This window comes from Bacillus cereus ATCC 14579 (assembly GCF_000007825.1).
In the GTDB taxonomy this organism is placed as follows: domain Bacteria; phylum Bacillota; class Bacilli; order Bacillales; family Bacillaceae_G; genus Bacillus_A; species Bacillus_A cereus.
In genome coordinates, this window is record NC_004722.1 from 4,810,001 (window position 1) to 4,867,671 (window position 57,671).

Here is a 57,671-nt window from a genome sequence, read left to right on the forward strand (position 1 = left end):
TGGATATGGAGACTTTGCTCCCCATACGACGATAGGAAAACTAATAGGTATAAGTATTATTTTATTATGAACTGGCTTTTGGTCTTATTATATGGTGCTGTTTGCTACTGAAATGATTAATAAACAATATATGAAAATTAAAGGTGAAGAAGCCGCTACTTCTAACGGTCATATGATTATCGTTGGCTGGAATGAGCGCGCAAAACATGTTGTAAAGCAAATGCACGTATTACAACCAAACCTTGATATCGTTTTAATTGATGAAACACTTTCTTTACTCCCAAAACCATTTCATCATTTAGAATTTATAAAAGGTTGTCCGCATCACGATCAAACTTTATTAAAGGCCAATATTGCAACGGCACACACCATATTAATAACAGCTGATAAAGAAAAAAACGAAAGCTTAGCGGATACACAGTCCATTTTAAATATTTTAACTGCAAAAGGGCTCAACCCAAACATTCACTGCATCGCTGAACTTCTTACTTCTGAACAAATACAAAATGCAACGAGAGCTGGCGTGTCAGAAATTATAGAAGGAAATAAATTAACGAGCTATGTATTTACCGCTTCTCTTTTATTCCCTTCCATTTCAGGTGTACTATTTTCACTTTACGACGAAATCTCTGATAATAAATTACAACTGATGGAGCTTCCATCGTCCTGCACCGGACAAACTTTTGCCAATTGTAGCTATACTCTTTTAAAGCAAAACATTCTCTTACTAGGTATAAAGCGCGACGAACAATATATGATTAATCCAGTTCATTCCTTTGTTCTCATTGAAAGCGACATACTCATTGTTATTCACCATTAGTAAAATGACGCTCTAATTCTTGCATGAGCACTTTCCCAATATTGATATATTTTCTTTTCACATCTCCATCTGGATCTTTCGGCTCAGCAAATTGATCCATTCCACTCGTTCCAGCTGTTAAAGTATTCACATTATCATCTAGTTCGTCTTGATATACGTGCGAAAGAATATACGGCGTTCCAAGACGAACTATTACGCCTGGTACATCTAGTTCTCCATCAATGGCTGTAAATGGAACTCGTAAAAATTGATACCCATCTTCTTCATCAATTTTGTAATCGAAGCATCCTTTATCATAATCCCAATTACCACCGATGCTATATCCAAGTGGTTTCATAATCTCTTCTAACTTATATAACGCATATGTACGTCCTTCTAAATTTGATTGAATCGGAATCAAGCCCATCCCTCCTAGACTTTTCCTTTAGCATACCCACTTTAGTTTGAATATACTGATGGACTTTTCGATAAAATAATAAAAAGCGACCGGAATCCGGTCGCTTTTTATTATTTTAAACGCTCTTCTAATTCTGCTTTTAATTCTTCAAATCCTGGTTTACCAAGTAAAGCAAACATGTTTTTCTTGTATGCTTCTACTCCAGGTTGGTCAAATGGATTCACGCCTAATAAGTAGCCGCTCATCGCACATGCTTTTTCGAAGAAGTATACAAGGTAACCGAATGTGTACTCATTTAATTCAGGAATATTTACGATTAAGTTTGGTACTCCCCCGTCGCTATGTGCAAGTAATGTACCTTCGTATGCTTTTGTGTTTACGAAGTCTACAGTTTCACCAGCAAGGTAGTTTAATCCGTCTAAATCGTTTTCTTCTGATTCGATTGTTAGTTCATGTGTAGATTTACCTACTTTAAGAACTGTTTCAAATAAGTCACGACGCCCTTCTTGAACGTATTGACCTAATGAGTGTAAATCAGTTGAGAAGTTTGCTGAAGATGGGAAAATGCCTTTTTGATCTTTTCCTTCACTTTCACCAAATAACTGTTTCCACCACTCAGCGAAGTATTGAAGTGCTGGCTCATAGTTAACAAGCATTTCAATTGTTTTTCCTTTATTGTATAAAGCGTTACGAACTACTGCGTATTGGTAAGCTGGATTTTCTTCTAGTTCTGATGTTCCGAAGTCATCATGACCAGCAGCTGCACCTTTCATCATCTCTTCAATATTTAAGCCACTTACTGCGATTGGTAATAAACCAACTGGCGTTAATACAGAGAAACGACCTCCAACATCATCTGGAATAACAAATGTTTCGTAACCTTCGTTATCAGCTAATGTTTTTAATGCACCACGCGCTTTATCTGTAGTTGCATAAATACGTTTGCGAGCTTCTTCTTTTCCATACTTTTCTTCTAATAACTTACGGAAGATACGGAATGCTAGCGCTGGCTCTGTTGTTGTACCTGATTTGGAAATAACGTTAATAGAGAAGTCTTTACCTTCTAATACGTCCATTAAATCTTTCATATAAGTGGAGCTAATGTTTTGTCCAACAAATAGCACTTGTGGAGTTTTACGTTGTTCTTTAGAAAGCGTGTTGTAGAAAGAATGGTTTAACATTTCGATTGCTGCGCGTGCTCCTAGGTAAGAACCACCAATACCTACAACAAGTAAAATGTCAGAGTCATTTTTAATTTTTTCTGCGCATTTTTGAATGCGAGCGAATTCTTCTTTGTCATATTGAAGCGGAAGGTCTACCCACCCAAGGAAATCGTTCCCAGCTCCAGTTTTTTCGTGGATTGCGTGATGTGTTACTTTCACTGCATCACGTAAATAAGTGATTTCATGTTCACCGATGAAGGATAACGCTTTAGAATAGTCGAACGTTACATGTGTACTCATCTTTTTCCCTCCAATTATGGATATGTATTTCTGTATTCACTTTAGCGAAACTGAAGTTGTAAATCAAGCGATTAGGCAATTGTAAACGTAACCAATATATATTTTTTAGAAAAAGTTCATTTTTTGCATAAAAATTCGCATTTTTCGGTATAGATGTATATACATCCTTTTCTAAACATTTTTTATGTATAAAAACAACATAACTACCCCATTCTATAAAAGAGTTAATTAACTCATCGCTTGCTCATGCTTCACAATTAAGGGGGGCTTTTTCATGAGTACTTTGCAACGTATCGCATTAGTCTTTACTGTAATTGGCGCTGTGAACTGGGGACTAATCGGGTTTTTCCAGTTTGACTTAGTAGCAGCCATTTTCGGTGGACAAAATTCAGCTCTTGCACGTATTATTTACGGCATCGTTGGTATATCTGGGCTTATCAACCTTGGTTTACTGTTTAAACCATCTGAAAATCTTGGTACGCACCCAGAAACAAACGAAATTCGATAATCAGTATGTCCTTTCACCTCCGACATACGAATATGATTGCATGCAATCATATTTGCAAATATATATCATAAGATAAAGTAAAAGAGGAACGCTCATATGCGTTCCTCTTTTACTTTGTTAACTCGGACTCTTCAATCCATTCTGCCAACTTTTCTCGCAGCGTATTAAATCCGTTTTCAGATGGGTTCGGTATAAGAATCCTTCCTTGTTTTCTTTTCGCCGCTTTTAACGATAAACTCATTTTTCTGTGCTCTTCATCAATTGAAAGTACCTTTACTTCTACTGTATCGCCGACCTTTAAAAAGTCATGAATATCCTTTACATATCCATTTGTAATTTCAGATATATGCACAAGTCCTTGTGTTTCTGCATCTAACGCTACAAACGCACCGTAATCTTGAATTCCAGTCACTTTCCCTGTTACAACCACTCCTGTTGTATATTGTTCTGACATATGAAACACTCCCATACGTTTACCATTCTCTCTACAATTATAGAGAGCAAAGCAGATATATTTATTTTAAATATCCGATTGGTTAGTACGCATTCTAGATAACAATATCTAGAATGCGCATACCTTATATTAGTAAATTATACCACTATGACAGAACTCATTCAAAATTCATGAAAAATTTCCCTTAAAGAAGTATAATTCTCCAATATTGGGATAGACTACTAACACATGGCTTTCTAGTATTCCCCCCCTTTTATGGACAAAACGTATTACGTTTTGTCCTTTTTTTATTTTCAACAAACCGTTCCATTCTCTTCATTGCTTCCATAAGTTGTTCAAGCGACGTCGCATAAGAACAACGAATAAACCCTTCACCACTTTCGCCAAATACGCTACCAGGGACAACAGCTACTTTTTCTTCCAGCAATAACTGTTCTGCAAATTCCGCTGAAGATAATCCTGTTGAAGATATAGAAGGGAAAACATAAAATGCTCCGCCCGGCACATGACACGTTAAGCCCATTTCATTGAAAGATGTCGTCATAAAATTACGACGCTTCTTATAACTATCTCTCATCCGAATTACTTCATCATTCCCCGCACGTAACGCTTCAAGTGCTGCGAACTGAGACATCGTCGGTGCACACATCATGGAATATTGGTGGATTTTGAGCATCAATTCTGAAAACTGAACAGGAGCTGCAATCATACCGAGACGCCATCCTGTCATCGCAAATCCTTTTGAAAATCCTGAAATTAAAATCGTATGCTCGCGCATATTTTTAATACTCGCGAAACTTGTATATGCTTCGTCGTATACAAGCTCTGCATAAATTTCATCAGATAATACAATTAGATTGTACTTCTCAACAATCACTGCTATTTCTTCAAGCTCGGATTTATTTAGCATTGCACCTGTCGGGTTATTTGGTGAACAAAGCAAAATCGCCTTTGTTTTCGCTGTAATAGCTGCTTCAATTTGTTCTGGTTGTACTTTAAACTCGTTTTCTAGCTTAGTCTCCACAGGAACCGGAACTCCTCCAGCTAATGTCACAAGTGGTGCATAAGAAACGAAGCTTGGTTCAACAATGAGCACTTCATCATCAGGATTTATAATGGCACGCATCGCTACATCTAACGCCTGGCTCGCTCCAACTGTAACAATGATTTCATCACTTGGATCATAAGATACTGCAAATTGTTTTTTTAGATACTTTGCTATTTCTTGACGGAGCTCCAATAATCCTGCATTTGCTGTATATGACGTATACCCTTGTTCCAAAGAACGAATACATGCTTGCCTTACATTCCAAGGGGTAACAAAATCCGGCTCTCCTACCCCGAGGGAAATAACACCTTTCATATTTGCTGCTAAATCAAAAAATTTTCGAATACCAGATGGTTTTAAAGATTCTGCTGATCTAGATAGTTCAAATTGCTTCATGGTGTCACCACAATTCGCTTATCATCATCGTCTTTTTCATAAATAACGCCCTCATGTTTATACTTCTTCAAAATGAAATGAGTAGTTGTAGAAACGACAGATTCAATTGTTGCTAATTTCTCAGAAACAAACATCGCTACTTCCCCCATCGTTTTACCTTCTAATGTAATAGAAAGATCATATGTCCCTGACATTAAATAAACGGATTTCACTTCTGAATAACGATAAATTTGCTCAGCAACCGCATCAAACCCAACGCCGTGCTTTGGCGTAACTTTCACATCGATCATTGCCGTTAAACCTGTATGTTCTTTCACTTTCGTCCAATCGATATGTGTTACATAATCCACAATAATCTTTTCATTTTCTAATCTCGCAACCATCTTCTTTACTTCTTCTACTTCTATATTTAACAGCTTCGCTAATGTATCTACAGATAATCGACTACTCTTTTCAAGACAAGCTAATAATTCTAATTCTTTTTCTGTCACCATATAAATCATCCTTCCTTTTCGTTTGTGTCTAAATTATACAAATACCCTTTCCAGTTTGAAAAGAAGATTTTTCTATTGAATTATGTCAAAATAAAGTGAAACTTTAATCAGCGGAAAAATGCGTGATAAAGCGAAAGGGGATGGAACCGTGAAACCAAAAATTTATATTGCTGAACCAGTTCCGACATTTGTAGAAAACTATTTATCAGAACACTTTGATTATGAAAAATGGGATCAAAATGAGAAAGTACCTCGTGATGTTCTATTAGAGAAAATACAAGATAAAGATGGGTTATTAAATTTCGGATCTGCTATTAATGAAGAATTACTGACAGTGGCTCCTAACTTAAAAGTAGTGAGCAACATTTCTGTTGGTTACGATAATTTTGATTTACAAGCGATGAAAAATCGAAAGGTTATCGGAACGAATACACCATACGTATTAGATGATACAGTAGCTGATCTCGTTTTCGCCCTTATGCTATCAGCTGGGCGCCGCGTTTGCGAACTCGATTCTTACGTAAAAAATGGTGAATGGAACGCTGAAATCGGAAAAGAACACTTCGGACTAGATGTACACCATAGCACAATTGGTATTATCGGTATGGGCCGAATTGGAGAAGCCGTTGCAAAACGAGCAAAATTCGGATTTGATATGAATGTTCTTTACTATAACCGCCGTCGTAAAGAAGAAGCTGAACAAAAATTCGATGCTACATATTGTGATTTACAGACGCTACTGAAGCAGTCTGACTTTATTGTTCTTCTTACTCCATTAACAGATGAAACATATCACCTTATCGGAGAAAAGGAATTTTCATTAATGAAAGAAACAGCAATCTTCATTAATGCTTCTCGGGGGAAAACAGTAGATGAAGAAGCGTTAATCCATGCTTTAACAGAAAAGAAAATCTTTGCAGCAGGCATCGATACTTTTACACAAGAGCCAATTCAAAAAGATAATCCACTCTTATCATTACAAAATGTTGTGACTTTACCGCACATCGGATCTGCAACATTAAAAACTCGTCAGCAAATGGCCATGACCGCCGCTGAAAATTTAGTTGCAGGATTACAAGGAAAAACACCGCCTAATATTGTGCGCGGGTAATACTGAATAAACGAAAGGCAAGATGACATCGTCATCTTGCCTTTTTTTGTTAACATATTTTCTTCTTCCTTGGAGATGATATGAACAAAAATCAATGGAGTGACAAAAAATGAATCATAAATATACTTGTCCTTATTTCACTTTTTCCACTCGCGGCACTACTGTTCATTACGAATTGTATGAACATGATAATAAAACAGAACGCCCTACTTTCGTACTCGTTCACGGCTTTTTATCTTCCTCATTCAGTTACCGCCGTCTCATTCCTTTACTAGCGAAGGAAGGAACAGTCATTGCTCTTGATTTACCACCGTTCGGAAAAAGTGATAAGTCTCATCTGTTTAAGTATTCTTATCACAATTTAGCAACGATTATTATTGATTTAATTGAACATTTATCTCTCTCAAACATTGTATTAGTTGGGCATTCTATGGGTGGGCAAATTTCTCTCTATGTAAACCGTATACGTCCTGAACTCATTTCAAAGACGATTTTACTATGTAGCTCGAGCTATTTAGCGCGCGCAACCTTACCTTTACTATACTCTTCTTATTTACCGTTCTTTCATTTATACGTAAAGAACTGGATTATACGGCGCGGCATTGTTCATAACTTAATGAATGTCGTTCATGATCACTCATTAATTGACGATGAAATGAAAAAAGGTTACTCCGCTCCTTTTTATGACAACCGTATATTTCCCGCTTTAACTCGCATGATACGAGACCGTGAAGGTGACTTATCTTCAACTGAATTACAAAAAATCGAAACACCTATCCTACTCATTTGGGGTGAAAAAGACCGCGTCGTCCCTGTACATGTAGGTCATCGTCTACACAAAGATTTACCGAATTCAAAATTTATTTCTTATGAAAATACAGGACATTTACTACCTGAAGAAAAGCCTGAACATGTTTATGAAGAAATTATCGCTTTTTCCGCGCAATAAAATGAAACTTTAATCAGCCCCTACCTAACTTCTTTGCTTCCGCTGAATTTTGAGGTCGGGGTCTTACTGCCCGGAAAATAGCGGGATAATATAAAAAAGGCTGTCGGAAATTCCGACAGCCTACAATGAACAACTTCCGCCTTCTTTTATTACAAGTAATTCCACAGCTAATTTCTCACATTTTTCAAGCGCAGGTACTTCCTCAAAAGACATAAAGTATATATGTTGAATCTTCTTTGCGATGTATTTTGGATCGTCAAACACACTTATGACGTTCACAACATCGCTCGCTTCTGTTTCATAAAACTCCGGTCCCATTTGAAACGGATCCCAATTCTTCACAACCTCTATCATCTTTTCATATGTACCCATTCGCTTCCCGCCTTTTCACTTTTTAATACTTTTCTTTATCCTATCACATCAGCTATTCTATAAGAAGAGAGAGAACTTTCATAACTTATTGGTTTTACAGAAGAAGGGAGCAAACTTATGCAACTATTTCATAAAGCAATCAATCGACGTGGAACGCATAGTATAAAATGGGATACATATAAAAACGAAGAACTTATCCATGCTTGGATTGCTGATATGGATTTTGAAGTACCAAAACCAATTCAAACTGCCTTAAAACAACGAATCGAACATCCGATTTTTGGCTATACACTTCCTCCCGAAAATATTGGGAATATTATTTGTAACTGGACAAAACAACAATACGACTGGGATATTCAAAAAGAATGGATTGTCTTTAGCGCCGGAATCGTTCCAGCTCTTAGTACGAGCATACAGGCTTTCACAAAAGAAAACGAATCCGTTCTCGTACAACCACCTATTTATCCTCCATTTTTCGAAATGGTCACAACAAACAACAGACAGTTATACGTGAGTCCATTACAGAAACAAAATGATACATATGTGATAGACTTCCAGCATTTAGAAAAGCAGTTTCAGCAAGGCATCAAACTCATGCTTCTTTGTAGCCCTCATAACCCAATCGGGCGCGTTTGGACGAAAGAGGAACTTTTGCAGCTCGGATCGTTATGTACTAAATATAACGTAATCGTTGTGGCGGATGAAATTCATTCCGATATTATTTACGCAGATCATACACATACACCGTTCGCTTCTTTATCTGAAGAATTAGCAGCTCGCACGATTACTTGTATGGCTCCAAGTAAAACATTTAATATCGCTGGATTACAAGCATCAATTATTATCATTCCAAATGAAAAACTCCGTCAAGCCTTTACATCTATCCAATATAGACAAGGCTTCCACGGATTAAATATCTTCGCTTATACAGCGATGCAAAGTGCCTATACAGAATGTAATGATTGGCTAAACGAAATTCGATTATATATAGAAGATAATGCTCAATTTGCTTGGGAATATATTAAAACTCACATACCTGCTCTTTCCGTAACGAAGCCAGAAGGTAGCTTTTTATTATGGATTGATTGTTCTCGTCTAAAGCTTTCTCAAAACGAGCGTACTGCATTACTTGAGGAAAAAGGAAAAATCATTGTTGAACCTGGTGAGAAATACGGGTTAGGTGGCGAAGAACATATTCGAATTAATATCGGCTGTCCACGATCTGTTTTAGAAGAAATTTTAAACAGACTGCGTCATACGTTTTCATAATAAGAAAGGAGTCTGTCCCCCTAATCATTCTTGGACAGACTCCTTTGTAATATTTTGTCGGTAAGTCGATATATTTCAAGTTACGGTCGATATATTCCAATAATCGCCGATATAATTTGAGTTACAGTCGATATATTCCAATAATCGCTGATATATTTTCAATTACATTTCACAAAGAAAGCTACCATTCACGGTAGCTTTTACTTTTTCTTCATATCCGATGCTTTTTTTACAATTACGCCACAAGCAATTCGATCCCCTGATTTACCTGTCGGTTGAGTCATACCATCATCAGGGTTTTCTGTAATAATAATAGACGCTCCATCTTTTCTATGAATCGTCGTTTTTCCTTCTTCAAGTGTGATGTGAGGTGCATCGATTTCCGCTTTAATCTTTCCAGAACCATCTGCAACTACGTTCGGTAAATCACCGTTTTCTGCACCCTTCGGATTAAGAAGACCATGTTTTTTATCATCAGGATTAAAATGATTCCCGGATGATTCAAAACGAGGTGCCTTACACTCTCCAATTTCATGTACATGTAGTCCGTGTGGTCCTGGCGTGAAACCTTCTCCTTTAATCGTAATTTTCACGCCACTTGTTTGCTGCACTACTTTCGCAGTCCCTACTTCATCTCCTGAAGCATTATGTAATTTCACTTCAATTTCTTTCGGCTTTCCTTGGTCACAACCTGCCATCAGAAATAATAAACAACAACTGAAAAAAAGCCGTTTCTTCATTTTATTCCCTCCAAAATATATTCTGCCCTTAGATTGTCCGAGCATAGAGGGAAACATACAAAAATGCATTACTGTTTCTTTTCAGCTAATAGTTTTTCTTCAACTTTCTGCAATCGCTCTGCTTCTCTTTTTGATACACGAATAAACATACGCCATGTGGCAATAGCACCGATAATAAATAGAACGCAAACAATCCCTGGAATAATATATTCTGTTTTATCTTCCGGAAAATATAAAGGCATCATATAGAACACTCCTTATTATAGGATTTATAAAACATCAGAATTTTCTGTTATATCATTTTAAATTATAGTGGAACCTATCCATATTCTCAAGGGGCGTTCTGAAAGCAAATGATTTCTTTGACTCCTTCTCCTACTTTCCTTACTATAAACTTGAGGTGAAAAATATGAGAGAAACATTTGAAATTGGCGAAATCGTTACTGGTATTTATAAAACAGGAAAATACATCGGCGAAGTTACAAATAGCCGCCCTGGCAGTTACGTCGTAAAAGTATTAGCTGTTTTAAAACATCCGGTGCAAGGTGACTTACATAACGTAAAACAAGCTAACGTACCATTTTTCCATGAAAGACGCGCTTTAGCTTTCCGTGAACAGACGAACATTCCAGAGCAAATGGTGAAAAAATATGAAGGAGAAATTCCGGATTATACCGAGTCACTAAAATTAGCATTAGAAACTCAAATGAATTCATTTTCTGAAGATGATTCACCTTTTGCAGAGCGTAGTCTAGAAACATTACAACAGTTAAAGAAAGACTACAAACTCTAAAAAACAAAACGACCAAATTACATAATGTGCAATTTGGTCGTTACTGTGTGCTCACTTTCTTTAACACTTTTGAAAAATCAACGAGTTCTCCTAATGTTGGAGGTGCTGGCTTTACTAAATACTCTTTATCTTTTTCTACTAGTTTAAAAATATTGTACGTCGTCATCGCATCATCAAGCGCACAATGATGCTTCCCTGTCCCTACTTTTCCATACGCCTCAATTGCTTTCCATAATCCTGTTTGATTTCTTTCTCCAAAAAACTTCTTATACTCAAGCGATAAATCACGACACTGTCCGAAGAATGGAAAAGCTATCCCTGCCATTTCACAATTATGTTTCAGCACTTTCATATCCATATTTCCCCACGTTACAATTGTCGGTTTACATTTCGTTTCGTATTCTGCAAGCTTCTTAACGAGTTCAGGAAATGAAATCCCTTTATCCACGACTTCTTGTTTTATTCCTAAAAACTTCTTACATCGATCCGTTAAAGAAGGAAATGTTTTCGGCCTGACATGTGATGAATACGTATCTTCTACCTTACAGCCAGCAACTGAAACGAGTCCTACCTCAATAATCTCTGGAAAAAATCCTTTCGGTTTCTTTCTATGCTGGGGCATCGTAAACTCAAAGTCTAAAAATAAAAATCGTTGTTCATCCATACGATCCCTTCCTTATCATTTTTGTCATTCCTTTCTATTTGACACTCCTACACGAACAAGCTCGAATGCTAATTCCATTTTAAATATTCAGATTGGATGTATCTTATATATATGTCAAATGCCCACAAATATTTTAAAAAATAAGAAAAAATGACCTATGCAGAAAATATGACAAAATCTCTCCTTTCATTTACATCCGCAGTTTTTCTACTTTATAATGACGTTATGTGTGTTTCATCTAGTTAATATTTGACACACTAAGAAAAATGAATGAAAGGAGATGAGATTTTTGCACGAAACAACGCAAGAACTCGCTAACTGGCAGTATTATTTTGCTATCGCAGTCTTTTTAATTACATATGCCATTATTATTTCTGAAAAAATTAATCGCGCTGTCATCGCACTTCTCGGTGCAGCATTCATGGTAATTGTGGGGGTCGTCGATTTACATAACGCCTTTACGAAACATATTGAATGGGGAACGATTACGCTACTCATCGGTATGATGATTTTGGTGAACATTACGAGTAAATCAGGTGTTTTCCAATACGTTGCCATTAAAGCAGCAAAAGGGGCACAAGGAAATCCAATTAAAATTTTAATTTCCCTTTCCCTACTTACCGCGCTTGGCTCCGCATTTTTAGATAACGTTACAACTGTACTTCTTGTTGTTCCAGTTACTTTATCTATTACTCGCATACTGCAAGTAAATCCTGTTCCTTATTTACTTTCTGAAATTATTTTTTCAAATATTGGAGGAACAGCAACATTAATTGGTGATCCACCTAACATTATGATTGGTTCTGCAAATAAGCATTTAGACTTCAATGCTTTCCTATTGAATCTAGCACCAATCGTAATTATTATTATTGCAGTTACAGCAACAATACTTTACTTTATGTACCGTAAACAATTAATTGCCGATCCTGTACAAGTTAAAAAATTAATGAGCTTAGATGAAAAACAATACATTAAAGATCCAGTATTAATGAAAAAATCTTTAACGGTACTTGGACTTACAATTGTAGGTTTCATGACTCATTCTATTTTCCATATTGATGCCGCTATTATCGCCTTAACTGGTGCTACTGTACTTATGTTAATTGGTGTGAAAGAACATGAAATTGAAGAGGTATTCGCAAGTGTAGAATGGGTAACAATCTTCTTCTTCGCAGGGCTATTCGTACTTGTTGGAGGACTTATCGATATCGGTCTTATCAAAATGTTAGCTCAAAAAGTAATTGGTATAACAGGCGGAGATATTTCTTACGCATCCATCCTTATTTTATGGGTATCTGGTATCGCCTCTGCAACAATTGATAACATCCCATTCGTTGCAACAATGATTCCACTTATTAACGATATGGCAGTTGGGCTAGGCTTATCACCATCTGACGCACAAATCGATGTATTATGGTGGGCATTAGCACTAGGTGCTTGTCTGGGCGGAAACGGAACATTAATCGGAGCTTCTGCTAACGTAATCGTTGCAGGTATCGCGAGCCGCGAAGGACATAAATTTAGTTACATGGACTTCCTAAAAGTCGGTTTCCCAATTATGATCGTTTCATTAATCATTTCTCACATTTATATTTATTTACGCTATCTTATGTAGTAAAAAAAGCGCTCTGATAATCAGGGCGCTTTTTTACTTATATCTAAAATATATCGACTTATCAACAAAAAAGAAAAATCTACTCTTTATATCTCACCGGTTCATTTCGAATGATAAATAAATGAATCGGTAAGAACACTGAAAATGTGATTACATGAATAATCGTAAATAATATAGAGTTCGTTCCGTATCTGTCTAAAATAGCGTAGATAAGATAAATGGACAATACAATCGATACAGCTGTTGCTAGTAAACTTATAATTGGTACGAAATTAAAAATAAAACATGCAACGTATATACCGAATACTTTCCACCCTGCTTCTTCTTTCAAAAAATCTGGTAATTTATCTTTCGCTAAGTCACCCCATGTCTTACTATTCAAAAACGGAATAAACGCAAGCACCCCGTCCGTTGCACCATCATTTTTCGCCATCGAATAAAGTGCAAAAGCCGTTAACAAATATGAAATAATTGCCCAAATCAATATAACAAGAATAAACGCAAAACTAAGAGCAAAGAAACCTGCTAATACGCCTTGATCCTCCATCTTATCCTCTCCTCTCTACTTTCAACATATTTCATTACATTGCAAGTTATGTTTTAAAATTTATCCAAACTCTTTGTATAATAAGAGAAGAAAGAGAATAAGAGAGGAGCAACACTTATGCATCCATTTGTAAAAGCATTACAAGAGCATTTCACAGCTCATCAAAATCCTGAAAAAGCAGAACCTATGGCTCGTTATATGAAAAATCACTTCCTATTTCTAGGTATTCAAACACCGGAAAGACGCCAATTATTAAAAGACATCATTCAAATACATACTCTCCCAGATCAAAAAGACTTCCAAATTATCATACGTGAGCTTTGGGACTTACCAGAACGTGAATTCCAAGCGGCCGCACTTGATATTATGCAAAAATATAAAAAGCATATAAACGAAACTCATATCCCCTTCTTAGAAGAACTGATTGTCACAAAATCTTGGTGGGACTCTGTCGATAGCATCGTCCCTACATTTTTAGGCGATATCTTTTTAAAACATCCAGAATTAATTTCTGCCTATATTCCAAAATGGATTGCATCAGATAACATATGGTTACAACGTGCCGCTATTTTATTCCAACTAAAATATAAACAAAAGATGGATGAAGAACTTCTTTTCTGGATTATTGGACAACTACATTCTTCAAAAGAATTTTTCATTCAAAAAGCGATTGGCTGGGTCCTTCGTGAATATGCAAAAACAAATCCGGATGTAGTTTGGGAATACGTTCAAAACAATGAGCTCGCTCCATTAAGTAAGCGTGAAGCAATTAAGCATATTAAGCAAAATTACGGAATAAATAATGAAAAAATAGGCGAGACTCTATCATAGATAGACGCGTTCCTCTATTGAGATTTAAAAAAGAACGTGTTAGAATATGTTCATTATTATTAATATAAGTAGCGATGACGGACTTATAAGTACTTGCATAAAAAGCGATTCAGGGATAGTGAAAGCCTGAAGCCGCAAGGAAACGGCAGTCCCGAGCAATACATGATAAAGTGGATGCACCTTTTGTGTATCAACTAGGGTGGAACCGCGGGCAAACGCTCGTCCCTAGGCAAATAAGCCTTGGGATGAGCGTTTTTTTATGTTCTTTTTAGCATATACTGCTCGTTTCCAAAGTATCAGAGTATGTCATCGCCAATACGTTAACTTTCAAAAGGAGGATTTTCTTATGTATTCAATGGAACAAGTTGTAAACTTAGCGAAACATCGCGGTTTTGTTTTCCCTGGTTCTGAAATTTACGGTGGTCTTGCAAACACTTGGGATTACGGTCCACTTGGAATCGAATTAAAAAATAACGTTAAAAAAGCTTGGTGGAAAAAATTCATTCAAGAATCTCCACACAACGTTGGTTTAGACGCAGCTATTTTAATGAACCCTAAAACTTGGATCGCTTCTGGTCACGTTGGTAACTTCAACGATCCAATGATTGACTGTAAAAAATGTAAAGCTCGTCACCGTGCTGACAAATTAATTGAGGATGCTTTAGATGCAAAAGGCATCGAAATGGTTGTTGACGGTCTTACTTTCGACCAAATGGCTGACTTAATGAAAGAACATGAAGTAAAATGTCCTGATTGCGGTAGTGAAGAATTCACTGAAATCCGTCAGTTCAACTTAATGTTCAAAACATTCCAAGGTGTTACAGAGTCTAGCACAAACGAAATCTTCCTTCGTCCTGAAACAGCACAAGGTATTTTCGTAAACTTCAAAAACGTTCAACGCTCTATGCGTAAAAAGCTTCCATTTGGTATCGGCCAAATCGGTAAGAGTTTCCGTAACGAAATCACGCCTGGTAACTTCACATTCCGTACACGTGAATTCGAACAAATGGAACTTGAATTCTTCTGTAAGCCTGGTGAAGATTTAGAGTGGTTTGCATTCTGGCGTGAAACTTGTAAAAACTGGTTACTTTCACTTGGTATGTCTGAAGAGAGCATGCGTCTTCGTGACCACGGTGAAGAAGAATTATCTCACTACAGTAATGCAACAACTGACATTGAATTCAAATTCCCATTCGGTTGGGGCGAACTTTGGGGCGTTGCATCTCGTACAGACTTCGACTTAAAACGTCACATGGAACATTCAAACGAAGACTTTAACTATATTGATCCACAAACGAATGAGCGTTACGTGCCATACTGCATCGAGCCATCTTTAGGCGCAGACCGCGTAACATTAGCATTCTTATGTGATGCATATGAAGAAGAGCAATTAGAAAACGATTCTCGTACAGTTCTTCGTTTCCACCCTGCTTTAGCACCATACAAAGCAGCTATCTTACCCTTATCTAAGTAGCTATCTGAAGGTGCTTCTGAAGTATTCGCAGAATTAGCTAAAGACTTCATGGTAGACTTTGATGAAACTGGTTCTATCGGTAAACGTTCCCGTCGTCAAGACGAAATCGGTACACCATTCTGTATCACATACGACTTCGACTCAGTTGAAGACAAAGCTGTTACAGTACGTGACCGTGACACAATGGCCCAAGTTCGTATGCCAATTAGCGAACTAAAAGGTTTTTTAGAGAAGAAAATCCAGTTCTAATTATAAGAAAAAGAGGCTGCTCGTAAGAGCGCCTCTTTTTTACTTTTCACGTTTTTCTTTAATTGCTACTGTACATCTTGATATACATAGTAAATCATCATTTTCATCAATAATACGAACATCCCAAACCATTGTCGATTGTCCTCTATGTATCGGTGTTCCGATCGCCGTTACAATTCCATCTTTCTTTGAGCGAATGTGGTTTGCATTAATTTCTAATCCGAAACAAATACATTTTTCTTGATCAATTAAATTATATGAACCAACACTTGCCACTGTTTCCGCTAATGCAACCGATGCACCTCCATGTAAAAATCCAAACGGTTGATGCGTACGCTCATCAACAGGCATCGTAGCAACTACCTTATCTTCTGTCATCTCTAACAACTCAATTCCAAGTGAATCCATTAAAGTTTTTGCCATATCGCTTCCCCCTTCTCTTACTTTAATTAAATGTATAATTTTACCTATTTATTTTCAAACTACTTATAACACTTATATAAGGAGGCTTCACCTAAATGAAACAGAAATTTTGTATATTACTGCTTATGTTCTCCTTGCTGACTATTGTACCAAATTGTGCAATAACAGCCAAAGCATCTAACCTGACAATCGATGTTAAGACTGTAACGCAAAAAGGTAAGAAACCTTATATAGAATATCAAATAAATAGGCCTTCTTTTCACAACTTTTCTGATTCTAAATTTCAAAATAAACTCAATTTATACTACAAAAAATCCACTGACAAATTTAAAAACAAATTAGAAAAAGAAGCAAAAAAATATTATAAAGAGACAGCAGGATCTAGTACACCCTTTCATCCGTACGTAGCAAATGTTGATTATAAAGTCTCTTTAAACAAACCACCTTTTCTTAGCCTATATGTGAATTACTATCAATATACTGGCGGAGCACACGGTCTTTATACGTGGAAGGCAAATACATTTGATTTAAACGAAAAAAAGGTGCTGCACTTAGACGATTTATTTCAACAAAAGGATAAATATAAAGATGTAATCCGTGCAGAGATTGTACGACAAATTAAACAAAATGAAAGTATTTATTTTCCTGATGCAACTGAAAAAGTAATGAGTATGAAAAAATTTCACTTCTTTTTAGAGCCAGACAATCTCGTCATTTATTTCCCTTTATATGAGATTGCTCCCTATTCAAGTGGAATTCCGCAATTTCGTATTCCATATACGTTGCTAAGAGACTATTTAAAGCCTTCTTATCAAAATATTTTGATTGACAACAAGTAAATATTTTCGCTACGATAATGTTAACCTAAAAACAACAGGAGGTTAACATTATGAGAAGGTTTCATGTTTTAGATTTAGCATTAGCTGCCATGTTCGTTGCTCTTATGGCCATCGGTGCAAATATTGTATCTTGGGCACCTCTTCTTACAAGTAGCAGGCATCCCATTATCTATGCAACCATTTTTCGCAATTTTAGCAAGTCTTCTTTTTGGAAATAGACTTGGTGCCTTATCCATGACTGTATATATGCTCGTTGGCTTAGCCGGCGCACCAATCTTCGCTAACTTCAAAGCTGGATTTGGAGCACTTTTAGATCCTACTGGTGGTTTTATTATCGCATTTATTATCGTTGCTTACGTATCAGGAAAACTAGTAGAACAAAAAGAAAGACCCACTTTCATTACATTTGCAATTGCCTCTTTCACTGGAATTATTTTAACTTATATAATCGGTACTACTTACATGTACGGAGCAGTCAATCTCTTTATGGGCGGTAATATGAGCTATAAAGCTGCTTGGATGATTATGATGTGGTTTGCAGTAAAAGATATTGCATTTACAATTATCGGTGCTATTATCGCACCTCGCATATACTATGCTGTGCGTCGCTCTGCTTATCAGCATTCTCATTCGACGATTTCATAATAAAAAAGAGTTATTGCAGCTTGCTGCAATAACTCTTTTTTATATTAAGACTCTTGATTCGCTTGTTCTTCTAAAATTTTCTTCATCATTGCAACCATGTCATCACGCAATTCTGGGTGTTGCAGGGCCATTTCAATTGTCGTTTGAACGAATCCTAGCTTTTCACCTACGTCGTAGCGCTTTCCTTCGAAATCGTAAGCAAATACACGTTGGATTTCATTTAAGCTTTGGATTGCATCTGTTAATTGAATTTCACCACCAGCACCGACATGTTGCTGTTCTAAGAACATAAAGATTTCAGGCGTTAAAATGTAACGGCCCATAATTGCTAAGTTTGAAGGAGCTGTACCTTGTGCTGGTTTCTCAACGAAATTGCGAACTTGGTAACGACGACCTTCTTGTTCTAATGGATCGATAATTCCATAGCGATGTGTTTCCGACTCTGGAACAGTTTGTACACCAATAACAGAAGAAAGTGTTTTTTCATACTCATCCATTAATTGACGTAAACACGGTTTCTCAGCTTGGACAATATCATCACCTAGTAACACTGCAAACGGCTCATCACCAATGAATTTACGCGCACACCAAACAGCATGTCCTAGTCCCTTCGGCTCTTTTTGACGGATGTAATGAATATCTACCATTTTTGAAGAAGCTTGTACTTTTTCAAGCAACTCATATTTTTTCTTCTCTAATAAGTTTTGTTCTAGTTCAAATGCGTTATCAAAATGATCTTCGATAGAGCGCTTTGTTTTACCAGTAACGATAATAATATCTTCGATACCCGATTTCACTGCTTCTTCTACAATGTATTGGATCGTTGGTTTATCTACTATCGGTAACATTTCTTTCGGCATTGCTTTCGTAGCTGGTAAAAAACGTGTTCCTAATCCAGCTGCTGGGATTATCGCTTTTCTTACTTTTTTCATCACAAAATACCCTCTCTCCTGTCGGAATCAATAGCAAGCATTCCCTACATAAAACAAATAGGAGATTTCGCTCCCTTTTGTTCCTTACTACTTAAAATTACTTTGTATTATAAACGATTCATAATGTCTTCTTTAATAGTAAGTAACTTTTGTTCACTATTTTGTAAAGAACTATCTTTTACACCAAAGTAAAACTTAATCTTCGGCTCAGTTCCAGATGGACGTAGGCAGAACCATGAACCATCCTCTAATTGATATTTTAACACATTTGATTTCGGTAAGTGAATCTCTTCTTTATGTCCATCTTGTAAAGATGTAACGATGCTTGCTTTATAGTCTTCCACTGCTACGACTGTTAAGCCAGCTACTTCTTTCGGCGGATTCTCACGGAACGTTGCCATCATCTCTTGGATTTTTTCAGCTCCATCTTTTCCTTTTAACGTTAACGATACAAGGTCTTCACGGAAGAAACCGTACTTCTCAAATACTTCTAATAGACCGTCATATAACGTTTTCCCTTGTGATTTATAGTATGCAGCTACTTCACATGCAAATAGAACAGATTGTACTGCATCTTTATCACGGCAGAATGGGCGGATTAAATAACCATAGCTTTCCTCATAACCGAATTGGAATTCATATTGTCCACTTTCTTCATACTGTCTAATTTTCTCACCGATAAATTTAAATCCAGTTAACGTATCAATTGTATCTAAACCGTATGCTTTTGCAATTGTACGACCAATTTCAGACGTTACGATTGTTTTTAATACGACACCGTTCTCTGGAAGCGTTCCGTTTTCTTTCTTTTGAGATAGTAAGTAATCAAGCATTAATGCACCTGTTTGGTTTCCTGTTAATACTTGGAACTCACCATTATGATTACGCACTGCTACACCTAGACGATCTGCGTCAGGATCAGTTGCGATTAATACATCTGCACCTACCTTTTCACCATCACGAATGGCATACTCAAACGCTGCGTGCTCTTCTGGGTTCGGTGATTTTACTGTAGAGAAGTTTGGATCTGGTAACTCTTGCTCTTTTACAACTGTTACATCTGTAAATCCAACTTCTTTTAAACCACGGCGTACAGAAATATTTGATGTTCCGTGCAATGGTGTAAAGACGATTTTTAAGTCTTTGCCGACCTTTTGCACCATTTCTTTATTAATGATGACATTGTTCAATTCTGCAGCATATGCATCATCTACTTCTTGTCCAATAATATGTAATAAACCGTCAGCTTTTAATTGCTCTACATCAGCGACTTCAACTGTTAATTCATCTTCTACTGCATTTACGTAGCTAATTAACTCATCTGCCTCTTTTGGAGGTAACTGTCCACCATCTTCACCGTATACTTTGTATCCGTTATATTCAGGCGGATTATGGCTTGCCGTAAGAACGATTCCACTTACTGTATGTAAATGACGAACTGCGAAAGAAAGTACTGGCGTTGGACGTAAGCTTTCAAACACATATGTTGTGATACCGCGTGCCCCAAGTGTAGCAGCAACTTCCATTGCAAACTCAGGTGATTTATGACGAGAATCATAGGCTACAACAACACCGCGTTTTTTCGCTTCCTCACCTAATTTTTCAATAAAGCTTGCTAATCCTTTTGTTGCTTTACGAACTGTATATACGTTTAAACGGTTCGTACCAGCACCAAGTTCACCACGCATACCACCTGTGCCAAACTCTAGATTTTTATAAAAGCTATCCTCGATTTTCTTCTCATCTTGCTTCATATTTTCTAGCTGTTCTTTTAATTCTGCATCTAATTGTGCGTAAGAAAGCCAGCGACTAAATTCTTGTTTCCAATTCATTCTTCTCTCTCCTCTCGCTCGTCATACCTTTATTATATGAAAAAAACATGCTGTATCTCAATATTTTATAAAATCTAGCAGGATTTTACTAGGAATATTTGTATACACTATTGTTAAATACTCCACTAAAGGGAATGAGGATTATGCACGAATGGGGCTTGTCAGAAGAGCTCAAAATACAAACAAAGCAAATGATTGAAATTGCTGAAAAAGAACTATCGATTATGAGGAACGCAATCGATAAAGAAGACGAATGTATTTTATGCAAAATGGAAGATATTCATCATATGTTAGCAAATGTACAAACATTGGCAGCTACATACTATATTCAGGCATATTTATCACCTTATACGGAAAGTTCATCTTTTATTACGACAGCTATCCAACACTTAAGCGCCAGAAAACATGGTGCTCTTATCGTTGTGGAAAGAAACGAGACGCTTGAAGCTCTCATTCAAACTGGAACGACATTAAACGCTCATTTAACTGCACCATTACTCGAATCAATATTTTATCCAGGTAACCCTCTTCATGACGGTGCCGTTCTCGTAAAAAATAATCATATTGTCTCAGCTGCTAATATTCTTCCTTTAACGAAAAGTACAGAAGTTGATCCTGAGCTAGGAACACGTCACAGAGCTGCAATTGGCTTATCAGAAAAGAGTGATGCACTTATATTAGTTGTCTCTGAAGAAACGGGCCGTACTTCTTTTGCTTTAAACGGGATTTTGTATACGATTTCTTTATAAAGTGAAACTTTAATCAGCCCTCACCAATCGGGCTTTTACCAACAACCCCACCTAACTGCTTTGCTTTCGCTGAATTTTGGGGTGCGAGTCTTACTACCCGGCAAATAGCGGGGTAAACAAACCTATAAAAAGAAGACTGTTCCAAAATATTGGAACAGTCTTCACTTATACTCTTATTCTTCTCCGAAGCGCTCCACAAGTGTTGCAAGTGTACGTACCATTGCACCAGTTGCTCCAGCTGGACCTAAGTCGTGCGCGCCTTTTGTTTCTGATGTTCCAGCGATATCTAAGTGTACCCACGGTGTATCTTCAGCGAATTCGCCTAAGAATGTACCTGCCATAACCGCATGTCCTTCACGGCCTGGTGAGTTATTTAAATCAGCAAACTTACTGTTTCGAACGCGTTCTTTATCACGATCAAAAATCGGTAGTTGCCAAATTGGCTCATCTGTTTCCATAGAAGCCTCTAGCACTTGCTCAAATAACTCTTCATTATTTGTCATTGCGCCTGTCGTATAGTTTCCAAGTGCAACAATTACACCGCCTGTTAATGTTGCAACATCAACAAGGTAGTTTGCACCAAGTTTTTTCGCATACGTAATACCGTCAGCTAAAGCTAGACGACCTTCTGCATCCGTATTTAATACTTCAATTGTTTTTCCGCTCATAGATGTGATTACATCGTCTGGCTTAAATGCCGTACCACTTACAACGTTATCAGTTGAAGGAATAACAGCGATCACATTTTGTTCTGGGCGAAGTTCACCGATAATTTCCATCGCACCTAATACAGCAGCTGCACCGCCCATATCACCTTTCATACCAACCATGCCTTCACGTGGTTTTAAAGAATAACCACCTGTATCGTATGTAATACCTTTTCCAACGAACCCAATGACATCTTTCCACTCTTCTTTTCCCTTATAAATAAGAGCGATCATTTTTGGTGGCTCTACACTACCTTGGTTTACTGCAAGTAACGCACCCATACCAAGATCTTCCATCTCTTCTTTCTCAAGAACTTTATAGTCCATATCATACTTCTCCGCTAATTCAACAGCATACTCAGCAAGCTTTGTCGCTGTTAATACGTTTGGCGGCATATTTACAAGTGTACGAGCTGAATTTGTTGCACGTCCATGTACGTAGCCAACTGTTAATGCGGCTTCAATTTCTTGTGCATCTTCCGATGTAATAGCCATGAACTTCTCTAACTCTACACGATCCTTTTTATCTGATTTATACGTTTGTAATTCATATGTACCAAGGCCTTGTACCTCTGCTGCAATATGAGCGACATCAATCGCGTCTAATTTCTCTGTTACGAAAGAATCAAGTAAGATTGCTGCATCTTGTACTTTTGCTGCTTGCAGTGTTTTAAATGCCTTACCAAGAGCCGCACGTAACGTTTCTGTCGTGTAAGACTCTTTCTTGCCTAAACCAACAAAGTAATAACGTTTCACATTTGTTTTTCCTAAGCTATGCACTTTCGAAATGGCCTTTTTCTTCGTAGATAATTCTTTCTCTTCTAGTAAAACTTGTAATTGTCCTTCAAACGCTTTGTCCAGTTCTTGTACAAAACTACTCATTTTCTCTTCTTCAAATAAAGCAACAATTACTGCTTCATGACCTGCTAATTCTTTTTGTACTTGAAACATGTTCAGACCCCCTAAATTTCTCTACCACCATTATAACTTTATTTTCGATAAAATGCGACAATTCTAACTACAGTTATATGACGTGTAAAATCCCCTCTATTATGAAATAAGCCAAGAAAAAAAGTCTAGCGTAATTACGACTAGACTATCTTTGTTTTAAATATTGACCACGAAACACTTGCATCGTTTCGTCTTGATTTAACATCGTTAACTCTTCTTCTGTAAACTTACCATTTCCTACTTTTACTACGTACACATTTACTTTTTTCTTACCCCATTGGCTATAAACATCTTTCACCGTATCATAATATAGATCAAGACGGTTTCCTTTTATTGCACCGCCCTTATCAGCTACTACACCATATCCATAACCTGGTACGAATAGAATCGTTCCAATCGGAAATACGCGTAAGTCCGCAGCGATTGTGGAATATAAATCCCTTTTCACTTTAACACCTGAATATGTAATACCATACTCTGGATGTCCCGGCCTCTTACCAGTTGACTCAATCCCCGATGTATAACCTGTTGCAGTCATTTCAATTGAACGATATTTAGACCAGTCGTTTGCCTGCTCTAAAGCATTTATCACTTCTTTACTCGGAGCAACATTTCTCTTAACTTCTGCTGCATGTACTTCTTTTGCACTCGTTCCCTCATACTTCTTTACAATCTCTAATAAAGAAACTCCTGTGAAAGCATTCCATGTTACGCATAATGCAATTGCAAGTAAACAAGTCATCATAATGCGAATACAATATCGTTTTAACATTTTTATATTCCACACTCCTTCATCGTTAATCATTCCCTATACCATGAAGGAATATGCAAAAAAATAATCTCCAACTTAATTGGAGATTAAAACATTTGATATCCGCTTTTCCGAAGTTTCTTGATTACGACTCCTGCTAAAGCAGCCCCTACTAATCCAGTAGATAGAATAAATACGTCTGCTTGTCCTAAGTGCGATACACTTGTCCCAAATGAAGAAAATGTTTCTTTCGGTTTTGAAAAATAATCCCACATACTCGCTTTATTAATAATAAGCATACAAACAATCGGATACACAATAACCATTACCCAAGTAGCTCGCAAAATCATGTTGAGTAAAAATCCAATTCCAAAGAACAAAATAAAGAATAACATCATTGAAATAAGTAGTACCGGTATACTCACTCTTTTCCCCTCTCCTTCGCACGTGCCGTAAATACGTGATAAGCTGTATAACCAAATGGTTCGCCTGGATTTAATGTTTTGTCCACTTCAAGATGTAGTTCTGATCTTCCTTCTAACAAATATTTAATAAGCACAGACGTATTCGGATCGTCTACAATCTTATCCGGATGTAAGAACGCCACTTCAGACAATTCTTTCTCCTGTATAATAATATTTTCTCCTTCAGGCTCCAAAAGAAAAATAATCATATTATCACTAATCTCATTACGAATAACACCCGATCGAACACCAATGATCCCCTTCACATGAGCGACAATGCCTGTCTCTTCTAACACTTCGCGTTTCACAGCTTCATCAACCGTCTCACCTTCATTTACAAAACCAGCCGGTAAAGACCATTTCCCTTTTAATCCACTGTATTTCTTCTTAACAAATAGCCACCTACCATCTTTTGTAGCTACTAAACCACTAACAGCTAGCCATACCTTCCCTCGTTTCTCCATGATGTAATAACCTCCTCTTTCAGAACGGACAGAATATTCTTTCTTTTTATATTATACTATATTTTTAATATGAAAAAAGCAGAAACAACTCTTAGCCGTTTCTGCTTTTTCTACTATATATTAAAAGAACTTTAATTTACCTTTTTTAAGAACTAATAAAGGTCCACCTAATAAGAATAGGTAACGGTTATCGATTACTTTCTTCATGAAGGAAGCTTTCCAACCTGTTAACTTTTTACCCATAACAACGCCCATTGCATCGTCATGACCTAAAGAACATACAGATCCTTTATTATCAAATGCGAATTTTTTCATTTCACCTTTACCACGAACTAATACAGTTAAGTTGTGTGCAATATTGTAACCTTGTTGAATTGCAATTTGTGCTGTTGGTGGGTATGGACGGTTAATTTCTTCATTAATGATTAACGCTGCGTCACCAACCATAAATACATCTTCGTATCCTGGAGCATGCATGTACTCATCAACTTTTACACGTCCGCGCATTGCTTCAAATCCAGACTCTTCCACAATACCGTTACCACGAACACCTGCAGCCCAAACTACTGTTTCAGACTTAATTAATTCAGTGTCATCGCCATTCGCAACGATAATACCTTCTTCAGTTGCTTCTTTAATTGCTGTACCGATGCGGAATTCTACACCTTTTTTCTCAAGTTGTTTTACAGCGTATTCTACTAACGCTGGATCGAAACCTGGAAGTGCTGTTGGAGCAGCTTCTACACAGATGATACGTGCTTTTTCACGTGGTACATTGTACTCTTTGCAAAGTTCAGGAACACGGTTTGCAAGCTCACCTACGTACTCGATACCAGTAAATCCAGCACCACCAACAACGATTGTTACTAACTCATCGCGTTGTTCAGTTGCATATTTAGAGAAACTAGCTTCCATATGCTCACGAATTTCACGAGTTGCATTAATGTTAGCGATTGAGAATGCATGCTCTTTTAATCCTGTAATTCCGAATGTTTCTGATTCGAAACCAAGACCAATTACTAAGTAGTCATACTCTAACTCGCCGTCTTTTAAGATAATGCGTTTTTCAGCAGCTTTAATTTCTACTACTGTGTCTTGTACAAAGTTTACTTTATTTGTATCAATAACGTCTTGAATATCTAGACAGATTTTTTCATCTTGTAATGTACCAGCTGCGCTCTCGTGTAACCAAGTCGCTTGGTAGTGATAGCTGTTGTTGTTTACTAGCGTAATTTCAGCTTCATTTACAGATAATGCTTTTTGCAGACGAACAGTCGTAATCATCCCGCCATAACCTGCACCTAAAACTACGATTTTTGGAGTCTTCACCAAATCACAACCCTTTTCTTTATATAATAGTAATGAGAAATAATACCAAGTACTAAAAACTCTATTTGTCAAGAATGTGGAATTTATCACATTCTATATCATAACAAAACGCAGTCAAAAAATCGTACGAATTTTGTCATAGAAATTTAACATAATACTTCCCTATATTAGTCGGTTTTATTCCAGAATTCAAGCGTCTGGAGAATTATCAATATTTTAAAATAACATAGCGTTTTCAAGGGTTTTTTAGACTTTTTTTCATGTATTTTCCTTTCTGTATATTTTATACAATAAAAAAGAACCTATGCGAAAACTTACACACAATTCAGTCGTTTTCAGAAGTATTATGAACTCAAATATGCTATCATTTATTTGAAAGTGTCATCATTTGCAGGATTTTCGTGTACATATGAACAATATATGAAATCAATATCAAAATTCCATCTATAGGGGGAATGAAAGTGGCAGAAAATCAAAAAGTTTACGACATAACAATTATTGGTGGTGGTCCAACAGGGCTGTTCACAGCATTTTATGGCGGTATGAGACAAGCAAGTGTAAAAATCATTGAAAGCTTACCTCAACTTGGAGGACAATTATCCGCACTCTACCCTGAAAAATACATTTATGATGTAGCTGGATTCCCAAAAGTGCGCGCACAAGAATTAGTTGATAACTTAAAAGAGCAAATGAAGAAATTTGACCCAACCGTTTGTTTAGAAGAAGCTGTCGATACGCTTGAGAAACAAGCTGACGGTATATTTAAACTTGTTACGAATAAGCAAACTCACTATTCTAAATCAGTTATTATTACTGCTGGCAATGGTGCTTTCCAACCACGCCGCTTAGAATTAGAAGGTACAGCAAAGTATGAAAAGAAAAACTTACATTATTTCGTTGATGATATGAATAAATTTGCCGGTAAGCGCGTCGTAGTATTTGGCGGCGGCGATTCAGCTGTTGATTGGACAATGATGTTAGAACCGATCGCTGAAAAAGTTACAATCGTTCATCGCCGCGATAAATTCCGTGCGCATGAACATAGCGTCGAAAACTTAATGAATTCTCGTGCAGAAGTAAGTACACCGTATGTTCCAGTTGAACTCATTGGTGATGACAAAATTGAACAAGTCGTTCTTCAGCACGTAAAAACGGAAGAAAAAGTTATCATCGATGTTGATGACGTAATTGTAAACTATGGCTTCGTTTCTTCTCTTGGCCCAATTAAAAACTGGGGCTTAGATATACAAAAAAACAGCATCCTTGTAAATTCAAAAATGGAAACAAATATTCCTGGCATTTACGCTGCTGGTGACATTTGTACATATGAAGGAAAAGTAAAACTCATTGCTTGCGGCTTCGGTGAAGCACCAACAGCAGTAAACAATGCAAAAGCTTACTTCGATCCAAATGCAAAACTTCAACCAATGCATAGCTCAAGCATGTTTTAATATGTAGAAATAAAAGCTCCTTCCATACGTGGAAGGAGCTTTTATTTTATATACCACGAAAGCACACTGAATTCGATAAACTATCGAACTCAGTGTGCTTTTCGTCTAAAAAAATTATTGTTTTCTTCTTCTACCTAATACGAATAATACTCCGCCAACTAAGAATGAAATTCCAGCACCAACTGACATCATCCATGGAGACGCTGCCCCTGTTTTCGGTAATTCTCTTTCTGTTTTTACTTGCGGCTCTTTAATTAATTTTTCCAATCTTACTTCCGGTTTCACTTCTGGCTCCTTCGGTTCTTTCGGATCTTCCGGTTTCACTTCTGGCTCCTTCGGCTCTTTCGGATCTTCTGGTTTCACTTCTGGCTCCTTCGGCTCTTTCGGATCTTCTGGTTTCACTTCTGGCTCCTTCGGTTCTTTCGGATCTTCCGGTTTCACTTCTGGCTCCTTCGGTTCTTTCGGATCTTCCGGTTTCACTTCTGGCTCCTTCGGCTCTTTCGGATCTTCTGGTTTCACTTCTGGCTCCTTCGGTTCTTTCGGATCTTCCGGTTTCACTTCTGGCTCCTTCGGTTCTTTCGGATCTTCCGGTTTCACTTCTGGTTCCTTCGGTTCTTTCGGATCTTCCGGTTTCACTTCTGGCTCCTTCGGCTCTTTCGGATCCTCCGGTTTCACTTCTGGCTCCTTCGGCTCTTTCGGATCTTCTGGTTTCACTTCTGGCTCCTTCGGCTCTTTCGGATCCTCCGGTTTCACTTCTGGCTCCTTCGGCTCTTTCGGATCTTCTGGTATCTTAAAATCTTCTTTTGTTTTCGGTAAAATTGTAACTGTAGGCTCAAGTGGCGGATTTATTTTATCGTCCACTACTGCTTTATTTGTTATCCCTTTACTCGGCGCTTCTTTTACCTTCGCGTTAAAAATAATACTACGTTCTTTCGTATCTGTAATTTCTAGATACTTGGCGATTACTTTTCCAAACTCCATTTTTAACTCTATTGGATTTGGCTCAGCCCCTTCAAATCTAATACTACCTTGCACGTATTCTAAACCGGCTGGAATTTCATCTTCTATTGTAACTACATCTAGTTTTCCGTTTTCCCCCGTATTTTTGAAGCTAATTCGGTATTCTACTTCTTCTCCTAGCTTTGGCTCTTTATTACTTACTGTAATCGCTGCTGTTAACTTACCATCTTTATATTCTGGCTTTATTTTCGCTGTCGGTTCTATAACTGGATGTTTCGGATCATCCACTTCAATAATCGCTTTATTTGTTATTTCTCCTCCAACTTTTGCTGTTTCTTTTACCTTTACTTTAAAGATGACACTTCTTTCTTTCGTATCCGTAATTTCTGGATACTTCACTGTTACTTTTCCATTCTCTACTTTAAGTTCTGTAGGCACAGGCTTATCACCTACGGCCTCCAGACTATCTTTCACATACTCTAAACCAGACGGAATTTCATCTTCAATCTTTACATCAACTAACTTCCCGCCATCTACTGTGCCGTTAAAAGTAATTCGATATTCAATTTCTTCCCCTAGCTTTGGTTCATGATTACTTACTTCTTTCCTTGCCTCTAGTTTCCCATCTTTATATTGCGGTGTGATTGGTATAAGTGACTCAACTGGCGGCGGCGTCGGATTATTATCATCAACAATCGCCTTGTTTACAATCTCTTTTCCTACTTGTACCGTCTCTTGTACTCTCACTTTAAAGATGATACTTCTTTTTTTCGTATCCGTAATTTCTGGATACTTTGCTGTTACTTTTCCATTCTCTACTTTAAGTTCCACCGGATATGGTTCCGGCCCATCAGACTTTATACTATCTTGTACGTATTCTAAACCGGCTGGAATTTCATCTTCTACCTTTACCTCAGTTAGTTTTCCGTTCTCTACCGTATTTTCAAAGCTAATTCGATATTCTACTTCTTCTCCTAACTTTGGTTCATGATTACTTACTGTTTTTTCTGCTTGTAATGCACCATCTTTATATTGAGGCTGAATAGAGATATTCGGTTGCTCTGGTGGATTTATTGTATCTTCCACAATCGCCTTGTTCACAATCTCTTCGCCTACTTTAGCTTTTTCTTTCACTTTCACTTTAAAGACGATACTTCTTTCTTTCATATCCGTAATTTCTGGATATTCCGCAAGGACGATTCCGTTTTTCACTTTCACATACAACGGTTTCGGATTCTCTCCCTCGGCTCTTTCACTACCTTCTACAAACTCTAAGCCAGTTGGTAATTCATCCTTAATCTTCACCTTCGCTACTTTTCCATGCTCTACTACGTTACGGAAAGTAATTCGATACTCTACTTCTTCTCCTAATTTTGGAGCTGGATTATTTACTGTTTTCTCAGCTTTTAGTTTTCCGTCCTTATACTCCGGCGTAATAATCGCTTCTGGTTTTTGCGGCGGATTCTTCGGATTGTCATCATCCACAATTGCCGTATTCACGATTTTCTTACCGACTTTTGCTACTTCCGTTACTTTCACTTTAAAGATAATACTACGCTCAGCTGTATCAATAATATTTTCATACTTCGCTGTAATTTTCCCAGCTTCTTCTTTTAACTCTACTGGCGCTGGCTCATTACCTTCTGATTTTAAACTATCCTTCACATACTCTAAACCAGTTGGTAATTGATCCTCAATTTTCACTTCTGCTAGTTTTCCGTTTTCTACCGTATTTTTAAAACTAATTCGGTACTCTACTTCTTCTCCTAGCTTTGGATCTTTTTTATTTACCTTTTTATCAGCTTTAACTTTACCGTCTTTATGCTGCGGGGTAATTTCTACTTCTGGTCGCTCTGGTGGATTTTTTGTATCATCAACAATTGCTTTATTTACAATTGCTTTGTCCACTTCAACAGAATCTTTCACCTTCACTTTAAAGATAATGCTTCTTTCTTTCATGTCAGTGATATTTTCATACTTCGCACTAACCTTACCAGCTTCTTCTTTCAACTCTACTGGTGCTGGCTTATCACCTTCTGCTTTTAGACTATCTTTCACATACTCTAAACCAGACGGAATTTCATCCTCAATTTTCACCTCTGCCAGTTTTCCATCTTTCACCGTATTATTAAATGAAATTCGGTATTCGATTTCTTCCCCTAGCTTCGGTTTATGATTATTCACCTTTTTATGAGTAGCAATTTTACCGTCTTTATATTGCGGTGTAATTTTTGCTGTCGGATCAATTACTGGATGGTTCGGATCATCAACATGGATAATCGCTTTATTTGTGATGTCTTTACCTATTGCAACTGAATCTTTCACCTTCACTTTAAAGACGATACTTCTTTCTTTCGTATCCATAATCTCTGAATACTTTGCCATTACCTTACCATTTTCTACTTTCAGCTCCACTGGTTTTGGCTCTTCACCTTCAGCCTTTTCGCTTCCTTCTACAAACTCTAATCCAGCTGGAATTTCATCTTCTATTTTTACCTCTGCTAGTTTTCCATCTTTCACCGTATTATTAAAAATAATTCGATATTCGATTTCCTCACCTAACTTCGGTTCATGATTACTTACTTCTTTTCTTGCCTCAATTTTCCCATCTTTATATTGTGGTGTAATCGGTACATAAGGCTCTTCTGGCAGATTCTTTGTATCATCTATAATTGCCTCATTTACGATTTCTTCTCCTACTTTTACGCTTTCTTTTACCTTCGCTTTAAAGACAATACTTCTTTCCTCTGTATCTGTAATTTCTGGATACTTTGCCATTACCTTATTATTTTTCACCTGTAGCTCTACTGGTTTCGGTTTAGAACCTTCTGCTGTGATGCTGCCTTCTACATACTCTAAACCATTTGGTAATGTATCCTTTATATTTACCTCTACTAGTTTTCCGTTTTCTACCGTGTTTTTAAAACTAATTCGGTATTCTACTTCTTCTCCTAGTTTCGGTTTATGATTATTTGCTACTTTCTGCGCAGCAATTTTACCATCTTTATATTGCGGAGTAATTTCCACACGAGGCTCTTCTGGCTCATTTTTTGTATCTACTACGATTGCTTTATTAACAATCTCCTTGCCTATTTCTGCCTCTTCTTTTACTTTCACTTTAAAAATAATACTTCTTTCTTTTGTATCCGCAATTTCTAAATACTTTGCCATTACCTTGCCGTTTTCAAATTTCAATTCTACCGGACTTGGTTTAGAACCTTCTGCTTGTAAACTGTTCTCCACGTACTCTAATCCAGCTGGAATTTCATCTTCTACTGTAACCTCTACTAGTTTTCCGTTTTCTACCGTGTTTTTAAAACTAATTCGGTATTCTACTTCTTCTCCTAATTTCGGTTTTTTATTGTTTACAAATTTCTCTGCTTTAAGCTTACCGTCTTTATATTCTGGCGTAATTGTTACTTCTGAAGTTGTTGGATCTTTTGTATCATCAACAACTACTTTATTGACAATGCCTTCACCAACCTTAAATTCTTCTTTTACTTTCGCTTTAAAGACGATACTTCTTTCTTCTGTATCCATAATTTCTGGATATTTTGCGATTACTTTTCCATCTTTCACTTTCAGTTCTACCGGATCTGGCTTAGAACCTTCTGCTCGTAAACTATCTTTCACATACTCTAATCCATTTGGTAAATCATCTTTTATTGTCACCTCTGCTAGCTTTCCGTTTTCTACCGTATTTTTAAAGCTAATTCGGTATTCCACTTCTTCTCCTAACTTCGGTGTTTCATTATTTACCGTTTTCTTCGCTTCCACTTTTCCGTCTTTATGCTGTGGAGTAATTTCTGCCGTCGGTGTTTCTGGCTCATTTTTCGTATCATCAATAATTGCTTTATTGACGATTTTTTTACCGACTTTCACTTCATCTTTTACTTTCACTTTAAAAGTGATACTTCTTTCTTCTGTATCCGTAATCTCTGGATACTTCGCCATTACCTTACCATTTTCAAATTTCAATTCTACTGGATCCGGCTTAGAACCTTCTGCTTTCACACTGTTTTCTACGTACTCTAAACCTTCTGGTAAAGTATCTTCTATTTTCACCTCTGCTAGTTTTCCGTCTTCTACCGTGTTTTTAAAACTAATTCGGTATTCTACTTCTTCTCCTAACTTCGGCGTTTCATTATTTACCGTCTTCTTCGCTTTCACTTTTCCGTCTTTATGTTGCGGAATAATTTCTGCTGTCGGTGTTTCTGGCGGATGTTTCGTATCGCTCACAATCGCTTCATTAACAATTGAATCGCTCACTTTACCTTTTACTTTCACTTTAAAGGTAATACTTCTCTCTTTTGTATCTGTAATCTCAGGATACTTTGCCATTACCTTACCGTTTTCAAATTTCAATTCCACTGGATCTGGCTTAGAACCTTCTACTTTTACACTATCTTTCACATACTCTAATCCATTTGGTAAATCATCTTCTATCTTTACCTCTGTTAGCTTTCCATGTTCTACCGTATTTTTAAAGCTGATTCGGTATTCCACTTCTTCTCCTAACTTCGGCGTTTCATTATTTACCATCTTTTTCGCTTCAAGTTTTCCATCTTTATACTGAGGAATAATTTCCGCAGTCGGATTAACTGGCTTATTTTGCGAATCATCAATAGTTGCTTTATTAATGATTTTTTTACCGACTGTTACTCCTTCTTTTACTTTCACTTTAAAAACGATACTTCTTTCTTCTGTATCCATAATTTCTGGATATTTTGCCATTACCTTACCGTTTTCAAATTTCAGCTCTACTGAATCTGTTCCGACACCTTCTGCTTTCAAACTATTTTCTACATACTCTAAACCTTCTGGTAAAGTATCCTCTATTATCACGTCTGTTAGCTTTCCGTACTTAACCGTGTTTTTCATACTAATTCGGTATTCTACTTCTTCTCCTAACTTCGGTGTTTCATTATTTACGCTTTTCTTCGCTTTAATTTTTCCATCTTTGTGTAATGGTGTGATTTTTGCTTCTGGTTCTTTCGGATGTTTCATATCATCCACAATTGCCTTATTGATGATTTCCTTACCTACTTCCGCTTCTTCCTTCACCTTTACCTTAAAGACAATACTTCTTTCTTTCATATCCGTAATATTTTCGTATTCAGCAATGACTTTTCCATCTTTCACACTTAACTTTAATGGAGCTGGTTTATCACCTTCAGCCTTTTCACTGCCTTTTACATACTCTAAACCGTTAGGAATTGTATCCTCTATTATTACCTTTTCTAGTTTTCCGTTTTCTACCGTGTTCTTAAAGCTAATTCGGTATTCTACTTCTTCTCCTAGTTTTGGTGATGGATTATCTACTGTCTTCTTCGAATCAATTATTCCATCCTTATGTTGCGGAGTAATTCTTTCCTCCGGCTCAATCGGTGGATTTTTCGTATCATCAACAATTGCTTTATTGACAATCTCTTTATCTACTTTTGCTTCTTCCTTCACCTTTACTTTAAAGACGATACTTCTTTCTTTCATATCCATAATATCGATATACTTAGCTTTGACTATCCCATTTTCAACAGCTAATTCTACTGGTCCAGGTGCTTCTCCTTCGGCCTTGATGCTATTTTCTACATATTCAAGACCTTTTGGAATTGTATCTTCCACTCGCACCTCTTCAAGTTTTCCGTTCTCAACCGTATTATGAAAACTAATGCGGTACTCGATTTCTTCGCCTAACTTTGGCTTCTTATTATTAACTACCTTTGTAGCAGCAATTTCACCTTTTTTACTTTGCGGTGTAATAACAACCTTTGATTCAACAGGCTCATTTTTCGGATCTTTTGCAATTGCTTTATTTACGATTGCTTCCCCTACTTTTGCCGAATCTTTTACTTTCACTTTAAAAACAATACTTCTTTTTTCTGTATCCGTAATTTCTGGATACTTTGCCATTACTTTTCCGTCTTCCACTTTTAGTTCTACTGGCTCTGGTTTTATACCTTCAGCTTTCAAACTATCTTTCACGTATTCAACACCTTTAGGTAGTGTATCTTCTACTAGCACCTTTTCTAGTTTTCCGTTTTCTACCGTATTATAAAATGTAATTCGGTATTCCACTTCTTCTCCTAGTTTTGGTGTTTGATTCGTTACGCTTTTTTCAACATCCACTTTACCGTATTTATAATCCGGCGTAATCTTTTCTTCTGGATGCTCAGTTTGTCCATTTGGCTCACTCACAACCGCTTTATTAACAATTGTTTCTCCGGCTTTTGCCTCTTCTTTTACTTTCACTTTAAAGGCAATGCTTCGCTCTTTTGTATCCATAATCTCTGGATATTTGGCGATTACCTTACCATTTTCTACTTTTAACTCTACTGGATTTGGTTCAGCACCTTCAGCTCGCTCACTGCCTTGAACAAATTCTAAGTTAGCTGGAATTTCATCTTCTATTGTAACTGCATCTAGTTTTCCGTTTTCCACCGTATTTTGGAAGCTAATTTGATATTCAACTTCTTCTCCTAGCTTCGGCTTTTTATTTGTTGCTTTTTTCTTTGCAGCAATTTTACCGGCCTTATGCTGTGGTGTAATCTTCTCTTCTAGATTCTTTGGTGGATTTGTTTTATCACTAACGGTTGCTTTATTAACAATTTCTTCACCAATTTTTGCAGTTTCTTTTACTTTTGTTTTAAAGACGATACTTCTTTCTTCCATATCCATAATTTCTGGATACTTTGCAATTACTTTTCCATTTTCAAACTTCAGCTCTACTGGCTCTGGTTTTGCACCTTCTGCTTTCAAACTATCTTTCACGTATTCAAGATTGCTTGGTAATTCATCTTCAATCGTCAATACATCTAGACGTCCATCTTTTGTCTTATTTTTAAATGTAATACGATACTCTACTTCTTCACCTAGTTTCGGTGTTTTATTAGATGCTATTTTTTTAGCTTCTATTTCTCCAGGGATTTCTTTTGGAGTCGTAACCGTAATATCTGCATCATCTGCAGTTTCATAATTTACCTCGGTACTATCTTGTCCCTTTACAACAACGATATTTTTTACTGTTGTATCTGATTGTACAGAAGCTTTCACTTTTACTTTGAATGTAATAATAGCACTTTCACCAGGCTTTAAAACACCGCCGTCTTTAGCATTAGCACCTTCACCAACACGGAAATCAATTTGATTATTTACAAACTCTGCTTCATCATCGCTTGCATCATCTGTTTTATTTCCTTTATTACTTCCAGAAATATATTGTATAGATCCCGGAACATACTCTAAACGATCATCTAATTTATCAAAACCTTTTACATTCGATACCGGCGCTTGATTATTTTTCGTATCATTTTTCACTTCAATTTGATACGTAAACTCTTCACCAGCTTTAATTTCCTTAATTTCTTTACCTGTACTATCTAATGCCTTTTTATCAACTTGTAAGTTTGGAGCATTATGTTCTGTAACAAATGTGGCGTTGTTTAATACGTAAATATCACCAGTACCAGCATATGCTCTAAAACGCATTTTTCCTTCTTTCAAATCATTCTTTACTTGAGTCGGTCCTTCAAGATGATACGTATGAATGTCAGTACTGAATGAATTTGTCCAATCCGGGTTATATCCTGGATATTTTTTTGTAACAAACTCGTTAGTACCGTCTACTTGTACTTCTGTCATAGAAGAATCATTCGCATCATTATCTTTACCGTTAATATTTTTTATCTTTATATATCCAGCACCAAAATCATATTCTCCATAATCATAGGCATATCCATCTTTCTCAGCTGGATCACCTTGCGATGAAAAATAACTAAATTTTGCTTTAAAAGCACCTTCTTTTGGTGTGTTTATTTTATTAACACTAATATCTGTCCAGGCTGTACTTTTTTGAGAGACTAGCCCTTCCCAAATCTTCATATCTTTTACGGTTTCTTTATGGTTTTCATAAACTAATATAAGATTCCAGTTGCCCCAGTAGTAACCACTGCCTTTTTCAAATTTAATTTGTGGCACATTCGCAACTGTCACCGTTTGAGAAATACCTTGCTGTGCAATTACATTTGTTACGTCAGCATATGCAACATAACCGGCACCAGCACCCGAGTAATTTGAAATATACGGTAAATAATCCGCTTTTCGTATACTATCAGCACTTACTTCAGCGTATCCTTTATTCCCCATTTTCATTTTAACGGGCTCTCTTACATCTGCATCGCTAACTCTATACTCTTTAGATGGATAAGTTGGCGTTCCCATAGCTGCTGTCCAAAATAAATAAGCCTTTTTCACTTTACTTCCAGCGGGAATAGTAGGAAAAGCTCCTGTTGACGAATTAAAAGTACTATCATCGTTATCAACGTCCACAGTCATTTTATTCGTCTTATACCCCAAACTTTGTCTGCCATAATGATCGGTCGTCAAACCAAGTGTTACATTACCAGTCTGTACTAAATTACCAGCAGTAATTGTAGAATACAATGGATCTCCAAACCCTTGTTTATCCCCTGTTTGGATTTGAACCTTCGAAGCATTTTCTGGCGCAGCTTGTACTTCTGCAACATTCTGCTTTACTGCCTCTTTTTCTGGCTGCTTCTCAGCTTCGGTTACTGGTTGTTTTGGTAGTTCTGTTTTTGATGTAGGGTTATTTTTATCTTCTACAGATACTTTTAGCTTTTCATCAACTTTTTTGATTGTATTATTAGCTGATGGGCCAACTTCTTTCTTACTACTGTCAGCCTCCTCATCGGCATTAGCTGCTACCTTTTCTTCAGAAGGGATTCCCTCAACATCTACAGACATGTTTCCTATTTGTACTTTATCTTTTTGCACACTAATCTTTTGTTTGTATTCTTTATTAAAATGCTGCGTGCGACTAGCCTTTATTAGCACAGTCATTTTTTCGTGTGATTTTAAATCTCGAATTTTAAGATTAGAAGAAAGAACCTTTCCTCCCTTATCTTTTTCTTCTACATAGAAATCCGCTACTTTATTTTCAGGTAACTTCTCTCCGTTTACTTTCACAGATTGCGAGAGGAACGTAATTTCATTTTCATTATTTTGTTTAAGCACCAATTCTTGAATTGGTGTAGCTCCCGTATTTTCAATCGTATATTGAAATACGTGCTCCCTCTTAGCTACTTCCCCCTTATATATTTCGGCATTTACTTGCTCTGCCTTAATTTTCACATCATTTCCTTGTAACTCATCCCAGCTTTTTTTATTTATCTCTGCAAAAGCACTGGGTGAAGGCAATATGATGGATAGGAGAAGTGTGATCATTGTTACGACATTAAAACACTTCAATACTTGTTTCATATTTTTTACCTTTCTCCTTTCTATATGCTTGCTATCCGTCTACTTAATTTCGTAGCCGTATACATAGCAATATATATCCACTCGCAACAATCCGACCTACGAAAATGTATTGTTGAAATCCCAATGTCAACAATATAAATCTCATAGAATATTACTATTTTAATTTATCAAAAATAGCATATATATATCGGACACTTATACAAACCTTCACCATTTTTTAACATAGTAAAAAATGCCCTATTGTATAGGTTTATATAACAGTTAAAGGATACATAAAAATCTTAACATACTCCCAAATCTATTTGTACACGAAATAGAAATTTTACCATTTTTTACTTATTTTTATTTATAATTAAAATTTTCAAAAAACTCCACATATAAAAATATGTTATATTAAAATCAGGAACAAATGTTCTTATTTTAAAGGAGGAATTTTCATGATTAACGAGCCCAATATAATGAAAAAAGAAGCTTTCCAAGCAATCGGCGTTTCAGTTACGACGACTAACGAAAGAGAGGCATCTACTAAAGGAAAAATCTCCGAGCTTTGGAACCGCTACTTCCAAGAACAAATGATGCATCACATCCCAAACAAAAAAACGAAAGCAACATTTGCTTTCTACTCAAACTACGAATCAGATGAAACTGGTACATATACATTCACAATCGGTACGACCGTTTCTTCATTAGAAGACGTTCCTGAAAATATGACAACTTTAACAATACCTGCTGCTACATATGCGGTATTTACAACGAGAAAGGGACCAGTTGCTGAAGTCGTTTGCGAAGCTTGGGAATATATTTGGCAATGGTCGAAAGAAAATAAACGTGCCTTCACAACAGACTTCGAGCTTTACGACGAAAGAGCATTAGACCCAAATCATGCACAATTGGATATTTATATTGCGTTAGCCTAAAAAAAGATGCCCATTCGGCATCTTTTTTTGTCGTTAAATAGCTACTGGGCAAATTCATTATTATTGTCTACAATGAGAAAGTGCAGTATAGAAATATTAGAAACTGTATAAAGTGAAACTATAATCAGTGGGGGCATCTCCCATTAAGTATTAGCCCTCACCAATCGGGCGTTTACTGGTTTTTTAGTTTAAATTTGTCACATAGAAAGGAAGCAATATGGAGGAACTACAACAAAATAAAACTGCTTTAGAAGGAAGCGGAAAACCGTTATTAAAAAATACGAATTTCCTTTTTCTTTGGGCAGCTACTCTTTTTTCAAGCTTTGCTTTAGCCTTTTTTACTTTTTCACAAACGTGGTACATAGCAAAAACATTAAACCTTGAAGCTTCACTCGGTGTTGTTTTCGTAGCTCTTAGTGTTCCAAGGCTTATTTTTATGATTGTCGGCGGCGCTGTAGCTGATAAATTCCCGAAAAAAAATATTATGTTTTACTCCAATATCATTCGAGCGATTCTTGTCGCAACCATTCTCACATGGTTTATCGTTGGTGATATAACGCTATATACATTTGCTTTATTCGCTTTATTCTTTGGACTTGCTGATGCTTTCTTCTGGTCAGCAGATGGATCTATCTTACCGGAATTGGTAGAAAAAAGCCGGTTAACACAAGCGAATTCACTTACACAAATGACGAACCAAGCATCGGTCATCTTAGGCCCTGTACTTGGCGGAATTCTCATTAAATTCACGAACTATGAGACAATATTTTCCATTACGATTTTATTACTGATTGTCGCTGCCATACTCGTTCAAAAAATACAATTTACGATGCCAGAACAAAAAGATACAGATAAAGGTATGTTCACTTCCATTAAAGAAGGAATCTTATATGTAAAGGAATCGCCATTCCTTTCAACTTTCCTTATTTGTAGCGCTTTTTTAAACTTATTTTTAATCGGTCCGATGCAAGTTGGTTTCCCGCTTTTTGTTAAAAACGTGCTGCATGGTGATTCGCTCCAGTTTAGTTACTTAGAAGCATCTGTAGGCGGCGGAATGGCAATCGGTGCTGTCATTGTCGGTTTAAAAAATATTAATCGTAGACGCGGTCTATTTTGTATTATCATGATGCTACTGTCTGGTGTCTTCTTCTTATCCATCAACTTTAGTACCGTACTATGGCAAGCATTATTAGCTGGCATGTTTTACGGTATTACAATCGCAATGGCGATTGTACCGCTTATGGCAATGATTCAATCGACAGTCAAAGAAGAAATGATGGGACGCGTAATGAGTTTACTTATGCTATCATCAATGGGCTTTATCCCGCTCTCTTATGCATTCACATCCATCGCGCTTGCAATAGGAATTCCAATCGTAACCGTTATGAAAAGCGGTGCAATCGCCGTTATTGTCTTCGTACTCTTTGTAGCGATTCGTGTTCCAGTTGTAAGAAAGTTTGATTAACTACTTGGAGTCATGCATTTACGCATGGCTCCTTTTTAAAAGGATCAAATAACGGTATCCCCTTACTTCTTCTCACAGCTGCTCCCCATTCTAATCCAACCTCTAAAAATAAATCCCGCACTGTACTATATAAAAGTGCCTTCACATTTTTACGGATTTCCCCGTATTTATACGCCCTCACAACACTTTTCACGCGCCAAATGAAATTCCCATACACTTCTTCATCAGCTAATATTTGCTCCAGTAAAACACCTTGCTCTAGTAATCCACTCTTTTTATATGCAAGTTCCACCTTACTCCAAAATATATTAATCTTCTTCGGATTACTCGTCATCGGCAGAAGTGCGTATATAAAAGGCTTCGGTATATCATGACGGCAATACGTCTCATCAAGCTCGTACGTTATTTTTCTTTTCTCTTTTATTTGTGGAATGTTTTTAGAAAGAATTGTTTCCCTTTCGCTTTTTTGCTCCTTTCCGCTACAGCCAGCTGTATAATCCTCACTTTCACATGCGGACATTTTCATACGGTCATCCATGCGGTCAATTGCAGATATAAGAAATACATATAAGTTCGCACTATATCCGCCGCGCCTATGTCTTTCTTTTGTCGCAACACGCTTTATAATTCCTAGTTCCTCTAACTTTGCAATAGAGCGGCGTACTGTACGAATACTCTTTCCAACATTTGTAGCAATCGTCTCCATTAATGGACAAGCAACCCCCACTGTTTTCTGTTTCTCATTCACTGCATACTTTCCTAAAAAATGAATAATGGTAGCATCCGTTTTATTTAATTGAAATCGATAATGTTTCAAAACTTGTTTTTGATATGTATTAAACTCTTCTTTACTTTGAAATTCACTGTATGGTTTCATTAAATTATATAAGCTTCCCATTTTTATCACCTCACTTATAAATAAGAGGCAGGAAGAAAAATTGGCGTGATAGTTAATATTTTTTTATTGGAGATGAAAATATGATCGTAATTAGTGCTTGTTTAGGTGGTATCGCTTGTCGGTATGATGGAAATGACAATCTCGTTTCAAAAATAGAGGAGCTTTTGCAAAAAGAAGATACAGTCCTCATTTGTCCTGAAGTATTAGGGGGATTACCAACACCTCGCCCCTCAGCTGAAATTATTGGCGGGAATGGCGACGACGTTTTAGACGGAAAAGCGAAAGTGATGACAAAAGATGGTGAAGATGTTACAGAAGCTTTCGTGAGCGGTGCTTATAAAGCGCTAGAACAAATTAAAAATTTACACCCAGAATATATTATTTTGAAAGAACGTAGTCCATCTTGTGGTAGTTCTACAATTTACACTGGAGAATTTAACGGGAATAAACAAACTGGTTTCGGAGTGACAACTGCTTTATTTAAAAGACACGGATTTAAAGTCATTTCAGAAGAAGAATTTGAAAACAAAAAAAGGAATTGACCCTGTTCGTCAATTCCTTTTCTATCTGTCTTATTTCACGCCTAATTTTTCTTTCACTTTCGCTGGAAGCTCGTCTTTCTTTACTTCTTCCCAAGCTGATACACCTTTTTTATCTGAGTGATATACGCGTAGGAATGCTTCTTTACGAAGATTTTTTTGAGCTGTAAATTCTAATTCTTTCTCTTTACCGTCTTTATCAAAGCCAGTTAGCTTATACTCATAATCTTTATATTTTTGACCATTATCAGCTTTACTATGAACTTCTTTTCCATCTACTGTAATTTGAACGTAGTACTCATCTTTACCCATACGGTTTAAATCACAACCAACTAACAAACTTGCAAATACAACTAAAATACTAAATAGTGCAATGTATCTTTTCATTTCCTTCACCTCATATGTTTTTTCTTATATTCTTATCTTAAAGCCCAGAGCTTAAAGAAGAAATTCAAAAACATGACATGAACATTACACTTTTGTAAGATAATAATTATTTCTTCACTTTAGAAATCGTCATTCCATCACCAATTGGAACGAGTACAGATTGTAAATGCGGGTCGTTTGCTATCATTTCATTAAACTTCTGTATAACGTTTTTGTTTCGCACGCTCATCAGCTACACTACCGCCAATAACGTCTTTCACGCCAATTTCGCCACTTATCACGTAATTTCCTTATACCATTTATTACGCCTTCTATTATGCCCTCAATTATAATCTCTATTACAAGATATCTTACTAAATTAATAACAGGTTTAATTACGTATCTCCCTATGAATTCAAAAATATCCTCTATCATATTTTCCTCCTTCTTTCAAAAGGAAGCTGCTACTCCTCCGCGTCCTTTTACGTCCAGTTACAATTGCTGCCCTACTGCGGTATATATCAACAAAAATAATACGGCAACAACATCCACAATAACGCTATTGAATTTGGAAGAAGCTTCGGTAAATACTAATACTATAATTATTTTTTCACCTATATTGGGAGATGCTCCCAAAAACTTTATAAAATCAAAGACAACTTTACTACAATTCTTCCCGTAATTAATTTATTATCGTGGTAAACCGTCTTCCACTACATCCGTAACAGTTCCATTCGGTTCAAAGATTACACGTAATGATCCTTCTCCACCATAACCAGTATAGTCATATACTGAATAAGATTTATATTTCTCAATCAAATGCGGCTGTCCAATTGTAGCTTTTACCTGATTCGCGGGCATACCTTTTTTTATTTTCAAATATTGATTGTAACTTACTGCTGCCGAATTGTTGTTTACATCTTTATACCACGGTACACGATCGTTTTTTTCTTCATATTCCTTTACAGGCTCTTCAATACGTTTCATAGATACCTCATTCTCTTTATCTGTACCCTTTATAGCAGTACGTTCAATATTCACAACGTAACCATATGTATTTAATTCAACCATAATTTCATATGTACCATCCGTATCTTTTTCAGTATAAAATACGCGTTTTTCATTATTATTATAATGTTTTATATTCTCACCACCGTAGTCGATCGTATTAAGAATATCCGTATACGTCATACCTTCCTCAATCTTTTGAGATTCGTCATGAGAAATATAACGCTTCTTTGATGATGGAGCATCCTCATTTTTAATACTTTCACGTTTACTCGTGGTCATAGGTGTTTTCTTCTGATCTTTTAATACTTCTTCACCTTCGGCCTTCGCTGGTTGCTTTGCTCCTACTTTTGTTAATACGTCTGTATCGCTAGAACAAGCTCCCAAAATCGATACTGTAGTCAGCGCCACCCCTACTATAAGTACTTTCTTAAATAACTTCATTCTAATCCCCTCGGTGTTTTTTAATATCTAGTAATCAACGTAATTTAATGAATACGGAACTATTCAGTTCTATACAATTTGCTATAGCCTTCTCCCTCATACACCTTTTTTATATAAAGTGAAACTTTAATCAGCCCTCACCAATCGGGCTTTTATGGGATAAATCTACCTATTAGTAATAACCGGTGAAACTACAGCTAGTCCGAACACGATCGCCAATCATCTTCGTTACAAATATTAACATTAAATACAACTAATAAATAGTATATTTCTTCTATTTATTTACATTTCTGTTACGAAATCTTATCTTAAAACGAGCAATATGAAACTGGAATTCACAATATAAATTACATATACTATATATAATAACATTTAAATTAAATTCCAAAGTAACTTTACATGCATTTTCTGTTTTAACGCCAAAAGAAAAGACCTTTCTAACGATTTTATTCCATCGCTAAAAAGGCCTTTTCTATTTCGTCTAAAAACTTAGCATTCTTCTGGTTTACCAGCATTCGTCGCTGTACGGAAAGATGATCCACATCCGCATGATGCGATTGCGTTTGGATTATCAATTGTGAATCCGCCGCCAAGCATAGATTGTTTATAATCAATTTTTACTCCTTTAACAATCGGAGCACTTTCTTTATCGATAACAAATTCGACACCGAAAAACTCAAGAACTGTGTCGTCTTCTTTTGGTTCTACTTCAAATCCTAAGCCGTAAGAAAGACCACTACATCCGCCGCCGTGTACAGCAAGGCGCACGTACTTCTCTCCATCTTCAGCATCTTTTAACATATCTTTAATTTGAAAAGCTGCTTGTTCTGTTACTTCAATCATGAAATACACCATCCTTTCTGTTCTTCTTCTATTATACATCTTTACGCTTCTATCTTGTACTCATACACTCCGCGGCAAATTACTTCTGCTGGTCCTTTCATTAACACGTTTCCTTCTTCAGTCCACGCAATCATTAAATCGCCGCCAGCTAAATGAACTGTAATTTCCTTACCTCGTTCCATCTTTCCATTTAAAATAGCAGCTACAACTGCAGCGCACGCTCCTGTTCCGCAAGCTTGTGTTACACCAGATCCACGTTCCCAAACACGGAAATTCATCTCGTCCTCATTCAAAATTTCGATAAATTCAACATTTACTCGCTCTGGAAACATTTCATGTGTTTCAAGAACTGGTCCAAGTGTTGTAAGAGGTGCCTTTTCTACATCATCAACAAAAATAACCGCATGCGGATTTCCCATTGAAACAGCTGTAAATGCATAACGATGATTATTATATAAGAAGTTTTCACGAATAAATGGTGTTTCACTTTCACCAAGCATCGGTATTTCTGCACGTGTTAGACGAGGTGCCCCCATATCGATTTTCGCTAATGTCACGACACCATCTTCTACTGTTACTTCAGCCGTTACAATACCAGCCAACGTTTCAATTGTAAAAACTGTTTCTTCTACTAGTTTATGCTCATACGCATATTTCGCTACGCAGCGTAAACCGTTACCACAGCTCTTTCCTTCTGATCCATCATTATTAAACATGCGCATTTTCACCGGTGCTACATCAGATGGACAAATTAAAATCATTCCATCTGCTCCAATACCAGTATTAATATTTGAAACCTTTTCGGCCACAAGAGCTAAATCTTCTTCAGGAATTTGTTCTTCAAACATATTTACATATATATAACTATTGCCAAGACCATGCATTTTTGTAAAAGAAAATTGGCTCATTTATATTCACTCCAAAAATAATTTGTTATGTTAAGTATAAAATGCATGCTTTTAGAACACAATATGAATGTCCCCCGTTTCTCATATTTGACAACGTTTGGCGATGAGCCACTCTTACACAATTTGTGTAAGAAAAAAGCCCTTCTAAAAAGGGCCTTTTTTTATTTATCCCACTATTTTCAATTGGGGAAGGCTAATAATCAGCATTAGTCTTCCCCACAAAATAAAGTTTTATCTAATGGAAAAGGTGCTGCTAATTCGCAACACCTTAAAACATTGGATTTTCATCCAAATACTCATATACATTATTAACAAGCTCTTCTACTGTTGCACCTTGTACAACTTCACCATTTACAAGTGCAAACGGTCCTTCAAAACAAATACCACAATACCCTAGACAACCGTACTCCATTACATCTAAATTCGGATCTTTTTCTAATTTTTCTAGAGCTGCTTGTGAACCACTTGCAAGGTTACCTACACAAAATTCAATTAATGGTTTAATCAAAATTCTCCCCCCTGTACTACAAAACAAATTACCTTTTCACTTTATCTATAAGAAGAAAACTAAGCTGTTTCTTGTTGTTTTCGTTACACAGTCTAAACTATTTAGTTACTTCATTACTTCACTTCAAAGTAGATGACTTCTTCTATATAACATGCTACTTCCAATGAAATAGTAACTACAAAGGAAAAACAGTTTATTTTACTTTTCTTCTTATTGTACAACAGAGTATTCATTCATGCATTGTTATTTGTTCACAAATTCGATATAATTTGATTGAGTAAAGTCAAAATATTTTATTAATATAAAATTTTATGATTAGGGGATATTTCAACAGAAAAGGGGTAATCCATCATGAAACACCTCGTAATACTAGGTGGCGGCTACGGTGGAATGAGAATTCTGCAAAGGCTACTTCCAAGCAACCAACTTCCAGATGATGTACAAGTGACATTAATCGACAAAGTACCATATCATTGCTTCAAAACTGAATATTATGCATTAGTTGCGGGTACTATTTCAGAAACGCATATTCGTATACCGTTTCCTGAACACCCACGCCTCAATATTCAATACGGCACAATAACAAATATTGACCTCGAAGAAAAAGCTGTTCATCTCGATGGCGGCGAAGCAATCCAATATGATGACTTAATTATCGGACTTGGCTGTGAAGATAAATATCATAACGTTCCTGGGGCTAGGGAATATACACATAGTCTACAATCAATTGAACAAACACGTAAAACATATGAACAATTAAATAGTCTAGAACCAAATGCAACAGTAGCTGTTGTTGGTGCTGGCTTAAGTGGCGTTGAAGTAGCAAGTGAACTTCGTGAAAGCCGTTCTGATTTAAAAATCTATTTATTTGATCGAAAAGATAGAATTTTATTCCCGTATCCAGAGAAATTAAGTAGATACGTAGAAGAATGGTTCGTAAAACATAAAGTTAATATTATAAGAAACTCTAACATTACAAAAGTGGAACCAAATATTGTGTATAATCACGATGAACCACTTGAATGTGATGCAATTGTCTGGACAGCTGGTATTCAAGCAAATGAAGTTGTTCGAAACCTTCCAGTTGAACAAGATGGTAGCGGACGGGTTGTCTTAACGAAATATCACAATATTCCAAACAACGAGCATGTTTACGTTGTAGGAGATTGCGCAGCACTTCCACATGCACCATCTGCCCAACTTGCTGAAGGTCAAGGAGAACAAATTGTCCAAATATTATTAAAACGTTGGAATAATGAACCACTCCCTGATGAACTACCTGTTATTAAATTAAAAGGTGTTCTAGGATCTCTTGGTAAAAAACACGGATTTGGTTTACTCGCAAACCAACCGTTAATGGGACGTGTACCGAGATTATTAAAATCTGGTCTTCTTTGGATGTACAAATATCATAAGGGTTAATACTTTACAGGCTGTCTACTATGTAGGCAGCCTCTTTGCATCAGTTTTTAAAAATTATCAGACACATCTTTCTCAATATTTATAATGATTTATTTTTCATTTTTATATTAAAAAATATTGATAAACATTGTATGCTATTTGTAAGTTGTTTTATTATTTCCTTGAAGACCGAATTCATTCGGTCTTATTTTTTATGTGATAAATACTTTTGTAGGAGGCATTACATTCCACTTATGAACTTATCGAAACTAAACAATCGAATAGAAGCGAAAAAGAAAGAGTTAATCTATCTCGTTGAACGATACGGATTGACTCATGATAAAGTGATTTCTTTCAGCCAAGAATTAGATCGTTTACTTAACTTATTAATAAAACTCAAGACGAAGAAAAAACGTTGCTCTTTATAACCGTTATCTTCTCTTTTTTGATACGATATAACTAGAATCAGAAAGGAGCGATTTATGTTTATATTAAAAAACGTTATATATAAAGATATACTACACATTCCTTATTTACAGATTCAAAAAGAAAAGATTACTTGCATTATCGGTGAAAGCGGAAGCGGAAAAAGCACGTTGCTTCGCATGTTAAACGATTTACAATCTCCAACATCCGGCACAATTGAATATAACGGAAAATTAATTTCTGATTATCATCCTATTCAATTACGTCGTGACGTAGTTATGCTTGGGCAAACTCCACCTATTTTTGATGGAACCGTTAAAGACAACCTATTAATGGGACTTCGTCTTTCTGAAAAACCATTTCCAAATGATGATGCCCTGCGGAGTGCATTACAAACCGTTAGCTTAGACAAGCAATTAGAAGATAGCGCCTCCTCACTATCTGGCGGTGAAAAACAAAGACTTGCCTTTGCACGTATCGTACTTATGGATCCGCCTGTCTATTTATTAGATGAACCTACTTCAGCATTAGACAGTGATACAGAACGCCACGTTATGAAACAATTTACTGAACTAGCACGAAAAAAGAAAAAAACAATTATCTTCATCACACACTCACAACAACTTCCAAAAGAAGTTGCAGACGACATTATTGAGATTAGTAAAGCAAACGGTGCAACTAGAAAGGAAGTGCTCTCTGTTGAAGGGCGTTATTGAACTCCAAATTTGGCAACTTGCAGCTGCCTATATTTTTATTCTTATTTTAATTGGACTTGTAAAATTAAAAGGAATACCTCGCGAAAAACAAATCGCGCTCGCAACATTCCGTATGACGATTCAGCTCGTACTTGTTGCATATGTCCTTACATACGTATTTGAAAACAGTAATCCATTTTATACAATTGCTCTCATTACTTCTATTACTACCTTTGCAATTTTTAATATTTATAAACGAGTTAACATCCCAATGTCTAAAGAATTAAAACGAGTAGCCGCCCTTTCCATGGTCGCCGGATCAATTGGGCCACTTCTACTATTTATCTTTGTTATTATCGGACATGATCCGTGGTATGCTCCGCAATATATCGTCCCTATTACAGGAATGTTAGTTGGGAATGCCATGACTGGTGTTTCTCTCGGCGCAAATACGTTCTTAAACAATATGAAATCGCAAAGAGGTCAAATTGAAGGTGCACTTATGCTCGGCGCAACACCGAAAGAAGCAGCTGCTCCGCTCATTCGAGACGCTTTTGACTCTGCTATTTTACCAACAATTAATTCTATGGTCGGAATGGGAATTATAAGCTTACCAGGCATGATGACTGGTCAAATATTATCCGGTGTATCACCATTCACAGCCATTCAATATCAAATCGCCATCATACTCGGTATTTCTGGAAGTACTGCCTTTGCTGTCATTATCTTTTTACAGCTTGGATATAAAACGTTCTTTAATAAGCGATGTCAATTGAAAGAAATTGACTATGGTGCACGGTGAATCGTGCGTAGTTCACGATGAATGAAATTATATTAACGATTTTTTCAATATATCTATCATAACTTGCAATATATCAACGATTTTTCAAATATATCTATCATAACTCAGAATATATCAACGATTTTGTACGAAATATCGATTTACCGACAAAAAGTGACATAATAAAAAGAGGAGGCTATTCGCCTCCTCTTCTATTTACTTACGCCTTCTTAACGAACTGTGATTTTAACTTCATAGCTCCGAAGCCGTCGATTTTGCAATCGATATCGTGATCGCCATCAACTAGACGGATACTCTTTACTTTCGTACCGATCTTCACAACCGAAGAAGTTCCTTTTACTTTTAAATCTTTAATAACAGTAACTGCATCGCCGTCTTGAAGAACGTTTCCGTTCGCATCTTTTACAACTTTCGCACCATCATTATTTTCAGCTTCTGCTTCTTGGCCCCACTCATGAGCACATTCTGGACATACGAAAAGAACGCCATCCTCATACGTATATTCTGAATTACATTTTGGACAATTTGGTAAAGTAGCCATAAATTCATTTCCTCCGTTCATTATTTATACGTAAAAATCAAAATTGATGTTTACATCTCGATAAATAAAATTTGTATAGCATTTCTTTATAGTGCCATAGTCTCACGTTATTGACAAGCCTACCTCAAATTCTCATTTTTTATTGTATTTTACAAAATTTCAATTTGTATGCCGTTTTTCTATTTGCTCTTCTACTAATTTTAAAAATCTTCGTTGTGCATTTTTATTTTTTACAAGCAATCGAACTCTTAGCTTACTTTGTAAATATGAGCGAACTTTGTAGTTCGTAATAAATAACTTTCGATACTTTTCGTCTTCATATATGATTCGAAACCATTCATACTGCTGCAAGTAACGTATGTTAGCATCAATCTTTTTCGTGTGTAAACCCGTACTTAAACTAATCGATCCTATTAGAGCTTCTATTACTGCTGAAATCATTTCTCTCCCCCTAATAAACAAAAGAAGAACCTTCACAAGATTCTTCTTTTCAAAATGAACGAGTTCCCTCTAGAAACCCCAATTATTTTCTTCAATGTAAATTTGATATTCTTCTACTTCTTCTTCACTTAACTTCTTATTATTTTCATATACCTCTTGCCACTCGAAATAATCTTCATCGAAATAAACAGCAAATTTAATTTTCACGTTTTTCTTCTCTGTATAATCATAACCAGTAAACTCTACTACGTCATAATCTTTTTCTTTCTTCACAAACTTCCAAGTTGGATTATCAGTCATAATCTCTAAAGTAACCCCTTCGCCACTTGAACGAACAACGTTTTTAATATTCGGCTCAGTTGGTAAAAAGGACAGCCCGAACGCAGCTAATCCATACACAATCCCGACTATAATCTGTAAACCAATCATACCAGCAATACTCACGCCGCCCTTTGATTGTAAGAAATACGCCTTCTCATGATCAGACGCATCTTCTCCCTTACGAAAAACACGAACAGCCTGCTTATAATATAAACGGTTTCCTTGCCATCCAGTAAATATCATCATTCCTAATTGAAGAGCTAAACTAAATGTTACATAAATCCCATCTGGAATATCTATAAAAGGGGGTATAACTATACTAGGTATAGCCAATAACGCAAATATAATAAATAACTTATACATTTTACGATAAGCTAACCAAAAAGTTGGGAAGAAAAAGGCTACCCAATTCCATGTATTCCCTTGCGCTGGATTTTCTACTTTACCCCACTTAAAGTCATAATAAGCTGTATTCTTTTGAACAACTTTATGTAATTCTTGTGGAGAAATCGTTTCTTGTAAAACCGTGTCCTTCACGTACATCATCCTTTTCTTATTTCTATATACATTTATTGTATATGGACAAAATGAAGGAATCTAACAAAAAGTACACATATTTCATAAAAGTGAACGGAAATCGAATATATTCCGACAATTATCCGTTTCTTATTTCATTTTACTTTTAAATATATTAAAATAATCGTGTATCATACCTTTAATACACTAAGTTAATTATTTTATATATTCACTAAAAAGGATGCATCAAAATCATTTTTATACATCCTTTTTAGTGAATATATACTACTATTTTAAAACAAACATCTCGACTTAAGAGCGCTCACAAATTAGCCTTCTACTATTTCAAACATATTTCCACTTACACAACTAATGAATAGTCCATTATTACCTGCCTCAATTGATACAATAAAATCTATTACAACAACATTTTTAGGGAGTTTAATTATATCTTTTACTTCACCACATTCAGCATCAAGTATTATCAATTCTAAATTTGAAGTTGCAATGTAAATTTCTCCATCTTTATATAACAGAACCTCTGTAATATCATGTAGAGTAGTATTGTTCCAAAGCACTTTACCTGTTTGAATATTAATACCACAAATTCTGCCTTCTCCTAAGGACAATACCATCATCTCTCCGATAAGAAATGGAGGCAATTCAATTTCAAAAGACATATTTACTTCATATAACTTTTGACCGCTCTTATGATCATAACATTGTATTTGTCTACTTACCCCTTCATATCCATACTCAGTTCTTGTTAATAGTATTTTTGCTTCCTTTGATTCAATGCAAGAGTACCATACCTCATCAAAAGCTTTTTCAAAAATTAAGTTACAGCCTTCTTTTCCATATTCCCACTTTTGTAATACCTCCATTGCTACACATATAAAATGTTCATTAGTTAAAGTAACTGGTTCATTTGGATTACAATCTTCCATCATTTGTTTCCATCGTGTAGAAGCATCTAATAATTGAATGGCAATTGCAACATTACTATATGCATCAACTTCCCCATCTTCATCAAAAGGATTCCCTGCTAATACATAGTAATCTGGGCCAAGATGGCACTGCAATTTTTCTCCTCCGACTCGAACATTCTTTTCCCATACTTTTACTCCACTTTCAAGCTCTAATAAAACATTGTAGCCTTCTTGTGTAATAACTAGTAAACGTGGTAACTCTTCTCCCGTAGTTTTTACATCTTGTATAATATGCCCTTCTATTTCTAAATCCCATAGAAGCTCTCCACAACTTGATGAAATAGCATACAATTTCGCAATACTTTCTCCAAATCTATTTGCATGCCAAATAATTACGACACCATTCACAGTAATGCAATTACAATCTTCTACTATTGGAATACGGCACTGCCAAATCTCTTCTTTCGTTTCACTATCGAGTTTACGAATTCTGTGGTTATTTTCCTCTACATAAAAGATACTCTTTCTTATCATGAGATAGTACCGGAGTAAATATCGGTTCAACCTCTCTCCCTTTTAAATACTTCCATTTTAATTCATACTTGTCACTTGTAGAATGATAAGTTCGATACATAATTTCGTCATTTCCATTTACAAGTTTAGGAACAAATGGATCAATTTCTAACATTCTATGGTAAGCATCTTTGATTCGAAAAGAATCAACTCCACTCATGTAAATCTGCCCTATCTCCTTTTTAAGAAACGAAAAGAGTACTCGTAAAAATTGCTCGCTATCAACACTAGCTAACTTCTTGCCTCTCTGATTAATAATGAGAAACTCCCCATCTTTCTTCTTAAATTCCATCTTTTTTTCATATTCATTTAAGAAAATTGTAGCGTCATCATATCTAAAGACCTCGATACAAGCGTCAAACAACTGACAAATCGGGTCTATTATGTCTGTTTTTTCTTGAAACACAATACTCTCATCTATACTAAGTACTATTTCTCCGACATTTTCTGTCGGCAGTTTATTTAGTTCGATTTGAAACTTTTTCATTATTTCCTCCCTCTATTGCGTGTTATCTAAACTAACTATAATATATGACATAAGATTCTTAAAACTATTATTTGAGGTGACCGAATATGAAGAGTACAATTTGGGCAGACGATGACTATTTAAAACTAGCACCCATTAAAGATGAACTAATCAAAAAAGCAGAAGAAGTACTGAACGTAAAGCTTCCAGAATCATATATAACCCTTCTAAAAGAACAAAATGGGGGAACTCTTCGTCTCGATGTTCACCCTACTTCAAAGCCAAATTCTTGGGCAGACGATCACGTTAATGTATCTGGTTTATATGGTATTTCTTTTAATGAAAATGAATCTAGTATTTTAGAGAGCCGCTATTTAATTCGAGAATGGGAAATGCCTGAGAATATCGTACTTTTATCTGGTGATGGACATACATGGATTGCATTAGACTATCGAAATGTAGCTGAAAATCCTCCAGTTATATTTATCGATAATGAGTTTGAGGAAATTATTGAATTAGCACCTAACTTTGAAAGTTTCTTACAAAACTTAACTACTTATGAATATGACGAAGAATAAGCCTGGCTCTAAAAAGGAGCAAGATTTTATTACAAATTTACACGCCACTTTAAAACCACTCGGCTTTAAGAAAAAAAGACATACATTTTTCAAAGCTGAAAACGGATTTTATAAGCTCATTAACATACAAAAAAGCCAGTTTGGAGATGATTTTTATATAAATATAGGAGTTCACCCTATCGGTCTCCCGCAGCTTATTACGAACCAATTACAAATAAAAGAAAACATTTCAATATTCGCTTGCATTCTACAAACAAGAATAGAGCCTATACATATCAAACAGAACCAGCTATTGCACAATGTTTCACATGAAACTATCAACATTCCGAATTACCTTTCTACTATTTTCGACTGGTTTCAAACGTGGGCATCTTATGAAAATTTAGTGGAAATAAATATACATTCCATTACTCCGGTACTAGCTGTCGTTCCAATATTAGAAGAAAAAGCGTTTCTACTTCTTACCTGTTTTTCTTTCTACAAATTAAAACAGTACGAACAAGCTAATCGCTACTTACAGCAATATTTACATTGCACCTTGCATCTGAATACCGAGGAAAAAGAGCCCATATTCTTTCACGAAGTTGATATGTATATGAAAAAACTAGTAGAAAGTACAATGTAATTTCACATTGTACTTTCTACTAGTGCTTTATATTCCTCTTGTAACTTTTTAAATCGTTCTTCATACTTTTGCATCTTCACAGTATCCGTTTTTGAATTAAGGACTGGCCTTCTTCTCCCAGTCACCATTATATTTTTCCCATCTATTGCATCGTTCATATATACGTAAGGTTTAAAAGACTCGCATACCGTATATGGCAATGCTACAGAGAGTTTTGCATACTCTTCCACTTTAAATTGATTAGATAAGCTTAACTCCTTTAAATTTTTCAATTGCATTAACGGTTCTAATGAATCATCTTTAACCTTTAAATTCATCAAAGTAAGCTTTTGCAACTGCTGTAATTCAGCGAGCGGTTTTAAAGTTTGTACTTTCATCGCTGTATTTATTCCACCACCCATATAGAAGGTATTGAGTTGTGTGCACTTACTTAAAGCACTTAAATCTTCTAACTTAGAAAAATCATCAATTAGTAAGGATTTGAGTTTTTTATTATAATCAATATCCCATAACGTCTTCGCTTTTGTATTCCAGCACATATACAACTGTTGTAAATTGGACAATTTCTGAAGGCTACTTAAATCCTCAACCCTCATTTTGTAAACGTATAATATATCGGGACAAACATACGTAAGAATATGATCAAACTGCTTTTGATTTACTGTGAACATCCATAATTTTTTAACTTTAAAAGATGCTAGTCGTTCTATATTTTTTGTTTTCCCCTCAATCGCTACTTCTTCTAAATCACCAGCTATACCTGCTAAGTCTTTCATAATCTTCGGCTGATCACCAATCGGAAACATGTTATCCCCCTACAACTCCCAAGTAATATTCATTTCTTCAAATGAATCCTTACTAACTTCCAATCCTTCGCTATCTTCCGTTCCAATCATTGCTACTTCTTCTTTAGACAACTTAATTTCCTCATTTGGACTTTGGATTTTTTTCTTATACATGAGTTGTAAAAGCTCTATTTGTTCCTCTGTCAGTTCATACTCTTCTTCTAGTCTTTCTATTGCTGATTCTGTATCAAGTAATGGAATTTCTAATAAGAATCCGCCGTGCTCTTCCATCTCTTCAAATGAATCAATTGAATACGCACCGCTATCCTCAATCCAAAATGCAGTTGTAATAAAAGGAACTGTTTCACCTTCTACTTCTTCTAATACATATTGAAGTGCTTCTTCTTTCGCAATATCTATTACTTCCGAAGGTGCCCCTTCAAAATAATTTTTCGCATCAATCCACTCATCAATTCTCTCACTATTCACATCTTGAAGACATACAATCGTGTAATTCGGATGAAACGTAATTGTCCCTTGTCCGCCTTGGCTATCTTGCATACTATAGTTAAATCCATCCCATGAACTTTCATGTGAGAAATCTGGACAATGCGCTACATTAATTGCATGGGCAATCGACTTTAAAACGCATCCTTTCCATAATTGTTCTCTATCTATATGTAATTTATATTTACTCATCATCTTCCCCCATGCGCATATTTTTTTCTATTATCTTTCCTCTACACAATACTTGTAAATACTTTTCTATCTACTACAAAATAAAAAAGACAATACACCCCACTGTATTGTCCATTTTCTTCCCTACCATTTCTCTCTACACGTCTCAATTAAATGCAGTAAGTACCTCTTCGTCATATCTGCCCTTCTCCACCTTGAGAGCATTCTCTTTTCTTTTGGATTGTGCCGTATTCTCGCTACTTCTTTTAATAAGAGCTCCCATTCTTCCGCTGAACGTTCTGACAAGTATTGCAATCCTCTATCTTTTGAAACGATTGTTTTATAATCTAGTGTATATAAAATGCGTCCCATCGTAACGACAGCTGATTCTACCCACTCTTCTATAAAAAATAAATATGGCTTCTTCGCCTTTTCACTCCAGTACTGTTCTACGTTGTATTTCATCGTATTTACTACATCATTCCATTGTATTTGCAGCGGAAGATCTTCTGCTTCTTTTCCTGTAACTGTAATGCCTTGATTTTTCAACGTCCACCATGTGACCGCATTAATGTCCCAATGACCAACATTAGCTTTACCATCTGCACAATACACGTACTCGTTCATTTCATCATTGTATTTCCCTAAGTCAGCAAGCGGAATATACATACCGTCCATTCTTTTACCTAGCGTATTGTCACTAAGTTTCTTATGTAGTTCCACAAGCTGCTGTTTTTCAGCTTCATTCACGGAATCATTTATCACTGTAACAAAATCAACATCGCTCGTTTCCTTATGAAATGCACCTAGTGCGATGGATCCGTAAATATATACCCCGACTATTTTTTCATCCAAAAAAATTTCTTTTAATTCTACTGTGTACCGCTCCATTAACTGTTGTACTTCCGTTGGTAACGCATGCTTCACTCCATTTTTCATATCTATCCCTCCAATAAAAAAGCCTTTGCAAATTCGCAAAGACTTCTTGTTTTATAAATATTTCTCGATTTCTTCATAAACATCCTTCAAACGAGGATTTCCTTCTCCAACAATTTCTCCATTTACAAGAACGACCGGATAAAATAAATCTTCTTCCACTATGCGCTCAGCGAATGCTTTTTTATCCGCATCTTCTTGTTCTTCTTGGAAATCAATATACTCGAAATTAAATTTATTTTCTTGTCCTTCATATTTACGACCAATTGCCGCTTGTAACCATTCAAACGTTTCTGTTGAAGATGGCATTCCGACGCAGCTCGCACAAATTACTTTCGTCCCATACACTTGCACATTAACCATTTCTTCTCCCCCACTTCTTGTCCCAACAGTATATTCAGATGTCTTATTACATAAGCACATCATTTTACAAACTTATTCCATACCCCTATACTGAAAAAACACGATACAATATTTCGACAATAAAACAAGAAGAGAAAAAATAGATTTTCCCCTCTATCTTGATTATAATAAAACTGATGAAAGGAGTCGATAAAAATGGAAAACCCACATATGCAAGAACAAGTATTAGAAGTATTAGATAAATTACGTCCATTCTTACTTCGCGATGGCGGAGACGTTGAATTAGTAGACATTGAAGAAGGTATCGTAAAACTACGCCTTATGGGTGCATGCGGAAGCTGCCCAAGTTCTACAATCACACTAAAAGCTGGTATCGAGCGCGCGTTACTTGAAGAAGTACCAGGCGTTATCGAAGTAGAACAAGTATTTTAATTAAAAGCGGAAGCGGCTCGTTCAAAGTCACTTGCTAAAAGGAGACCAAATTCGGTCTCCTTTTTTTATTCAAATCACATTTATCCGTTAACATCATAAAACAAAATTGGAAATCCTTCTCAAAAAATGCGATAATTAATACTATATAGTGAATCGTTCACACATATACAGTAAAAAAACATAGGGGGACGACAGATGCCAAAAATGGGGAACACTTTTGTAACAATCCAAGAACTAGAAAAGAAAAAAGAGTATTTACTAGGCCTTTCATCCGTTATACCAACATGGAATACAAGCTAT

The 57,671-nt window shown here is 36.2% G+C and carries 53 protein-coding genes and 6 pseudogenes (2 of these 59 running past the window's edge); 24 read left to right on the forward strand and 35 right to left on the reverse strand.

Features of this window, described 5'->3' with window-relative positions; genetic code table 11:
* Positions 1-820, forward strand: a pseudogene (locus BC_RS24430) (potassium channel family protein) (it extends 176 nt beyond the left edge of the window).
* Here BC_RS24430 and BC_RS24435 read toward each other — a convergent pair.
* The gene (locus BC_RS24435; RefSeq protein ID WP_000612334.1) at positions 807-1,220 is read right to left on the reverse strand and encodes a YugN-like family protein; all 414 of its coding nucleotides are present in this window, start codon (positions 1,218-1,220) and stop codon (positions 807-809) included. The pseudogene BC_RS24430 and the gene BC_RS24435 sit on opposite strands and share 14 nt — an antisense overlap.
* Positions 1,221-1,327: 107 nt before the next feature.
* A complete protein-coding gene (locus BC_RS24440) occupies positions 1,328-2,680 on the reverse strand; it encodes a glucose-6-phosphate isomerase (RefSeq protein WP_000103654.1) in 1,353 nt (450 codons plus the stop codon).
* A 274-nt stretch (positions 2,681-2,954) separates the two neighbouring features.
* Here BC_RS24440 and BC_RS24445 point away from each other — a divergent pair, with 274 nt between their 5' ends.
* Positions 2,955-3,188, forward strand: a complete 234-nt coding sequence (locus BC_RS24445; protein WP_000105788.1) for a DUF378 domain-containing protein — start codon at positions 2,955-2,957, stop codon at positions 3,186-3,188.
* A 109-nt stretch (positions 3,189-3,297) separates the two neighbouring features.
* On the opposite strand, the gene yugI is transcribed toward BC_RS24445, so the two are convergent.
* From yugI to BC_RS24460, 3 genes are all read right to left on the reverse strand, one after another.
* A complete protein-coding gene (yugI, locus tag BC_RS24450) occupies positions 3,298-3,642 on the reverse strand; it encodes a S1 domain-containing post-transcriptional regulator GSP13 (protein ID WP_000003764.1) in 345 nt (114 codons plus the stop codon).
* Between the two features lie 253 nt (positions 3,643-3,895).
* Positions 3,896-5,086, reverse strand: coding sequence for an aminotransferase (locus BC_RS24455; protein WP_000808537.1), 1,191 nt, complete (start codon positions 5,084-5,086; stop codon positions 3,896-3,898).
* Complete coding sequence (locus BC_RS24460) at positions 5,083-5,580, reverse strand: Lrp/AsnC family transcriptional regulator (RefSeq protein WP_000255696.1); 498 nt, start codon at positions 5,578-5,580, stop codon at positions 5,083-5,085. Before BC_RS24460 ends, BC_RS24455 begins: the two co-directional genes overlap by 4 nt.
* A gap of 118 nt (positions 5,581-5,698) precedes the next feature.
* Here BC_RS24460 and BC_RS24465 point away from each other — a divergent pair, with 118 nt between their 5' ends.
* Together BC_RS24465 and BC_RS24470 are read left to right on the forward strand one after the other, a co-directional pair.
* Entirely contained in the window at positions 5,699-6,691 is a 993-nt protein-coding gene (locus tag BC_RS24465) for a 2-hydroxyacid dehydrogenase (RefSeq protein ID WP_002195874.1), read from the forward strand.
* Positions 6,692-6,800: 109 nt separating this feature from the next.
* Positions 6,801-7,640, forward strand: a complete 840-nt coding sequence (locus BC_RS24470) for an alpha/beta fold hydrolase (RefSeq protein ID WP_001015860.1) — start codon at positions 6,801-6,803, stop codon at positions 7,638-7,640.
* A 120-nt stretch (positions 7,641-7,760) separates the two neighbouring features.
* On the opposite strand, the gene BC_RS24475 is transcribed toward BC_RS24470, so the two are convergent.
* Positions 7,761-8,012, reverse strand: a complete 252-nt coding sequence (locus BC_RS24475) for a YugE family protein (protein WP_000537641.1) — start codon at positions 8,010-8,012, stop codon at positions 7,761-7,763.
* A gap of 117 nt (positions 8,013-8,129) precedes the next feature.
* Here BC_RS24475 and BC_RS24480 point away from each other — a divergent pair, with 117 nt between their 5' ends.
* Complete coding sequence (locus BC_RS24480; protein ID WP_001175827.1) at positions 8,130-9,281, forward strand: MalY/PatB family protein; 1,152 nt, start codon at positions 8,130-8,132, stop codon at positions 9,279-9,281.
* A 200-nt stretch (positions 9,282-9,481) separates the two neighbouring features.
* Here the strand turns inward: BC_RS24480 and sodC are convergent, their stop codons facing one another.
* Together sodC and BC_RS27795 are read right to left on the reverse strand one after the other, a co-directional pair.
* The gene (sodC, locus tag BC_RS24485) at positions 9,482-10,021 is read right to left on the reverse strand and encodes a superoxide dismutase [Cu-Zn] (RefSeq protein ID WP_000746520.1); all 540 of its coding nucleotides are present in this window, start codon (positions 10,019-10,021) and stop codon (positions 9,482-9,484) included.
* Between the two features lie 68 nt (positions 10,022-10,089).
* Complete coding sequence (locus BC_RS27795) at positions 10,090-10,266, reverse strand: hypothetical protein (protein ID WP_000982757.1); 177 nt, start codon at positions 10,264-10,266, stop codon at positions 10,090-10,092.
* Between the two features lie 164 nt (positions 10,267-10,430).
* Here BC_RS27795 and BC_RS24490 point away from each other — a divergent pair, with 164 nt between their 5' ends.
* The gene (locus BC_RS24490; RefSeq protein WP_001209350.1) at positions 10,431-10,814 is read left to right on the forward strand and encodes a kinase-associated lipoprotein B; all 384 of its coding nucleotides are present in this window, start codon (positions 10,431-10,433) and stop codon (positions 10,812-10,814) included.
* A 40-nt stretch (positions 10,815-10,854) separates the two neighbouring features.
* Here BC_RS24490 and kapD read toward each other — a convergent pair whose 3' ends face one another.
* Complete coding sequence (kapD, locus tag BC_RS24495; RefSeq protein WP_000344356.1) at positions 10,855-11,478, reverse strand: 3'-5' exonuclease KapD; 624 nt, start codon at positions 11,476-11,478, stop codon at positions 10,855-10,857.
* A gap of 289 nt (positions 11,479-11,767) precedes the next feature.
* On the opposite strand from kapD, the gene BC_RS24500 reads away from it, so the two are divergent.
* A complete protein-coding gene (locus BC_RS24500) occupies positions 11,768-13,093 on the forward strand; it encodes an ArsB/NhaD family transporter (RefSeq protein WP_000545209.1) in 1,326 nt (441 codons plus the stop codon).
* A gap of 79 nt (positions 13,094-13,172) precedes the next feature.
* Here BC_RS24500 and BC_RS24505 read toward each other — a convergent pair whose 3' ends face one another.
* Entirely contained in the window at positions 13,173-13,640 is a 468-nt protein-coding gene (locus BC_RS24505) for a hypothetical protein (RefSeq protein ID WP_000390061.1), read from the reverse strand.
* Between the two features lie 117 nt (positions 13,641-13,757).
* On the opposite strand from BC_RS24505, the gene BC_RS24510 reads away from it, so the two are divergent.
* Both BC_RS24510 and BC_RS24515 read left to right on the forward strand, forming a co-directional pair.
* Positions 13,758-14,471: a DNA alkylation repair protein gene (locus BC_RS24510; RefSeq protein ID WP_000553305.1), complete on the forward strand. Its 714-nt coding sequence runs from the start codon at positions 13,758-13,760 to the stop codon at positions 14,469-14,471.
* 346 nt (positions 14,472-14,817) lie between these two features.
* Positions 14,818-16,194 (forward strand): annotated as a pseudogene (locus tag BC_RS24515) (glycine--tRNA ligase).
* A 39-nt stretch (positions 16,195-16,233) separates the two neighbouring features.
* Here the strand turns inward: BC_RS24515 and BC_RS24520 are convergent.
* Positions 16,234-16,617, reverse strand: coding sequence for a hotdog fold thioesterase (locus tag BC_RS24520; protein WP_001140612.1), 384 nt, complete (start codon positions 16,615-16,617; stop codon positions 16,234-16,236).
* A gap of 95 nt (positions 16,618-16,712) precedes the next feature.
* On the opposite strand from BC_RS24520, the gene BC_RS24525 reads away from it, so the two are divergent.
* Positions 16,713-17,456 carry a DUF3298 and DUF4163 domain-containing protein gene (locus BC_RS24525; protein WP_000810326.1) on the forward strand — a complete coding sequence of 248 codons (744 nt, stop codon included), beginning with the start codon at positions 16,713-16,715 and terminating at the stop codon, positions 17,454-17,456.
* A 50-nt stretch (positions 17,457-17,506) separates the two neighbouring features.
* Positions 17,507-18,101: pseudogene (locus tag BC_RS24530) on the forward strand (biotin transporter BioY).
* 44 nt (positions 18,102-18,145) lie between these two features.
* Here the strand turns inward: BC_RS24530 and galU are convergent.
* Both galU and BC_RS24540 read right to left on the reverse strand, forming a co-directional pair.
* Positions 18,146-19,033, reverse strand: a complete 888-nt coding sequence (gene galU / locus BC_RS24535) for a UTP--glucose-1-phosphate uridylyltransferase GalU (protein WP_002097988.1) — start codon at positions 19,031-19,033, stop codon at positions 18,146-18,148.
* Between the two features lie 107 nt (positions 19,034-19,140).
* Positions 19,141-20,865 (reverse strand): phospho-sugar mutase, encoded by a 1,725-nt coding sequence (locus BC_RS24540; RefSeq protein WP_001104219.1) that lies wholly within the window; start codon positions 20,863-20,865, stop codon positions 19,141-19,143.
* A 143-nt stretch (positions 20,866-21,008) separates the two neighbouring features.
* Between BC_RS24540 and cdaS the strand changes: the two genes are divergently transcribed.
* Positions 21,009-21,614: a sporulation-specific diadenylate cyclase CdaS gene (cdaS, locus tag BC_RS24545; RefSeq protein ID WP_000545252.1), complete on the forward strand. Its 606-nt coding sequence runs from the start codon at positions 21,009-21,011 to the stop codon at positions 21,612-21,614.
* A 173-nt stretch (positions 21,615-21,787) separates the two neighbouring features.
* Here the strand turns inward: cdaS and pepA are convergent, their stop codons facing one another.
* From pepA to BC_RS24570, 5 genes are all read right to left on the reverse strand, one after another.
* Positions 21,788-23,272 (reverse strand): cytosol aminopeptidase, encoded by a 1,485-nt coding sequence (gene pepA / locus BC_RS24550; protein ID WP_000487943.1) that lies wholly within the window; start codon positions 23,270-23,272, stop codon positions 21,788-21,790.
* Positions 23,273-23,417: 145 nt separating this feature from the next.
* Positions 23,418-24,044, reverse strand: a complete 627-nt coding sequence (locus BC_RS24555) for a 3D domain-containing protein (protein WP_000920103.1) — start codon at positions 24,042-24,044, stop codon at positions 23,418-23,420.
* 86 nt (positions 24,045-24,130) lie between these two features.
* Positions 24,131-24,448, reverse strand: coding sequence for a YuiB family protein (locus tag BC_RS24560; protein ID WP_000027016.1), 318 nt, complete (start codon positions 24,446-24,448; stop codon positions 24,131-24,133).
* A complete protein-coding gene (locus tag BC_RS24565; protein WP_000415315.1) occupies positions 24,445-24,951 on the reverse strand; it encodes an NUDIX hydrolase in 507 nt (168 codons plus the stop codon). The genes BC_RS24560 and BC_RS24565 overlap by 4 nt, the downstream gene beginning before the upstream one ends.
* Before the next feature lie 120 nt (positions 24,952-25,071).
* Positions 25,072-26,280, reverse strand: a complete 1,209-nt coding sequence (locus BC_RS24570; protein ID WP_000856612.1) for an NAD(P)/FAD-dependent oxidoreductase — start codon at positions 26,278-26,280, stop codon at positions 25,072-25,074.
* A gap of 461 nt (positions 26,281-26,741) precedes the next feature.
* Here BC_RS24570 and BC_RS24575 point away from each other — a divergent pair, with 461 nt between their 5' ends.
* Positions 26,742-27,731: an NAD(P)/FAD-dependent oxidoreductase gene (locus BC_RS24575; RefSeq protein ID WP_000829785.1), complete on the forward strand. Its 990-nt coding sequence runs from the start codon at positions 26,742-26,744 to the stop codon at positions 27,729-27,731.
* A 114-nt stretch (positions 27,732-27,845) separates the two neighbouring features.
* Here BC_RS24575 and BC_RS24580 read toward each other — a convergent pair whose 3' ends face one another.
* Positions 27,846-37,967, reverse strand: coding sequence for an isopeptide-forming domain-containing fimbrial protein (locus tag BC_RS24580; RefSeq protein ID WP_000815762.1), 10,122 nt, complete (start codon positions 37,965-37,967; stop codon positions 27,846-27,848).
* 437 nt (positions 37,968-38,404) lie between these two features.
* On the opposite strand from BC_RS24580, the gene BC_RS24585 reads away from it, so the two are divergent.
* Positions 38,405-38,884, forward strand: a complete 480-nt coding sequence (locus BC_RS24585) for a GyrI-like domain-containing protein (protein ID WP_000606669.1) — start codon at positions 38,405-38,407, stop codon at positions 38,882-38,884.
* A gap of 217 nt (positions 38,885-39,101) precedes the next feature.
* A complete protein-coding gene (locus BC_RS24590) occupies positions 39,102-40,349 on the forward strand; it encodes an MFS transporter (RefSeq protein WP_000391935.1) in 1,248 nt (415 codons plus the stop codon).
* Between the two features lie 10 nt (positions 40,350-40,359).
* Here the strand turns inward: BC_RS24590 and BC_RS24595 are convergent, their stop codons facing one another.
* Positions 40,360-41,247, reverse strand: a complete 888-nt coding sequence (locus tag BC_RS24595) for a helix-turn-helix domain-containing protein (RefSeq protein WP_000535235.1) — start codon at positions 41,245-41,247, stop codon at positions 40,360-40,362.
* An 80-nt stretch (positions 41,248-41,327) separates the two neighbouring features.
* Here BC_RS24595 and BC_RS24600 point away from each other — a divergent pair, with 80 nt between their 5' ends.
* Positions 41,328-41,789, forward strand: coding sequence for a DUF523 domain-containing protein (locus BC_RS24600; RefSeq protein WP_000635494.1), 462 nt, complete (start codon positions 41,328-41,330; stop codon positions 41,787-41,789).
* Between the two features lie 30 nt (positions 41,790-41,819).
* On the opposite strand, the gene BC_RS24605 is transcribed toward BC_RS24600, so the two are convergent.
* The 7 genes and pseudogenes from BC_RS24605 to BC_RS24630 form a co-directional block, all read right to left on the reverse strand.
* The gene (locus BC_RS24605) at positions 41,820-42,173 is read right to left on the reverse strand and encodes a YxeA family protein (protein ID WP_000833152.1); all 354 of its coding nucleotides are present in this window, start codon (positions 42,171-42,173) and stop codon (positions 41,820-41,822) included.
* Between the two features lie 106 nt (positions 42,174-42,279).
* Positions 42,280-42,454: pseudogene (locus BC_RS24610) on the reverse strand (methyltransferase).
* 113 nt (positions 42,455-42,567) lie between these two features.
* Positions 42,568-42,788, reverse strand: a pseudogene (locus BC_RS28125) (hypothetical protein).
* Between the two features lie 54 nt (positions 42,789-42,842).
* Positions 42,843-43,604 carry a hypothetical protein gene (locus BC_RS24615; protein WP_000765219.1) on the reverse strand — a complete coding sequence of 254 codons (762 nt, stop codon included), beginning with the start codon at positions 43,602-43,604 and terminating at the stop codon, positions 42,843-42,845.
* A gap of 489 nt (positions 43,605-44,093) precedes the next feature.
* The gene (locus tag BC_RS24620) at positions 44,094-44,447 is read right to left on the reverse strand and encodes a HesB/IscA family protein (RefSeq protein WP_000573822.1); all 354 of its coding nucleotides are present in this window, start codon (positions 44,445-44,447) and stop codon (positions 44,094-44,096) included.
* 41 nt (positions 44,448-44,488) lie between these two features.
* Positions 44,489-45,355 (reverse strand): diaminopimelate epimerase, encoded by an 867-nt coding sequence (dapF, locus tag BC_RS24625; protein ID WP_000077401.1) that lies wholly within the window; start codon positions 45,353-45,355, stop codon positions 44,489-44,491.
* Positions 45,356-45,623: 268 nt separating this feature from the next.
* On the reverse strand, positions 45,624-45,863 hold the full coding sequence (locus BC_RS24630) for a YuzB family protein (RefSeq protein WP_000595026.1): 240 nt from the start codon (positions 45,861-45,863) through the stop codon (positions 45,624-45,626).
* A 351-nt stretch (positions 45,864-46,214) separates the two neighbouring features.
* Between BC_RS24630 and BC_RS24635 the strand changes: the two genes are divergently transcribed.
* The 4 genes from BC_RS24635 to BC_RS24650 all read left to right on the forward strand — a co-directional run bounded on the left by BC_RS24635 (position 46,215) and on the right by BC_RS24650 (position 49,187).
* Positions 46,215-47,285 carry an NAD(P)/FAD-dependent oxidoreductase gene (locus BC_RS24635; protein WP_000682068.1) on the forward strand — a complete coding sequence of 357 codons (1,071 nt, stop codon included), beginning with the start codon at positions 46,215-46,217 and terminating at the stop codon, positions 47,283-47,285.
* A 233-nt stretch (positions 47,286-47,518) separates the two neighbouring features.
* The gene (locus tag BC_RS24640; protein ID WP_001054091.1) at positions 47,519-47,692 is read left to right on the forward strand and encodes an aspartyl-phosphate phosphatase Spo0E family protein; all 174 of its coding nucleotides are present in this window, start codon (positions 47,519-47,521) and stop codon (positions 47,690-47,692) included.
* A 54-nt stretch (positions 47,693-47,746) separates the two neighbouring features.
* Positions 47,747-48,406 (forward strand): ABC transporter ATP-binding protein, encoded by a 660-nt coding sequence (locus tag BC_RS24645; RefSeq protein WP_000470311.1) that lies wholly within the window; start codon positions 47,747-47,749, stop codon positions 48,404-48,406.
* Positions 48,390-49,187 (forward strand): ABC transporter permease, encoded by a 798-nt coding sequence (locus tag BC_RS24650; RefSeq protein WP_000679254.1) that lies wholly within the window; start codon positions 48,390-48,392, stop codon positions 49,185-49,187. The genes BC_RS24645 and BC_RS24650 overlap by 17 nt, the downstream gene beginning before the upstream one ends.
* A 199-nt stretch (positions 49,188-49,386) precedes the next feature.
* Here BC_RS24650 and phnA read toward each other — a convergent pair whose 3' ends face one another.
* From phnA to BC_RS24670, 4 genes and pseudogenes are all read right to left on the reverse strand, one after another.
* Positions 49,387-49,728 carry an alkylphosphonate utilization operon protein PhnA gene (phnA, locus tag BC_RS24655; RefSeq protein WP_000212737.1) on the reverse strand — a complete coding sequence of 114 codons (342 nt, stop codon included), beginning with the start codon at positions 49,726-49,728 and terminating at the stop codon, positions 49,387-49,389.
* 159 nt (positions 49,729-49,887) lie between these two features.
* Positions 49,888-50,169 carry a hypothetical protein gene (locus BC_RS24660; RefSeq protein ID WP_000622367.1) on the reverse strand — a complete coding sequence of 94 codons (282 nt, stop codon included), beginning with the start codon at positions 50,167-50,169 and terminating at the stop codon, positions 49,888-49,890.
* Positions 50,170-50,238: 69 nt separating this feature from the next.
* Complete coding sequence (locus BC_RS24665; protein WP_002026505.1) at positions 50,239-51,036, reverse strand: DUF2628 domain-containing protein; 798 nt, start codon at positions 51,034-51,036, stop codon at positions 50,239-50,241.
* 299 nt (positions 51,037-51,335) lie between these two features.
* A pseudogene (locus BC_RS24670) lies at positions 51,336-52,995 on the reverse strand (PQQ-binding-like beta-propeller repeat protein).
* 86 nt (positions 52,996-53,081) lie between these two features.
* Between BC_RS24670 and BC_RS24675 the strand changes: the two are divergent.
* Together BC_RS24675 and BC_RS24680 are read left to right on the forward strand one after the other, a co-directional pair.
* Positions 53,082-53,552, forward strand: a complete 471-nt coding sequence (locus BC_RS24675) for an SMI1/KNR4 family protein (protein WP_002195901.1) — start codon at positions 53,082-53,084, stop codon at positions 53,550-53,552.
* Complete coding sequence (locus tag BC_RS24680) at positions 53,539-54,177, forward strand: DUF4304 domain-containing protein (RefSeq protein ID WP_033685532.1); 639 nt, start codon at positions 53,539-53,541, stop codon at positions 54,175-54,177. The genes BC_RS24675 and BC_RS24680 overlap by 14 nt, the downstream gene beginning before the upstream one ends.
* 2 nt (positions 54,178-54,179) lie before the next feature.
* Here the strand turns inward: BC_RS24680 and BC_RS24685 are convergent, their stop codons facing one another.
* The 4 genes from BC_RS24685 to BC_RS24700 all read right to left on the reverse strand — a co-directional run bounded on the left by BC_RS24685 (position 54,180) and on the right by BC_RS24700 (position 56,939).
* Positions 54,180-54,983: a leucine-rich repeat domain-containing protein gene (locus BC_RS24685; protein WP_000483943.1), complete on the reverse strand. Its 804-nt coding sequence runs from the start codon at positions 54,981-54,983 to the stop codon at positions 54,180-54,182.
* A 9-nt stretch (positions 54,984-54,992) separates the two neighbouring features.
* Positions 54,993-55,661 carry a hypothetical protein gene (locus BC_RS24690; RefSeq protein ID WP_000049695.1) on the reverse strand — a complete coding sequence of 223 codons (669 nt, stop codon included), beginning with the start codon at positions 55,659-55,661 and terminating at the stop codon, positions 54,993-54,995.
* Between the two features lie 123 nt (positions 55,662-55,784).
* Complete coding sequence (locus tag BC_RS24695; protein ID WP_000788486.1) at positions 55,785-56,579, reverse strand: nucleotidyltransferase domain-containing protein; 795 nt, start codon at positions 56,577-56,579, stop codon at positions 55,785-55,787.
* 51 nt (positions 56,580-56,630) lie between these two features.
* Positions 56,631-56,939 carry a YuzD family protein gene (locus BC_RS24700; RefSeq protein ID WP_000248587.1) on the reverse strand — a complete coding sequence of 103 codons (309 nt, stop codon included), beginning with the start codon at positions 56,937-56,939 and terminating at the stop codon, positions 56,631-56,633.
* Between the two features lie 195 nt (positions 56,940-57,134).
* Between BC_RS24700 and BC_RS24705 the strand changes: the two genes are divergently transcribed.
* Positions 57,135-57,371 (forward strand): NifU family protein, encoded by a 237-nt coding sequence (locus BC_RS24705; RefSeq protein ID WP_000431159.1) that lies wholly within the window; start codon positions 57,135-57,137, stop codon positions 57,369-57,371.
* Positions 57,372-57,566: 195 nt separating this feature from the next.
* On the forward strand, positions 57,567-57,671 hold the 5' end (the start) of the coding sequence (locus BC_RS24710; protein WP_001125507.1) for a hypothetical protein. The gene runs 111 nt beyond the window's last position; only the first 105 of its 216 coding nucleotides appear in the window; the start codon lies at positions 57,567-57,569; its stop codon lies beyond the right edge, outside the window.

What these genes read in the sequence shown, in the direction of transcription:
- BC_RS24525 (WP_000810326.1), top strand. Translation starts at nt 16,713, where the DNA reads ATGAAACAGAAATTTTGTATATTACTGCTTATGTTCTCCTTGCTGACT.
- BC_RS24660 (WP_000622367.1), bottom strand. Translation starts at nt 50,169, where the DNA reads ATGATTTCAGCAGTAATAGAAGCTCTAATAGGATCGATTAGTTTAAGT.
- BC_RS24465 (WP_002195874.1), top strand. Translation starts at nt 5,699, where the DNA reads ATGCGTGATAAAGCGAAAGGGGATGGAACCGTGAAACCAAAAATTTAT.
- phnA (WP_000212737.1), bottom strand. Translation starts at nt 49,728, where the DNA reads ATGGCTACTTTACCAAATTGTCCAAAATGTAATTCAGAATATACGTAT.
- BC_RS24460 (WP_000255696.1), bottom strand. Translation starts at nt 5,580, where the DNA reads ATGGTGACAGAAAAAGAATTAGAATTATTAGCTTGTCTTGAAAAGAGT.
- sodC (WP_000746520.1), bottom strand. Translation starts at nt 10,021, where the DNA reads ATGAAGAAACGGCTTTTTTTCAGTTGTTGTTTATTATTTCTGATGGCA.
- BC_RS24540 (WP_001104219.1), bottom strand. Translation starts at nt 20,865, where the DNA reads ATGAATTGGAAACAAGAATTTAGTCGCTGGCTTTCTTACGCACAATTA.
- BC_RS24675 (WP_002195901.1), top strand. Translation starts at nt 53,082, where the DNA reads ATGAAGAGTACAATTTGGGCAGACGATGACTATTTAAAACTAGCACCC.
- BC_RS27795 (WP_000982757.1), bottom strand. Translation starts at nt 10,266, where the DNA reads ATGATGCCTTTATATTTTCCGGAAGATAAAACAGAATATATTATTCCA.
- BC_RS24445 (WP_000105788.1), top strand. Translation starts at nt 2,955, where the DNA reads ATGAGTACTTTGCAACGTATCGCATTAGTCTTTACTGTAATTGGCGCT.
- BC_RS24580 (WP_000815762.1), bottom strand. Translation starts at nt 37,967, where the DNA reads ATGAAACAAGTATTGAAGTGTTTTAATGTCGTAACAATGATCACACTT.
- BC_RS24520 (WP_001140612.1), bottom strand. Translation starts at nt 16,617, where the DNA reads ATGGCAAAAACTTTAATGGATTCACTTGGAATTGAGTTGTTAGAGATG.
- BC_RS24585 (WP_000606669.1), top strand. Translation starts at nt 38,405, where the DNA reads ATGATTAACGAGCCCAATATAATGAAAAAAGAAGCTTTCCAAGCAATC.
- kapD (WP_000344356.1), bottom strand. Translation starts at nt 11,478, where the DNA reads ATGGATGAACAACGATTTTTATTTTTAGACTTTGAGTTTACGATGCCC.
- dapF (WP_000077401.1), bottom strand. Translation starts at nt 45,355, where the DNA reads ATGAGCCAATTTTCTTTTACAAAAATGCATGGTCTTGGCAATAGTTAT.
- BC_RS24645 (WP_000470311.1), top strand. Translation starts at nt 47,747, where the DNA reads ATGTTTATATTAAAAAACGTTATATATAAAGATATACTACACATTCCT.
- BC_RS24665 (WP_002026505.1), bottom strand. Translation starts at nt 51,036, where the DNA reads ATGATGTACGTGAAGGACACGGTTTTACAAGAAACGATTTCTCCACAA.
- BC_RS24615 (WP_000765219.1), bottom strand. Translation starts at nt 43,604, where the DNA reads ATGAAGTTATTTAAGAAAGTACTTATAGTAGGGGTGGCGCTGACTACA.
- pepA (WP_000487943.1), bottom strand. Translation starts at nt 23,272, where the DNA reads ATGTTTCAAGTACAAAAAGAATTAGCAGGTCATGAAGCAGTAATTGTT.
- BC_RS24605 (WP_000833152.1), bottom strand. Translation starts at nt 42,173, where the DNA reads ATGAAAAGATACATTGCACTATTTAGTATTTTAGTTGTATTTGCAAGT.
- BC_RS24705 (WP_000431159.1), top strand. Translation starts at nt 57,135, where the DNA reads ATGGAAAACCCACATATGCAAGAACAAGTATTAGAAGTATTAGATAAA.
- cdaS (WP_000545252.1), top strand. Translation starts at nt 21,009, where the DNA reads ATGCACGAATGGGGCTTGTCAGAAGAGCTCAAAATACAAACAAAGCAA.
- BC_RS24590 (WP_000391935.1), top strand. Translation starts at nt 39,102, where the DNA reads ATGGAGGAACTACAACAAAATAAAACTGCTTTAGAAGGAAGCGGAAAA.
- BC_RS24565 (WP_000415315.1), bottom strand. Translation starts at nt 24,951, where the DNA reads ATGGAGAAACGAGGGAAGGTATGGCTAGCTGTTAGTGGTTTAGTAGCT.
- BC_RS24470 (WP_001015860.1), top strand. Translation starts at nt 6,801, where the DNA reads ATGAATCATAAATATACTTGTCCTTATTTCACTTTTTCCACTCGCGGC.
- BC_RS24455 (WP_000808537.1), bottom strand. Translation starts at nt 5,086, where the DNA reads ATGAAGCAATTTGAACTATCTAGATCAGCAGAATCTTTAAAACCATCT.
- BC_RS24640 (WP_001054091.1), top strand. Translation starts at nt 47,519, where the DNA reads ATGAACTTATCGAAACTAAACAATCGAATAGAAGCGAAAAAGAAAGAG.
- BC_RS24700 (WP_000248587.1), bottom strand. Translation starts at nt 56,939, where the DNA reads ATGGTTAATGTGCAAGTGTATGGGACGAAAGTAATTTGTGCGAGCTGC.
- BC_RS24685 (WP_000483943.1), bottom strand. Translation starts at nt 54,983, where the DNA reads ATGTTTCCGATTGGTGATCAGCCGAAGATTATGAAAGACTTAGCAGGT.
- yugI (WP_000003764.1), bottom strand. Translation starts at nt 3,642, where the DNA reads ATGTCAGAACAATATACAACAGGAGTGGTTGTAACAGGGAAAGTGACT.
- BC_RS24595 (WP_000535235.1), bottom strand. Translation starts at nt 41,247, where the DNA reads ATGGGAAGCTTATATAATTTAATGAAACCATACAGTGAATTTCAAAGT.
- BC_RS24695 (WP_000788486.1), bottom strand. Translation starts at nt 56,579, where the DNA reads ATGAAAAATGGAGTGAAGCATGCGTTACCAACGGAAGTACAACAGTTA.
- BC_RS24600 (WP_000635494.1), top strand. Translation starts at nt 41,328, where the DNA reads ATGATCGTAATTAGTGCTTGTTTAGGTGGTATCGCTTGTCGGTATGAT.
- BC_RS24480 (WP_001175827.1), top strand. Translation starts at nt 8,130, where the DNA reads ATGCAACTATTTCATAAAGCAATCAATCGACGTGGAACGCATAGTATA.
- BC_RS24680 (WP_033685532.1), top strand. Translation starts at nt 53,539, where the DNA reads ATGACGAAGAATAAGCCTGGCTCTAAAAAGGAGCAAGATTTTATTACA.
- BC_RS24490 (WP_001209350.1), top strand. Translation starts at nt 10,431, where the DNA reads ATGAGAGAAACATTTGAAATTGGCGAAATCGTTACTGGTATTTATAAA.
- BC_RS24440 (WP_000103654.1), bottom strand. Translation starts at nt 2,680, where the DNA reads ATGAGTACACATGTAACGTTCGACTATTCTAAAGCGTTATCCTTCATC.
- BC_RS24510 (WP_000553305.1), top strand. Translation starts at nt 13,758, where the DNA reads ATGCATCCATTTGTAAAAGCATTACAAGAGCATTTCACAGCTCATCAA.
- BC_RS24690 (WP_000049695.1), bottom strand. Translation starts at nt 55,661, where the DNA reads ATGAGTAAATATAAATTACATATAGATAGAGAACAATTATGGAAAGGA.
- BC_RS24475 (WP_000537641.1), bottom strand. Translation starts at nt 8,012, where the DNA reads ATGGGTACATATGAAAAGATGATAGAGGTTGTGAAGAATTGGGATCCG.
- BC_RS24505 (WP_000390061.1), bottom strand. Translation starts at nt 13,640, where the DNA reads ATGGAGGATCAAGGCGTATTAGCAGGTTTCTTTGCTCTTAGTTTTGCG.
- BC_RS24635 (WP_000682068.1), top strand. Translation starts at nt 46,215, where the DNA reads ATGAAACACCTCGTAATACTAGGTGGCGGCTACGGTGGAATGAGAATT.
- BC_RS24555 (WP_000920103.1), bottom strand. Translation starts at nt 24,044, where the DNA reads ATGTTAAAACGATATTGTATTCGCATTATGATGACTTGTTTACTTGCA.
- galU (WP_002097988.1), bottom strand. Translation starts at nt 19,033, where the DNA reads ATGAAAAAAGTAAGAAAAGCGATAATCCCAGCAGCTGGATTAGGAACA.
- BC_RS24620 (WP_000573822.1), bottom strand. Translation starts at nt 44,447, where the DNA reads ATGATTGAAGTAACAGAACAAGCAGCTTTTCAAATTAAAGATATGTTA.